The following is a 56248-nucleotide window of genomic DNA, read 5'->3' as shown; positions in this document are numbered from 1 at the left end:
GCGCGGCGCTTCGCGGGGCAAGCCCGCTCCCACATCTGTTTCGGGCCAATTATTCCTGTGTCAGGTGGGTTGCAGCTTTGGTGCATGGCTGCAGATCGAGGAACCGCAGTTGCGCAACCCTCGATATCAAATGGAACAAACAAAGCGGGCAGCGGTGACTTCCCAGGAGGGATTGGCCCGAAACAAATGTGGGAGCGGGCTTGCCCCGCGAAGCGCCGCGCGGGCGGCGCTCGATGTCACAGGCGCTGAAACCCTCAAGGCAGGCACCTGTCAGCCCTCACACCTTCTTTTGCGGCTGCGGCGTCGACTCGATGCCATCGAGTATCGCCTCAATCACACCCTCCGCCATTTCAATCGCATGCAGGTTCGACCAGAACATGCCACGGCCCTCTTCGCGCATGTAGTCCAGGGCTTTGTAGCCGGTTTCGTAGGCGCTGCGCAGGTACAGGGCTACGTGGACCAGAGCGTCCTCGGCGGAAATGTTCGGGTTGACGGTAAAGAGAGGATCATGGCCGGCGTCGCAGCGGCCGAAGGAGCGGGTGGAGGTGCAGGGTAGGGGTGGATCGGGCACTATCTTTTTCATAGCTTGCTCCAGGCATTGAAGCTAACGCCGGGCCGTTACCACACGGATTAGGCGGCAGCTGTACGCGAGGTGGTAAACCGGGCTGGAGGCGCTCCCGGCAGGCATGACGCCTCCCGCGCACAGCTGCCATAGCTGTGACGCCTCAAGCACATCCGGGTTACCACACCCGATCGCCAAGTTATTCGGCGACGGTTTAAGCCTAAGGGCAGAGGTTCCCACTGAGAAGGTGATGGCAGAGGACGCGGCTCGTAGGATATTTCCGAAGTGGCCAACTGGACAGCCATTTTGGCAAAAATCAGAAAACCCTGATCCAGTAAAAGCCAACATGAAGCGCATGCACAGCGCGCTAGAAAAAGGTCCCGGCTTGACCGTAAAGATTCGGAAGGGTAGCCTTTGTGCTTGTGGATGTACTGGTGCGCCGGTTGAGTTTCAAGTTATCCGGGCGAGTGCATCCCCACCCTTTAGGCCGCTTAAGCGGCCTTTATTTTTTGGGCTTGTTTCTATCCCCTTTAGGGATGATGGAATAGAGCTCTGCCTTGGGCTTGCGGGCCGTCAGTTCAAAAATCGCCTCATCAAGGACCTCATTGCCATAGCCATCATTGCGGCCAATCGTGCTGCGAAGGGCCGTCATGTGCGTGGCGCCTTTCCAGATCGATGTCACCGCCAATGCTGCCTCAATCTGCAGAACCATGTCATCGATGGCGTAACCATCCCGTAATACCCGGCTCCTGTAGGCATGGCTACCAATAAAGACGATGCCTGGGTCCTCCAGCAGCGGCAAATCCTGCCCTTCTTTCTGCCTATTGATCGCTTCGAACTGATCGGCGGTGAATCTACCGATTTCCACCGCTCTGACCCGATGGTTGGACGCAAGCTGCTCGAGATTCGCCCTTATCAGGTATTCGGCATTTTCGAATAGCGGCATTTGTCCCAGTGCTCCCGCCGAATGACGACGGCCTTTGCTAGCGCCAAGATCGAGCGCCGCCCATGCGACGCATGGCCATCAAGCTAGAGGGAGGGGGTTCTGCAGGGAAGGTGACGACTGACGACGCGGGCAGTAGGAATTTTCCCGAACTACGTGCCGGCCAACCATTCGAGACAAAATCAGAAAAATCTGCAGGGGTTTGCCGCCCAATCGCCGGCAAGCCAGCTCCCACACCGAGCGCACCGGCTTCAAGCCATGTGCAGTACCTGTGGGAGCTGGCTTGCCGGCGATCGAGGGCGAAGCCCTCGCCAGCGGTATCAGCCCGGGCGCACAACCTCGCCGGTTGCCAGGTTGCGAATCACACTCGGGTTCTTCCGCCCCCCCAGCGCCCCGCCAAGCACCAGGTCCAACTGCCCATGGAAATACTGCTCCACCCGCAACCGGGTCTTCGCCGCCGGGCGACCGCCGGGGTTGCACGAGGTGGAAATCAGTGGCCCCACCAGTGCGCACAGTTCACGCACCACCGGGTGGTCACTGACGCGCAGCGCCACCGTGTCATGCTGCCCGGTCACCCACTCGGGCAGCAGGTCCTGGTGCGGCACCAGCCAGGTATTCGGCCCCGGCCAGGTGCTGCCCATGCGGTCGATCCAGTCTTCGGGAAAGTCCTCGAACAAAAAGTCGAACTGGCGGATGTTGTCAGCGATCAGAATCAACCCTTTATCCACAGGCCGCGATTTCAGCGCCAGCAGGCGATACACCGCGTCCTCGTTCCACGGGTCGCAGCCCAGGCCCCAGACCGCTTCCGTCGGGTAGGCGATAACTGCGCCCGCCCGGATCTCACGTGCGGCTTGTTGCACACGAAAACTGCTCACCATTGCTGCTTCTCCGCCTGAATACCTTGCTTATGCGCAGTGTACTTAGCCCGCGCGGGCAAACCAACGCCCTGCTTCATTGCTGACCCGGCCTTCCAGCTCCAGCTCGGTCAGCTGCGCCAACACTTCGGCCAGCGGCAGCTCGCTGCAGTGTGCGAGGCTTTCGCTGGTTTGAGGCGCTGCATGCAGCAGGGCAAGCAGGGGATGGTCGAACCTGTCCACAACTGCAGGCGGCAGGTTCTGCCAACCCTTCAGGCTTTCCAGGATCTGCTCCACACTTTCCACCAGCAGCGCCCCGTCACGGATCAGCTGGTGACAGCCCTTGGCCCCCGGGTGGTGAATGGAACCCGGAATGGCATACACCTCACGGCCTTGCTCGGCCGCCAGGCGCGCCGTGATGAGCGAGCCACTGGCCAAGCTGGCCTCGACCACCAGCACGCCCAGCGACAAGCCGCTGATGATGCGGTTGCGCCGTGGGAAGTTGCCGGGCAGTGGCCCGGCGTCCAGCGGATACTCGGAAACCAGCGCACTGCCGTTGTCGATCATCGCCTGCGCAAGCTCTTGATGGCGCTGTGGATAAAGTTTTTGCAGCCCCGTGCCGAGCACGGCAATCGTGCACCCACCAGCCTGCAACGCAGCCCGATGAGCGGCACCGTCGACGCCTACCGCCAGCCCGCTGGTAATGGTGAAACCTGCCTGCGCAAGGTAGCGGGAAAATGCCCGGGCTGTGTCGAGCGCCGGGGGTGTGGCACGTCTGCTGCCCACGATGGCCAACTGAGGGCGGTCGAGCAAGGCCGGGTCGCCAGCAACAAAAAGCAGCGGCGGGGCATCGTCGATTTCTGCCAGCAAGGCTGGGTAGCCAGCGCCGTCCCACATCAGCAAATGCTGGCCGGGGCGCTCTAACCAGGCCATTGCGGCCAGCGCGCCATCGCGGACCTCGGCACTGCGCCGGGCATCGATGGTGGCTTGGGGGATGCCCAACGCTCGCCAGGCCGAACCGGGAGCGCTAAGCGCGCTAGAGGCGCTGCCGAACGCATCCAGCAAGGTGCGAAAACGTCGCAATCCTGTCTCGGGCAGGCGATGCAGGCGTAATCGCGCCTCCAGTTCGGCAGGCGGGCAGAGCGACGAATGGTAACTGGGCATGGGGATCGTCCTTGATCGAAACAGGGCCATCTACGTGGCACAACCTGTGGATAACTCTGTGAGTAACACTTTGAAAACCTGTCCATTGGCTGGGGGCTATCAAGCCCATAGACACCCTAGACGAGCTTGCCAGGTGCCGAAATCCCCGTTTCCCTTTATTATGTGTGCTCAGTTTTCAACCGAACGCACAGTGACTGCCTGACCTTATGGCCATCTTGAACATTCTCGAATTCCCGGACCCGCGCCTGCGCACTATCGCCAAACCGGTGACGGAGTTCGACGACGCCCTGCGTCAGCTGATCGACGACATGTTTGAAACCATGTACGAAGCCCCTGGTATCGGCCTGGCCGCCACCCAGGTCAACGTGCACCTGCAGGTCGTGGTCATGGACCTCAGCGAAGACCGCAGCGAGCCGCGCGTCTTTATCAACCCCACGGTCGAAGAGCTGACCCACGACATGGGCCAGTACCAGGAAGGCTGCCTGTCGGTGCCTGGCTTCTATGAGAACGTCGACCGCCCGCTGCGTGTACGGGTCAAGGCCCAGGACCGCGACGGAAAGCCGTTCGAGCTGGAATGCGAAGGCCTGCTGGCGGTGTGCGTGCAGCACGAATTCGATCACCTCAACGGCAAGCTGTTCGTTGACTACCTGTCGCAGCTCAAACGCGACCGGATCAAGAAGAAGCTGGAAAAGCAGCACCGCCAGCAAGCCTGATCCCCCCCTTCCTGAAGGCTTGCTCCGGCAAGCCTTTTTCTATTTTGAAGCGAGAACTCCATGCGCATCGTCTTTGCAGGCACTCCAGAGTTTGCCGCCGAACACCTCAAGGCCCTGCTCGACAGCCCGTACGAGATCGTGGCCGTCTACACCCAGCCCGACCGCCCGGCCGGTCGTGGCCAGAAGCTGATGCCAAGTGCGGTCAAGGCACTGGCCGTCGCCCATGACATCCCGGTGTTCCAGCCGCAGACCCTGCGCAACGCCGATGCCCAGGCCGAACTGGCCGCGCTGCAGCCGGACCTGATGGTGGTGGTCGCCTACGGCCTGATCCTGCCGCAGGCAGTGCTGGATATCCCGCGCCTGGGCTGCATCAACAGCCACGCCTCCCTGCTGCCACGCTGGCGCGGTGCGGCGCCGATCCAGCGCGCCGTGGAAGCCGGCGACGCCGAGAGCGGGGTAACCGTGATGCGCATGGAAGCTGGCCTGGACACCGGCCCAATGCTGCTCAAGGTGGTCACCCCGATCAGCGCCGACGACACCGGCGGCACCTTGCATGATCGCCTGGCCGAAATGGGCCCGCCCGCAGTCGTTCAGGCCATCGCTGGCCTCGCCGACGGTTCGCTGCAAGGTGAAACGCAAGACGATGCCCTGGCCACCTACGCCCACAAGCTGAACAAGGACGAGGCGCGCATTGACTGGACCCGCCCGGCCGTCGAGCTGGAGCGCCTGATCCGCGCCTTCAACCCGTGGCCGGTGTGCCACAGCACCCTCGATGGCGAAAGCGTGAAGGTGCTGGCCGCCAACTTGTCCACAGGCAAGGGCGCCCCGGGCGAAATCCTGTCCGCCAGCAAGGACGGCCTGGTCGTTGCGTGCGGCGACCAGGCGCTGAGCCTGACCCGCCTGCAATTGCCCGGCGGCAAGGCGCTGAACTTCAGCGACCTGTTCAACAGCCGCCGCGAGAAGTTCGCCGCTGGCAAGGTGCTGGGCCAATGAACCCACGTCTCGCCGCTGCCCGTGCCCTTGCCGCTGTACTCAGTGGCAAGGCCTCGCTGAACAGCTCGCTGCCAGCACAACTGGACAAGGTCGATGAACGCGACCGTGGCCTGACCCAGGACTTGGCGTTCGGCACCGCACGCTGGCAGCCACGCCTCGACCTGCTGGCCGCGCAACTGCTGCAAAAGCCTTTCAAGGCCGCCGACGCCGATGTGCAGGCGCTGCTGCTGGTCGGCCTTTACCAGTTGTTCTACACCCGCATTCCGGCCCACGCCGCCATCGGCGAAACCGTGGGCTGTGCCGACAAGCTGAAAAAGCCGTGGGCCAAGGGCCTGCTCAATGCCGTGCTGCGCCGCGCCCAGCGCGAAGGCGAAGCACTGCTCGCCGGCATGGAGCGCGACCCAGTGGTACGCACCGCCCACCCGCGCTGGCTGCAGAAGGCACTGAAAGCCTTCTGGCCGGAGCAGTGGGAAGCCATTTGCGCCGCCAACAACGCCCACCCGCCGATGATTCTGCGGGTCAACCGCCGTCACCACAGCCGCGATGCGTACCTTGCACTGCTGGCCGACGCGGGCATTGACGCCAGCGCCTGCCAGTACAGCCGTGACGGCATCGTGCTGGCCGAGGCCTGCGACGTGCGCGGCCTGCCCGGCTTCGCCGAAGGCTGGGTGAGCGTGCAGGACGAAGCCGCGCAGCTGTCTGCCGACTTGCTCGAACTGGCCCCCGGCCAGCGCGTACTGGACGCCTGCTGCGCCCCAGGGGGCAAAACCTGCCACTTGCTGGAGGCCGAAGCCGGCCTGGCGCAGATGGTGGCCATCGATCTTGAAGCCAAGCGCCTGACCCGCGTGCGCGAGAACCTCGAGCGCCTGCAACTGGACGCCGAGCTGATCGCCTGCGACGCCCGCGACACCGCCAGCTGGTGGGACGGCAAGCCGTTCCAGCGCATCCTGCTCGACGCGCCGTGTTCGGCCACCGGCGTAATCCGCCGTCACCCGGACATCAAGCTGACCCGCCAGGCCGACGACATCCCGGCCCTGGCAACACTGCAAGGCGAGCTTCTCGACGCCCTGTGGCCGACCCTGGAAGTAGGCGGCATGCTGCTGTACGCCACCTGCTCCAGCCTGCCGACCGAGAATACCGAAGTGATCGGCGCCTTCCTGGCCCGCACCCCGGGCGCCCGTGAACTGGACCTGGCCACCGAGGCCGGCCTGCGCCAGCCCCACGGCCGCCAGTTGCTGGCCCAGGAGGGCGGCCACGACGGCTTCTACTATGCCAAGCTGATCAAGATCGCCGCCTCACGCGGATAAGACCAAACGGTAGGGAGTAGCGGATGAAGATCATCATCCTCGGCGCAGGGCAGGTAGGCGGTACGCTGGCAGAGCACCTGGCCAGCGAAGCCAACGACATCACCGTGGTCGACACCGATGGCGAGCGCTTGCGCGACCTCGGTGACCGCCTGGACATCCGTACCGTGCAGGGCCGCGGTTCGCTGCCGACGGTGCTGCGCCAGGCGGGTGCCGACGACGCCGACATGCTGGTGGCAGTGACCAACAGCGACGAAACCAACATGGTCGCCTGTCAGGTGGCCTATTCGCTGTTCCACACCCCGACCAAGATCGCCCGGGTGCGTGAATCGTCCTACCTGACACGCGAAGAGCTGTTCGACAACGACCATATCCCGGTCGACGTGCTGATCAGCCCCGAGCAGGTGGTGACCAACTACATCAAGCGCCTGATCGAACACCCAGGCTCACTGCAGGTGATCGACTTCGCCGAAGGCAAGGCCCAGCTTGTGGCGGTCAAGGCTTACTACGGCGGCCCACTGGTCGGCCAGCAGTTGCGCCAGATCCGCGCGCACATGCCCAACGTCGACACCCGCGTGGCGGCGATCTTCCGCCGCGACCGGCCAATCACCCCACGTGGCGACACGGTGATCGAAGCTGACGACGAAGTGTTCTTCATCGCCGCCAAGAAGGACATCCGCGCCGTGATGGGCGAGCTGCGCCGCATCGACGAAACCAATAAACGCATTGTGATCGCCGGCGGTGGGCAGATCGGCGAGCGCCTGGCCGAAGCCATCGAGAGCCGCTACCAGGTGAAGATCATCGAGATGAACCCGGCCCGCTGCCGGCACCTCTCCGATACCCTGGAAAGCACTGTGGTGCTGCAGGGCAGCGCCTCGGACAAGGACTTGATGCTCGAAGAGAACATCGCCGACGCCGACATCTTCCTGGCCCTGACCAACGATGACGAAGCCAACATCATGTCGTCGCTGCTGGCCAAGCGCCTGGGCGCGGGCAAGGTAATGACCATCATCAACAACCCGGCCTATGTCGACCTGGTGCAGGGCGGTGATATCGACATTGCCATCAGCCCGCAGCTGGCCACCATCGGCACCCTGCTTGCGCACGTGCGCCGAGGCGACATTGTCAGCGTGCACTCGCTGCGCCGTGGTGCGGCCGAGGCCATCGAGGCGGTGGCGCACGGGGATTCGAAGTCGAGCAAGGTTGTGGGCAAGGCCATCGAAGACATCGCCCTGCCACCGGGTACCACCATCGGCGCCATCATCCGCGACGAAGAGGTGATGATCGCCCACGACGACACCGTGATCGCGTCGGGTGACCATGTGATCCTGTTCGTTGTGGATAAAAAACACATTCGGGATGTGGAGAAGCTGTTCCACGTTGGCTTGAGTTTCTTCTAGGAGAAGAGGGCATGCGCGAATCGCTGGAGAAGATGCTGGCCAAGGGTGTGGATAACCCATTGCTGCGGTTCGGGCTGGGGAAGGCCTGGCTGGATGAAGGCAATGGCGCTGAAGCGGCGGTGCACCTGGCACGGTGTGTGGAGCAGGATCCCAAGTACTCCGCAGCGTGGAAGTTACTGGGCAAAGCGCATCAGTTGCAGGGTGACCTGGCGGCAGCGCGCAGGGCCTGGGAAGACGGGATCGTGGCGGCGCAGGCCCATGGGGACAAGCAGGCCGAGAAGGAGATGGCCGTGTTCCTGAAGAAACTCAACAAGGCCTGAGATTGCCGGGGCTGCTTTGCAGCCCATTCGCGGGGCAAGCCCGCTCCCACAGAGATAGCGTGGGCTGCGCTGAACATCGCGACACAGGGCCGCTCCTTCGGGTGACCGTGACCCCGTGTGAGAGCAGGCCGAGAAGGAGATGGCCGTGTTCCTGAAGAAACTCTACAAGGCCTGAGATTGCCGGGGCTGCTTTGCAGCCCATTCGCGGGGCAAGCCCGCTCCCACAGAGATAGCGTGGGCTGCGCTGAACATCGCGACACAAGGCCGCTCGTTCAGGTGACCGCGATCCCATGTGGGAGCGGGCTTGTCCCGCGAAAGGGGCGCAAAGCGCCCCCAGAAATCTCAGTACCAGCGCGGCTCGCCAGCCGGGCGCTTCTTGAAGCGTTTCATGCTCCACATGTACTGGCTGGGGTACTCGCGCACATAGCGCTCGACCACCTTGCTCATCGCCGCCGCCGATTCGGTCACATCGGTGCTGTACATCGCTTCCGGCGCTGCCTCCAGAATCACCCGAAAGCCCGAACCATCCGGCAGCCGCAGCGCATGCAGGAACACACCCACCGCCTTGCCACCCGCCAACATGTTCGGCACGAACTTGCTGGTCAGCGCCTGGGTGCCCAGGAACGGCACAAACACCCCTGCCGATTCGGCCGGCTCCGGGTCGGCAGGAATACCCACCTGGCCACCGCGGCGCACTTCCTTGATCACGCTGAGAATGCCTTCCTTGGTCGACGGCGCCACGCGGTTGCCCATCTGCACACGCTGCTCGCGCAACAGGTCATCCACCGCTTTGAGCTTCGGCGGGCGATAGAAGATGATCGGTTTGCACTGGTTACAGTAAAAGTGGTTCAGCACTTCCCAGTTGCCCAGGTGGCTGGTGATCCCCACCACGCCCTTGCCCGAGGCCAGAGCCTGCTCAAGCACTTCCAGGCCGTGCACTTCCTTGACCAGCTCCAGCGAACGCTGCGGCGGCCAGATCCAGGCACAGGCACTTTCGACAAAGGATTTGCCAATATCCCGCAGCGCCTGGCCAACCAGCTGCTCACGGGCAACCGGGTCCATCTCCGGGAAACACTTGGCCAGGTTGATCCGCACCACGTTGCGCGAACCATTGGGCACTTTCCACATCAGCCAACCGATACCCGCGCCGACGCGCTGTACAGCGCCCCAGGGCAGCTTGGCAAACAGGCGCAGCACCCCGACCATCAGGGCGCCCTTGAACTTTTCCACAGGCGAATTCCTTATTTCAGCAAGGCGCGCATTGTAACCCCTCAGCGCAACAAGGCGGCGTAGCGATCGCAATCGGTGGTGTGGTCCATGACCATGCCGGTGGCCTGCATGAAGGCGTAGCAGATGGTCGGGCCGACAAAGGTGAAGCCGGCTTTCTGCAGGGCCTTGCTCATGGCCTTGGCTTCGTCGGTAACAGCCGGCACGTCGCCGCGCCCGTTGAAGTGGTTGATCTTCGGCTCGCCGCCAACGAACGACCACAGCCATTCGGCCGGGTTATCCACAGCCCGCCAGGCCTGGGCATTGCGCCGCGCAGCCTTGAGCTTGAGGCGGTTGCGGATGATACCCGCATCCTGCATCAGTTCTTCGATACGCTCGTCGCTCATGGCGGCCAGCTTTTCCGGGTCGAAGCCGTACATCACCTCGCGATAACGCTCGCGTTTGCGCAAAACGGTTATCCACGAAAGCCCGGCCTGGAACCCTTCGAGCAAAAGCATCTCGAAGAGCAACGCCGGGTCACGCTGTGGCGTTCCCCATTCCTGGTCATGGTAGGCCTGGTACAACGGATCGTCGGTACACCAAAAGCAGCGTGGCATAAGGCTCCAATGAGTAGAGGGCGAGGCGAATCAGGTTATACTCCCGCTCTTTACATCCGCATCCCCAGATACAGGTGAATTTCGTGAGCCAGCCTACGCCAGCCGTGCGTACCTTCCAAGACCTGATCCTCGCCCTGCAGAACTACTGGGCAGCTCAAGGTTGTGTGGTGCTTCAGCCCTACGATATGGAAGTAGGCGCCGGCACTTTCCATACCGCCACGTTCCTGCGCGCCGTCGGCCCAGAAACCTGGAACGCCGCCTACGTGCAGCCTAGCCGTCGCCCTGCCGACGGGCGGTATGGCGAAAACCCAAACCGCCTGCAGCACTACTACCAGTTCCAGGTCGTGCTCAAGCCCAACCCGGCCAACTTCCAGGAGCTGTACCTCGGCTCGCTGAAAGCCATCGGCCTGGATCCGCTGGTGCACGACATCCGCTTCGTCGAAGACAACTGGGAATCGCCGACCCTCGGCGCCTGGGGTCTGGGCTGGGAAATCTGGCTCAACGGGATGGAAGTCACCCAGTTCACCTACTTCCAGCAGGTAGGCGGTATCGAGTGCTACCCGGTCACCGGTGAAATCACCTACGGCCTGGAGCGCCTGGCCATGTACATCCAGGGCGTCGACTCGGTGTACGACCTGGTGTGGGCCGACGGCCCGTTTGGCAAAGTCACCTATGGCGACGTGTTCCACCAGAATGAGGTGGAGCAGTCGACCTACAACTTCGAGCACGCCAATGTCGACAAGCTGTTCGAACTGTTCGACTTCTACGAAAGCGAAGCCAACCGCCTGATCAAGCTGGATCTGCCGTTGCCGACCTATGAAATGGTCCTGAAGGCCTCGCACACCTTCAACCTGCTGGACGCCCGCCGCGCCATCTCGGTAACCGAGCGCCAGCGTTACATCTTGCGTGTACGTACCCTGGCCCGGGACGTGGCGCAAAGCTATCTGCAAGCCCGCGCACGCCTGGGCTTCCCGATGGCCACCCCTGAATTGCGTGACGAAGTGTTGGCTAAGCTGGAGGCTGCACAATGAGTGCTCAAGATTTCCTGGTAGAACTGGGCACCGAAGAGCTGCCACCCAAGGCCCTCGCCACCCTCGGCGACGCCTTCCTGGCCGGCATCGAGAAAGGCCTGCAGGCCGCTGGCCTGAACTACACCGGCAAGCAGGTGTACGCCGCGCCGCGCCGCCTGGCCGTGCTGATCCGCCAGCTGGACGTGCAGCAGCCTGACCGCAGCATCAATATCGACGGCCCGCCCCTGCAGGCTGCTTTCAAAGACGGCGAGCCGACCCAGGCTGCTCTTGGCTTTGCCAAGAAATGCGGTGTAGATCTGTCGGAAATCGACCAGAGCGGCGCCAAGCTGCGCTTCTCCCAGCATATCCCAGGCAAGGCCACCGCCGGCTTGCTGCCAACCATCGTCGAAGATTCGCTCAACGACCTGCCGATTCCCAAGCGCATGCGCTGGGCGGCCAGCCGTGAAGAGTTCGTACGCCCGACGCAATGGCTGGTGATGCTGCTGGGCGACCAGGTGGTCGACTGCACCATCCTGTCGCAGAAAGCCGGCCGTGAATCCCGTGGCCACCGCTTCCACCACCCGGAAAACGTCGTCATCACCACCCCGGCCAACTACGTCGAAGACCTGCGCAAAGCCTACGTGCTGGCCGACTTCGCCGAGCGCCGCGAGCTGATCAGCAAGCGTACCGCCGAGCTGGCCATGCAGCAGGAAGGCACCGCCATCGTGCCGCCTGCGCTGCTGGACGAAGTGACTGCCCTGGTCGAGTGGCCAGTGCCGCTGGTGTGCTCGTTCGAGGAGCGTTTCCTTGAAGTGCCACAGGAAGCCCTGATCACCACCATGCAGGACAACCAGAAGTACTTCTGCCTGCTGGACAGCGAAGGCAAGCTGCTGCCGCGCTTCATCACCGTGGCCAACGTCGAGAGCCGCGACCCGAAGCAGATCGTGCAAGGCAACGAGAAGGTCGTGCGCCCACGCCTGACCGACGCCGAGTTCTTCTTCAAGCAGGACAAGAAGCAGCCGCTGGAAACCTTCAACGAGCGCCTGAAAAACGTGGTGTTCCAGGCTCAGCTGGGCACTGTGTACGACAAGGCCGAGCGTGTTTCCAAACTGGCTGCGTTCATCGCCCCGCTGATCGGCGGCGACGCCCAGCGCGCCGGCCGTGCCGGCCTGCTCTCCAAGTGCGACCTGGCCACCGAGATGGTCGGCGAGTTCCCCGAAATGCAGGGTGTTGCCGGTTACTACTACGCGCTCAACGACGGTGAGCCGCAGGACGTCGCCCTGGCTTTGAACGAGCAGTACATGCCGCGCGGTGCTGGCGCCGAGCTGCCGCAGACCCTCACCGGTGCTGCCGTGGCCATCGCCGACAAACTCGACACCCTGGTTGGCATCTTCGGCATCGGCATGCTGCCTACCGGGAGCAAGGACCCGTACGCCCTGCGCCGTGCTGCCTTGGGCGTGCTGCGCATTCTGATCGAGAAGCAGCTCGACCTGAACCTGACCGGTGCGGTCGAGTTCGCAGTCAAGCAGTTCGGCGCCAAGGTCAAGGCCGCTGGCCTAGCCGAACAGGTACTGGAATTCATCTTCGACCGCCTGCGTGCGCGTTACGAAGACGAAGGCATCGACGTGGCCACCTACCTGTCGGTGCGTGCCCTGCAGCCAGGCTCGGCCCTGGACTTCGACCAGCGTGTGCAAGCTGTGCAGGCCTTCCGCAAGCTGCCGGAAGCCGAAGCCCTGGCCGCGGTGAACAAGCGTGTATCGAACTTGCTGAGCAAGGCCGAAGGTGCCATCGCCGAACAGGTCGAGCCAAAGTACTTCGACAACGCCAACGAGTTCTCCCTGTACTCGGCCATCCAGCAGGCCGACCAGGCCGTGCAGCCGATGGCTGCTGCACGCCAGTACAGTGAATCGCTGGCTCGCCTGGCGGCCCTGCGTGACCCGGTCGACGCCTTCTTCGAAGCGGTGATGGTCAACGCTGAAGATGCCAAGGTACGCGCCAACCGTTATGCCCTGCTCAGCCGCCTGCGCGGCCTGTTCCTGGGCGTGGCCGACATTTCGCTGCTGGGGTAAGCCTTGAAACTGCTGATTCTCGACCGTGACGGGGTCATCAACCATGACTCCGACGCCTACATCAAGACGCTGGAAGAATGGGTGCCGATCCCTGGCTCGGTCGAGGCCATCGCGCAGTTGAGCAAAGCCGGCTGGACGGTGGCCGTGGCCACCAACCAGTCCGGCATTGCCCGTGGCTACTACACACTGGCAACCCTGGAAGCCATGCACGCACGCCTGCGCGAGCTGGTGGCGGAGCAGGGGGGCGAGGTGGGCCATATCGTGTATTGCCCGCACGGGCCGGACGATGGCTGCGATTGCCGCAAGCCAAAGCCTGGCATGCTGGTGGCGATTGCCGAGCATTACCGGGTCGCCCTGCAAGGCGTCTGGTTCGTCGGCGACAGCAAAGGTGACCTGGAGGCCGCCCTGGCCGTCGGTGCACAACCCGTGTTGGTAAAAACTGGCAAGGGCGAGCGGACCCTGGAAAAAAGTGTCCCTGAAACTACACTGATTTTCGACGATCTGGCAGCTATCGCCAGAGAACTAATTTAAACAGTGCGCCTCGGGCGCATTTTTCTCAGGCGGGCATGCCCCGCAATGGTACAAGCCACTATGTCGATCCTGCAGGCGATCAGAATCTTTCTTTTTTACCTGCTGCTGGGCACCAGTTCACTGCTGTGGTGCTCGCTGAGCTTCTTCATCGCGCCGTTCCTGTCGTTCCCCAAGCGCTACAGGTTCATCAACGTGTATTGGTGTCGCTGCGCGCTGTTCCTGGTGCGCACCATTCTCGGCATCGACTACAAGGTCACCGGCGCCGAAAACGTGCCGAAAGAGCCCTGTGTGATCCTGTCCAACCACCAAAGCACTTGGGAAACCTTCTTCCTTTCCCAGTACTTTTCGCCGCTGAGCCAAGTGCTCAAGCGCGAGCTGCTGTACGTGCCGTTTTTCGGCTGGGCCATGGCCATGCTGCGGCCGATCGCGATCAACCGCGACAACCCAAAGGAAGCGTTGCGCCAGGTGGCGAGCAAAGGCGACGAGCTGCTCAAGCAGAAGACTTGGGTGCTGATCTTCCCGGAAGGCACCCGCGTGCCCTTCGGCACCGTGGGCAAGTTCTCCCGCGGCGGTACTGCGCTGGCCGTGAATGCCGGGCTGCCGGTGCTGCCGATTGCCCACAATGCCGGCAAGTTCTGGCCGAAGACAGGTTGGGGCAAGCGTGCCGGTACCATCGAAGTGGTGATTGGCGAGCCGATGTACGCCAATGGCACCGGGCCACGTGCCATCGCCGAACTCAATGACCGCGCAGCGGCGTGGAACGAAGCGACTCAACGGGCCTTGGGTTCGCTGCCGCCAGCTGATGAAAAACCCCAACAGCAGATGGCCTGATCATCTGTGGATAACTTGTGAGCAGTTTTTCGATCAAATGCTTGAAATGATCGCTAAGTACTTGAATTAGAAGTTTATTTCCACTTATGAAATTTTTCTGAAAAGCGTGCATAAGTTTTTCCGCGGCATAAAAAAACCGGCTTTTACAGCCGGTTTTTTTATGCCGGATGAACAGGGTCAGACCTTGTCGAGATCCACATCCTTGGTTTCTTTAAGGCAGAAAATCCCCACCACCAGGCTGATCCCGGTCACCAGCACCGGGTACCACAATCCGTAGAAGATATCCCCGGTATACACCACCAGCGCGAACGATACCGTTGGCAGGAAACCGCCGAACCAGCCATTACCAATATGGTAGGGCAGGGACATGGAGGTGTAGCGGATACGGGTCGGGAACAGCTCGACCATTACCGCTGCCAGCGGGCCATAGGTCATGGTCGCGATCAGGATCATCGCCACGATCAGCACCACCACCATTACCTGGTTGACCTGCCCTGGGTCGGCCTTGGCCGGGTAGCCCGCCTGCTCCACTGCGCTGCGCATGGCCGCTTCGTCGTAGCCATTGATGGTCTTTTCACCAATATTCACTACCACATCGCTGCCGGCCACGTTCACTGAGCTATACGGCAGGCCCTGCTTCACCAGGAATGTCTTGACCTTGTCGCACGGGCTGTCAAAACGAGCCTTGCCCACCGGGTCGAACTGGAAGGTGCAATTTTGTGGGTCGGCCGTGACCACGATAGGCGCCTGCCGGCTGGCTGCGTCGATCTGAGGGTTGGCGTAATGGCTTAGCGCCTTGAACAGCGGGAAGTACAGCACCGTGGCCAACAGCAGGCCGAGCATCAGGATCGGCTTGCGGCCAATACGGTCCGACAGCCAACCGAAAAACACGAAGAACGGCGCACCGATCACCACACTGATGATCAGCAGCGTGTTGGCCTGGGCAGGGTCCATCTTCAGCATTTGGGTCATGAAGAACAACACATAGAACTGCGCCGTATAGAAGGTCACGGCTTGCCCGGCGTTGATGCTGAACAAGGCGGTCAGCACCACTTTCAGGTTCGGCCACGAGGTGAACGACTCACGAATAGGCGACTTGCTGACCTTGCCCTGGGCCTTCATTTTCACGAAGGCCGGCGACTCGTGCATGCTCATGCGGATCCAGGTGGAGATGGCCAGCAGCACGATCGACAACAGGAACGGCAGGCGCCAGCCCCAGGTTTCGAACTGGTCGCCACTGATGTAGCGGCTGCCCAGCACCACCAGCAGCGACAACAACAGGCCAAGGGTGGCCGTAGACTGGATGAAACCGGTGTAAAAGCCCCGTTTGCCATGGGGCGCATGCTCGGCCACATAGGTGGCAGCACCGCCGTACTCCCCCCCCAGCGCCAGCCCTTGGAGCATGCGCAGGATCACCAGGATGATCGGTGCGGCAATGCCGATACTGGCATAAGTGGGCAGCAACCCCACGGCGAAGGTGGACAACCCCATCAGCACGATGGTGACCAGGAAGGTGTACTTGCGCCCGATCATGTCGCCCAGGCGGCCGAACACCAATGCACCGAACGGCCGCACCAGAAAGCCGGCGGCGAAGGCCATGAGGGCGAAGATGAATGCGGTGGTGTCGTTCACCCCAGCAAAGAACTGCTTGCTGATGACCGCTGCCAGCGCACCATAGAGAAAAAAGTCATACCACTCGAAAACCGTCCCGAGGGATGACGCGAAAATGATCTTGCGTTCTTCACGGCGGCTGGAGCTGCTGGCCGCCGCACCCTGTTCCTGGATGTAATCCGACATCGTTGCTGTCCTCGGCCCGCAGGCCACAGTGATTATTCTTTTTGTTCCACTGTCGGCGGCCTCTGACCGCGAGCCACCGGTGTTGCACGCACCCGGGTCAGGGGGTCGGTATCGCGTCTTCGTTCATGTAGGTCTGGGTAGCAGCTCCTTTGAGGATCAGTTGCGCCGCCTTCTCGGCGATCATCAGGGTCGGTGAACAGGTATTACCGGAGGTGATCTGCGGCATGATCGAGGCATCGGCCACACGCAAACCGGGGATGCCGTGCACGCGCAACTGGTTATCCACAACGTCCAGGGCACCGCTGCCCATACGGCAGGTACCGACCGGGTGGAAGATGGTGGTGCCAATTTTGCCGGCTGCCTCAAACAGCTCTTGCTCGGTTTGCAGGGCTGGGCCTGGCAGGTATTCCTTGGGGTCGAACGCTGCAAGGGCAGGGGCCTGCACGATGCGCCGGGTGAGGCGGATGGCATCGGCGGCCACGCGCAGGTCCTGTGGCTCGCTGAGGTAGTTGGGGTCGATCAGCGGCGTGCTGTTCATGTCGGTGCTGCTGATATCGATACGCCCGCGGCTTACCGGGCGCAGGTTGCACACCGATGCGGTAAAGGCCGGGAACGAATGCAGCGGCTCACCGAAGCGCTCCAGTGAAAGCGGCTGAACGTGATACTGCAGGTTGGCGGTGGCCTGGTCCGGGCTCGAGCGCACGAACGCGCCCAGCTGGCTCGGCGCCATCGCCAGTGGGCCGCTGCGGTCATAAAGGTAGCGCAGGCCCATGCCCATCTTGCCCCAGAGGCTATTGGCCATCTGGTTCAAGGTGCGGGTATTGCGGATCTGGTAGATCAGGCGCAGTTGCAGGTGGTCCTGAAGGTTGCCCCCCACGCCCGGCATATCGTGGCGTACACCAATGCCCAGGCTTTCCAGCAGCTGGCGCGGGCCGATGCCGGAGCGTTGCAGAATACCGGGTGAACCAACAGCGCCGGCGCAGAGGATGATTTCGCGACGCGACGCAAACTCGTGCCAGGCGCCTTGCCAAAATGCTTTCACGGCCCTCGCCCGGGTGTTGTTGAGCAGTACCTGGTCAACCTGAACGCCGGTCAGCACAGTGAGGTTGGCGCGGTCCTTTATCGGCCTCAGGAAAGCTTTGGAGGCGTTCCAGCGTACGCCGCTGCGCTGGTTGACCTGAAAGTATCCACAGCCCTGGTTGTCACCGGTGTTGAAGTCGTCGACCTTGCCGATGCCGCTTTGCTCGGCGGCATCACGGAAAGCATCGAGGATCGGCCAGCTGTAGCGCTGGCGCTCGACCCGCCATTCGCCGTCACCGCCGTGGTGCTCACTGGCGCCGGCGAAGTGGTTTTCGCTGGCCTTGAACAGCGGCAGCACGTCCTTCCAGGCCCAGCCGTCATTGCCTTGCTCGGCCCAGCGGTCATAGTCCGCCGCCTGGCCACGCATGTAGATCATGCCGTTGATTGAAGAACAGCCACCGAGCACCTTGCCGCGTGGGTAGCCCAGTGCGCGCCCCCCCAGGCCTGGCTGCGCCTCGGTCTTGAAGCACCAGTCAGTGCGCGGGTTGCCGATGCAATAGAGATAGCCGACGGGGATGTGAATCCAGGGATAGTTGTCGCGGCCACCTGCTTCCAGCAGCAAAACGCGGCAGGATGGGTCGGCGGACAAACGGTTGGCCAGAAGGCAACCGGCGGGACCGGCCCCTACGACCACGTAGTCGAAGACAGAATCGGCTGATGGCATGTGCAACCTCGCGCCCGTTTTTATTCTTGTCCCGATCCATCTTAGTGCGTAATTTCGTGAGTGAAACACGAGATTTCGCGCAGCCGTTGTGCGTTTTAGCACAGGGGTAAGCCTATACCGGCCTCTTCGCGGGTAAACCCGCTCCCACAGGTTCGACGCTGCTTCTGAAGGCGGCGCGGTCCCTGTGAGAGCGGGTTTACCCGCGAAAGGGCCGGACGAACAGCCACAAGGATCAGCATGTTCGACTGGAACGATCTGCGGTTTTTCCTCGAGTTGCAGCGCAGCGGCCGCCTGCTTACCGCCGCCAAGCGCCTCAACACAACCCACAGCACCGTGGCCCGGCATATCGAGACCATCGAGCAAAGCCTGGGCACTGCGCTGTTTGTACAACATGCCCAGGGCTACGAGCTGACCCCCTCGGGCCAAGCCCTGCTCAAGCATGCCGAGGCCATGGAGAACGTCGCGCTGTTGGCGCAGGAAGAAATCACCCAGGCCATCACCCCGTTGGGCAAAATTCGCCTGGGGGTGACCGAAGGCATCGGCATCATGTTCTTCACCCCACGCATGAACGCGTTGTTCGAGCGCTACCCGGGCCTGGAGGTGGAACTGGTGGCGGTGCCGCGCTTTGTCAGCATCCTCAACCGCGAAGCGGAGATCAGCATTCACCTGGAACGCCCCAACGCCGACCTGCTGATAACCCGCAAGCTCACCGACTACCGCCTGGCGCTGTACGCCAGCCAGGACTACCTGGACCGGGCACCGCCGTTGCGCAACCGTGAGGACCTGGCCCGGCACAACTGGATCGGCTACGTCGACGACCTGCTGTTCAGCCAGGAACTGCTGTTTCTCAACAGTTTCTGCCGGGCACCGACCGTGGTGTTTCGCAGCACCAGCGTCATTGCCCAACAGGCTGCCGCCCGCGCCGGGCTGGGCATCGCCGTACTGCCCAACTACATGGCTCACGACGACCCGACGCTGGTGCGCGTACTGCCTGGCGAAACCATCCAGCGCAGCTACTGGATCTGCACCCGCCGCGAGCTGCACAAGTCAGTGCGCCTGCGGGTGGTGTGGGACTACCTGCTGGCGCTGTGCGCCGCAGAACAGGAAGCGCTGCTAGCCCAATAGTGCCTTGCCCGCCAGCAGCAATGCCGCCGTCCAACCGGCCACCGCAAACATCTGCTGCAAACGCGGCCCGGCCAGCCTGGCCGCCAATGGCCGCGCCAGCAGCAGGCCGAGCACCGCGCCTGATGCAAACGGGGCTCCAACCTGCCAATGCATCACACCCGCCAGGCTGGCGCTGACCACACTGCCGGTGGACACCAGTGCGATCACCGCCAGCGAGGTGGACACGATGCTGGCCATGCGCAGGTTGGTATAGCGGTTCAGGGCCGGGATGATGACGAAACCACCGCCAACCCCCAGCAGACCAGACAGCAACCCAGACAAGGCACCGGTAAATGCCAGGGCACGCGCGCATGGCAGGGTCCAGCGCAAGCGACCTTGCAACGGGTTCAGCACACAGGGTTCGATATAGCGATGGGCGTCATTGGCTTCACCGCGCAGGTCTTTGGCCGCCTTGCGCCAGATACGCAGGCAGGCGTACACCAGCACCCCGGCAAACACCAACTGCAAAGGTGTATTCGGCAAGCGGTGCGCCAGCATCAGCCCGAACGGCGCCGCTGCTACGCCGATCAGTGCGATAAACAGCGCCGCCCGATAACGCACCAACCCCTGACGCAAACCCAGCACTGCGCCAACCGCCGCCGCCATGCCTACGGCCAACAGGCCGACCGGTGCAGCCTCGACCATCGACAGCCCCAGGCCGAACACCAGCAAGGGCACAGCAAGAATGCCACCGCCGGCGCCGGTCAACGCCAGCACCGCACCGATGATCGCGCCCAGGCCCGCCCCCAACAATTGATGTTCGATCACTGCCCACCCTCGGCTACCAACTGCGGGCGCGCCAGCCACTCGCGGCCCTTGAGCATGCCTTGCCAGTACAGCGGCGGCAGCGCCTGCGCCTTGAGCAACCAGGCCAGACGCGTCGGCTTGCGGCCATCCAGCAACCAACTGGGAAAGCTCGGTGCCAGTTTGCCGCCATAGGTGAACTCGGCCAGGACGATCTTCCCGCGCTCTACCGTCAGCGGGCACGAGCCATAGCCATCGTACTGGGCGAGGGTGGGCAGCCGGCCCAGTGCCACCAGCACGTTGTTGGCCACTACCGGCGCCTGCTTGCGGGCCGCTGCGGCGGTCTTGGCATTGCTGGTATTGGCCACGTCACCCAGGGCATGGATGTTGGTGTACTTGCGATGGCGCAGGGTATGCGGATCGACATCGACCCAGCCGGCGTTATCGGCCAATGGGCTTTCGCGAATAAAAGCCGGCGCCACCTGTGGCGGTACCACGTGGAGCATGTCGAACGCCTCGATGCGCGTTTCACTGCTGCCATCGGGCAGCGTGCGTACGAAGGTGGCGCGCTTGTTCGGACCGTCCACAGCGACCAACCTGTGGGAAAAATTGAGGTCCACAGCGTATTTTTCGATGTACTTCATCAACGCAGGCACGTAGTCCGCCACACCGAACAACACTGCCCCGGCATTGAAGAAGCTGGCTTTAACCGCCCCCAGATGGCCGTTGCGCAGCCAATGATCGCAAGACAGGTACAGCGCCTTCTGCGGTGCGCCCGCACATTTGATCGGCATGGGCGGCTGGCTGAATACGGCACGGCCTTGCTTGAGTTTCTGCACCAGCTCCCAAGTGTAGGGCGCCAGGTCGTAACGGTAATTGGAGGTGACCCCGTTGCGGCCCAAGGTTTCACAGAGCCCCTCAATTGCCGCCCAGTCCAGCGTGAGGCCAGGGCACACTATCAGCTGTTCATAGCTGATGGCACGACCGCCCTCGAGCATGACCAACTGGCCCAGAGGGTCGAAACCCTGCACCCGCGCCTTGACCCAGCGCACACCACGCGGGATGGTCGAAGCCATGGTGCGGGCGGTGCTCGGTGCCTTGAACACACCGGCCCCGACCATGGTCCAGCCGGGTTGGTAGTAATGCACATCGGCGGGGTCGATCAAGGCAACGTCCAGCGACGGGTCACGGCTGATCAGGCTGGAAGCGGTGGCGATACCAGCGGCACCGGCACCGACGATGACCACCTTGTGGTGGTCGGTATTGGCAGGGGACAACAAGGCAGGCATGGCGGTAAATCCTGGAAATCTGATTATGGGGCAGGGCGGTTACAGCTTGTTCAGCGGGATTTTCAGATAGCTCACGCCGTTCTCTTCCGGCGCGGGGAAGTGCCCGCTGCGCATGTTCACCTGCACCGAAGGCAGGATCAGCACGGGCATGTCGAGGGTCTTGTCACGGGCTTCGCGCATGGCGACGAAACTGTCCTCGTCGACACCCTGATGAATATGAATGTTGCTGGCGCGCTGCTCGGCCACGGTGGTGACGTACTGCATGTCGCGGCCACCTGGCAGGTAGTCGTGGCACATGAACAGCTGGGTATGGTCAGGGAAAGCCAGAAGACGACGGATCGAACGGTACAGGGTACGGGCATCGGCCCCAGGGAAATCGCAGCGGGCAGTACCGTAGTCGGGCATGAACAGGGTGTCACCGACGAACACTGCAATCTCGCCCGCATCTTCAATCATGAAACTCATGCACGCGGGGGTGTGCCCAGGTGTGTGAAGTGCCCGGGCGTGCAGGTTGCCGATGCGCAAGCCTTCCTCGTCTTCGAGCAGCACGTCGAACTGGCTGCCATCACGGGCGAAGCCAGGCTCTGCATTGAACAAGGCGCCGAATACTTTCTGTACCTGGGTGATGTGAGCGCCGATCGCGGTATGGCCACCCAGCTTTTCCTTCAGGTAGGCGGCCGCTGAAAGATGGTCGGCGTGTACATGAGTTTCCAGCACCCAGCGCACGCTGGCGTTCAGCTCGGTCACGCGCTCGATCAGGCGATCCGCCGAAGCGCTGCAGGTGCGCCCGGACTTGGGGTCGTAATCCAGCACACTGTCGATCAATGCACATTGCCGGGTTTCACGGTCCATGACCAGGTAGCTGATGGTCGAGGTCGCCTCGTCGTAAAAGGCGTCCACGTGAAGGTTGTTGCCGATGATCATCACGTTCTCCAATTTATCTGCCCCGCCTTGCAAGGCGTAGGCAGTGCCAGGAGGTGTATCAAGATGCATGCCAGGCCTTTTACCGCGCTTGCGCCAATGAAACCGGCCCGGTCAAGACGACTGGCAGCGATACTGGCAAGGCAGGTGGCAGTCGACTGTCAGCCAATGGCAGTGTTTGGCAGTCCTTGTTACGCTGCGCCGTTCATCCAAACGGTGCCGTCATGCCTGAAGCCCATCCCCTCATCCTAGCTCTGGTTTCCTACCTTGAGCACGATGCCCTGCCGGCCATCGTGCTGGATACCGACTACAACATCCTGGCCGCCAATGCCGCCTATCGCCGCCAGTTCGGTCAGCATGATCAGGCGCCGCTGGGTGAAAAATGCCACAAGGTCTCGCACCACTATGCCGTACCGTGCGACCAGGCCGGCGAGCATTGCCCAATGCGCAAGGCGTGGGACAGCAAGGTGCCCGAGCGAGTGCTGCATGTGCATCACACACCACGCGGCCCCGAGCATGTGGATGTCGAGCTGCGCCCGATTCTGGATGAGCAGGGCAGGGTGGTGGCGTTTGTCGAACGCCTGACCACCATCACTCTCGCGTCAGCGCAACCTCAGGAGCAGGGCCTGGTGGGCCGCGCACCAGCCTTCAAGGCTGCCTTGGCCAGCCTGCAACGTGCAGCGCCAGCGCAGATCCCGGTGCTGCTGCAGGGTGAGTCCGGTAGCGGTAAAGAGCTGTTCGCGCGTGCAGTGCACATGGGCAGCCCCCGAGCAAACGGCCCGTTGGTGGTAGTCGACTGCACCGGGTTGACCGAGTCGTTGTTCGAAAGCGAGTTGTTCGGTTATGAGAAAGGTGCGTTCACCGGTGCCCACCAGCGCAAGATCGGCCTGGCTGAGGCGGCACATGGCGGTACCCTGTTTCTCGACGAAATCGGCGAAGTACCGCTGGCGATGCAGGTAAAACTGCTACGCCTGATCGAGTCCGGCAGCTTCCGCCCGGTGGGTAGCCTGCGCACAGTGCATTCAGATTTTCGCCTGGTATCCGCTACCCATAAGCCGCTCAAGCAGATGGTTGCGCAGGGCTCCTTCCGTGAAGACTTGTACTACCGCATCAGCGGCTTTCCGATTCGCCTGCCGGCATTGCGCGAGCGGGTAGAAGACCTGCCGCTGCTCGCGCAAAGCCTGCTGCAGCGCATGGCCACGGCCGGTAAACCCACGCCCACGCTGAGTGACGATGCCTTGCAGCAACTTGGGTTGCATCCGTTTCCGGGCAATATCCGCGAGCTGCGCAACATCCTGGAGAGGGCGCGGCTGTTCGCCGATGACGGGCTGATCCGCCCTGAACACTTGCCGGAAGATATCGGGCCGCTGGCAGCGAACACGGCAGGTGGCCGTCGCACCCACCTGGGTGAGCTGGCGCAGGCGCTGGAAGAGTTCAAGGGCTCGCGTAGCGAACTGGCCAGCCATCTTGGCATGAGTGAACGTACACTGTATCGCCGCTTGAAGGCACTCGGACTGAACTGAATAGGCGGCAGACTTTACCGGACCTTTACCTGCGCCCTGACATTAAACGTAAAAAATCGTGGTCTGATCAGTTAACCGCATCTGGCAGTCAGCACTGGCCAGACGATAACAGGCAGAGGACCGCAGCAAATGAAGAAAACCCTAACCGTGATCTGCGCCGCGCTCATGCTCAGCGCACCGTTGGCCGGCTTCGCGCAGCCGGGCCCACCCGATCGACATGATGGCGGTCCATCGCACCAAGGCAACCCGCCACATGGCCAGCCCAAGCAACAGGGCCGACATGACAATGGCCGCGGCCCTGCTTACCGTGACTCGAACTTCCGCCCACAGCCAGGTATGCCTGTACCGCACCAGCAATGGCAGCGTGGTCATGCAGTTGATCCACATTACCGTGGTGACCGTTACTGGGTGACCGACTGGAAAGCCCGCCACCTGTATGCGCCACCGCGTGACCACCGTTGGCTGTATGTAAACGGCGACTATGTGTTGATGTCGATCGCCAATGGCAGGATCGTGAACATTCTTACCGGCTACTGATTTTTTGCAGGCACTAAAAAGCCCGCATCAGCGGGCTTTTTAGTGCCTGGCGAATTACACCTGATGTAGGTTCACAAAATAGGTGATAGGCCAGACCCCGTGAAATTGGAATCTTCGCCATTTTTTTTGTGAAATGAAGGGGTGCTTTTCACAGAAAAGCCGAGAAATCCCTACTCACCAATCACAAAAGTTGATTGGCCTGGAAAGGGCCGTTTACGACCGACGCGTGACTTTTCGGTAAGGGATGAGGAGTAGTCGCAGCGATCCTTTAGCTCCTAGTCTGGCGACCTTGGGTTCAGAATCCGACTGGCAATGCCCGCCGTCACTACTTCAGAGGAACCAGCTTCCTCTGCTGCCAAAATTGCGGGGGCTCATGCTGGTACCCAGGCCCGACAAATGCGCAGTTGCAGCCCTCAATTGCAAGGCTATCCAAAGCGGCACGCGTGTCAATCAAGATCTGATGCATGACGATGGCCGGCCTCACGGAGGTGAAACCGGAGATTCAGAATGACTAAACCGACCCCGTAGACACCAACCTCCACGAAGGCCGCTATCGACCCAAAGCTGTCCTTCAAGAAAGGCAGCTAACGGCGAGAAGCGGTCATTTTGTATCTACAGGTTTCGGGGCGATTCACTCGTCTGATGCTCAGGAGCACCAGGATGGGCGTCAAGGAGGTGGTCATCTTGAGGTGGACTATGCTGACCAGTTGCTCTCAAATCTAATCGTGAGGTCCTCCATGGCAAACCCCAATCTGCTGGCTCTATTCAGAGATGAAGTCCTTCTGACCGGGCCTGAAAGCTCCCTACCTAGCAACCTATCTCAGTTCTGGCTTGAGGAGCTCCAGAATCATCTGGAGAGGTATTTCGACGGTTTGAACTCGGAGTCAGATGCAGAAGAGAAGGATCTCGACATCTCCCTCCCACTCGCAGCGATCATCCACATCTTGTTCGCAAAAAATGGTGGGGAGGAGATATCCGAGAGCTCTGAAAAGCTGTACGAGTATTTCCAAGACTACCGGCTCGAACTGGCCCTTGAAGAGATCACGCGAAAGACTCATGTGGCTGCCGAGGCTGCAACCATTGAGACCATCTTCACCAACCGAGACGTCCTGGTGGAGCAAAGCCCCCTTCTTCAATAGGTACCTCCACCGATGCCATCGCCGGCGGGCACGCTCCGAGGCATTGATGGAATGCATTTTGACGACTGCCGAGATCAGCGAATGAAAGAAATTGCTGCGCCGATGTTCGATCTAATCGCTTTGTCGCTTCCACGAGGGTTGGGGTTTGGGGACAGCCCGCCAGTAGGGGCATGGCTTAGTGAGGACGGAATTTCTTGTGCCGCTCTAACCCGAAATATCAATTCCGGCAGCTTCGGAATTGTCACCTTGCGGCGTCGTGTCGATAGCGTGTGGGTGCTCCTCAGCCATGGTGAGTGCACCACTGGCGAGTCCGAAGCCCGCGCCTCAATCAGCCATTTTCTCTATACCCAAGCCCATCCGCTTCCACTCCCTTCAGGTGAACGACGACGTGCTCCTCTAAGCAGAATGGGTAAGCGCACACCAAGCGTGGTGTTCAAATCACTATTTGATCCAAGCCGCCGTATTGGGGCGTGGGCGCTGAATCAACTGTATCTCGCACTGCCATCCCCAGACAGAAATTGGGTTCCCGATTGCCAGACTGAGAATTTTCACACCCGCCTCTGGGAAGCCCACCTATTAGCGATTTTTCGTGAACAGGGACTCTTGGTCACCCAGCCTAAAGAATCACCCGATTTTCACATCGAGAATAGGCTGGGAGATGAGGCCTGGGTTGAAGCAGTGACAGCCAACCCGGAAGAGCGGTATGAGCATTTTGGCGCCTCGCCGGTCCCCCCACCCGCTGACCGACATGAGCGTTTCTTAGGAGCGGCTGCAGAAAGGTTTGCGAGGACCATCCAAAACAAATTGGACAAGCGTTACGAATCCCTACCGCACGTGGAGGGTAAGCCGCTCATTCTGGCCTTAGCCGATTTCCATGCGCCCAGTTCAATGCTGTGGAGCAGGGAGTCGCTCATCAGCTATCTCTATGGCTTTGCAGTTCACTCATCTGCGCATCGTGGTACGCACCTGATAACTGTGGAGGAAGAGACATCTCTGCTATCAGGGCGCCCCAACGGCCTATTTACGCTAATGGAAAATGCCCATCTTTCAGCGGTCATTTTCACCAATGCCTGCACAGTGCCAAAGCTCAGCCGAGTGCCGATCTCAGGTGGAGCTCATCTAGACGGGTACCGATACTTGCGGTTTGGTGAGTTTTTCGACCGTTCTCCGGGAGCATCACGAGGTATCCCATTTCTGTTGGATGTAGCGTCCAGCGACTACGGTCAGCTCTGGCCGCAATATGGCTACGAGCCGTGGTCTGCTGAAGTGGAGGTATTCCATAACCCTATGGCACTATACCCGGTGCCTAATGAGTTGATACCAGAAGTCACCCACTGGAGAGAAGTAAACGGAAGAGTCGAGTGCGAATCTTTCTTTGATGTATCCATACTCCGATCCAGAACACTCGTCCTCAGTGCAAACGCTAAGGTTCCGTCACTCGATGAGTTGCTGACAGCAGCCAGTCCTCCAGAGCTCTGACGGCGGCGGGGTGGCCGCATCGTTGCCACGCAGGTAGATGAGAATTTCTCAGCAAGCTACCCAGCCAGGGGAAGGACATGAGATCCCCTGCGCAATTCAGGACCGTTGAAGCGTCACCTCTCTTCGGGTAAAAGCATGACCGTCATACAACGCTACAACAGCGTCATACCCGAGAGCATAGGAAGAAAAATGTCGATCCAAGGACTAAAACGATACTTTGGAAACAAGATTCACGCAGTGATAATGATGGCCCCGCTTAAGCGGGAAATGATACGCCTCGGCATATGCACCCTTATGGCGATTATTCTGAATATCATCTTGTATACCGGCGTTGAAGTAGACGGCACCATCAAGCCGTGGGCAGAAACCCCGATAAAACTGTTTGCATCGTCGATGTTATTCGCCTTCATGATCAAGGCTTTTCTGCCAGTTCTCGGCTGGACGATACTGAAAGCAATGCTGTTGAGTGCGAACAATGCCTTCAGCGGCATACTGAGTTTTTTGGGCAATCAGTTCACAGGCGTCATGTACTGTACCGGAATTATTATGGGTTCTATCACGATTAAATTGTATATGGTTTCCGGGGTTTTAGACTCTGAGTTTGCTTATCTGTCCGCAATCGTATTTGCTTCCGGGGTTTTATATTTCTATGTGCTGCAATGCGCCATTCAAAAAACAATGAGTCCGGCCCTGCGTACACCAGCAGTACCGCGTTAAACCACTAGGCTGTGACTATTCATCTCTGGTGCTCAGTAGGCGCTCGCTCTGCTGAACCCTCACCCATACACAACCATTAATGGACTGGCCCGCCTTCGACTTTATGAAGAAGGCGAGCGAGCACGTGACTGATTGCGCATGTATTCCGAGATGAGACTTTCGAAATTGATGTCCGCCTCCTCAACGAGAATATTGACGTGACAGTACAGCTCTTCAGGACCTCTGAGATAATTGAAAATCCTTGATCTAACGATGCCGCAAACCCCTTCTTTGACCGCCGTAGAGGGGAGGTTGATAACATCGCCAACGCACGGGATAAGAGCTAGGCCATGGTCGCTGTTGAAGACAATGTCAGCTGGACAGGCATCAATGCTGGCATCGGATTGTCCTTGCGAAACCTGCTGATAATCAATGCTATACCTCATGTACAGCCTACCTCATTTGTTGAGTGAGGAATCAGCGCCGCGGATCGTAAACAGAAACCTCAAGTTCGCAAGCGACGGGAGCATGTAGCGGATTTTCGGTACTAGAGAGCTTGGCAACTATCGTTTTTCAAGCACATACCCTACGCCCCGAAGCGTATGTATCAGTTTGGTCTCGAAAGGGTCATCTATCTTGGCTCTGAGTCTTCGAATCGACACCTCTACAACGTTTGTGTCGCAGTCAAAATTCATATCCCAAACCTGCGAAATAATTTGGGTGCGGCTCAGCACCACACCGGTATTACGCATCAGGTAATGCAGTAACGCGAATTCTTTCGTGGTCAGGTCAATGCGCTGACCGTCCCTGAATGCCCTGTGCCGGCTCTGATCAAGCTCCAGGTCAGCGACGCGAATGACCTCTACGGATGCAGGGTGATCTGACCTGCGCATCAAGGCGCGAACCCGGGCCAGCAGCTCAGGGAACTCAAATGGCTTGATCAGGTAGTCATCTGCTCCGTTCTCCAGCCCCCGGACCTTATCCGCCAGCCGGCTTCTCGCCGTCAGCATCATGATACGGGAAGGGCAGTTTTTACGACGCAACAACTCAAGGACCTGCCAACCGTCCATCTCTGGCAGATTTATATCCAGGATAATCAGCTCATATTCGTGCTGCTTAGCCAAGAATAATCCATCTGACCCGGTGTGGACGCAATCTACGACATAGCCACATTCCGTCAGACCTTGACGCACATACTCCGCAGTTTTTACTTCATCCTCAATTACCAGAATTCGCATGGGATTTTGTCTCGATATCACTGAGCAATTAACCGCGCACGCGCGCCGGCATTATTGAAAGGGATGGTAAATCAAAATGAGCGTGCCGGGGCTCAAATGACGGATTTGTAATTTCTAGGTAATACAGTTGATAGTCTGGCGGTATATCTTGTCGCGGTTTGGGTTTGACAGTTGCGGGCCCTCTCTCCAGCAGGTGATTTGACCTTATGAAGTATTGGGTTATTTTCTTCTTTGTGCTGGCTTCGTTCCGCTCAGATGACGGCGAGGTCGCTCACATTGAAGAGACTGGTCATTGGTGTAGTCATGAACTTCACCGGCATGCGATGCGTACAATCGAACGCCTACTTGAATTTTAGGCAAAAAAAAGGCGCCCAATGGGCGCCAAATATCCACCTTTTACCAAAGGAGCACTTAAGCCACTCAAGGTGAATGCGTAATGCTCGTTTTACTAACAGGACCCGCCAATGGATAACTGGCCCAGTTAGCGAATTACAGAATCGAAAGCGGGTACTCGATGATTACACGAGTTTCATCCAGATCCGATTCGAAAGCAGTGGCACGCGTGGTTGCCTGGCGCAACCGGAAGGACAGATCTTTTGCCGGACCGGTTTGGACAACGTATTTGACTTCGACGTCACGCTCCCAACGCTTCTGATTGTCGAGCGGGTTGCCGTTGTCGTCGGTGCGCATGTAGAACTGGTTAGCGTTCGAGTAATCCGCACCCGAGCCTCTGGCGTAGCGCGTCATGAACGTCAGGCCTGGAATGCCGTAGCTGGTGAAGTTCAGGTCATAGCGCAGCATCCAGGAACGCTCTTTCGGCGAGTTGAAGTCGCTGTACTGGATGGAGTTGTCGACGAAAATCGAGTCCGACTGACGCAGGTAGTCGAAATCGTCGTCGCCGTTGTTGCGCTGATGCGACAGGGCCAGGGTGTGGGCACCGTAACGCACACCGACCTTGGCACTCCAGATGTTGTTGTCGAATTCACCCAGGCGCTTCTTACCTTCATCTACGGCTTTGTAGTAGTTGAAGCCACCGATCAGCGCCAGATCGTCGCTCAGCGGGTAAACCACGCTTGTGCCGGCGTAGTACTGATTCCAGACGTCTTTCAGCTGGCTGGCGTAGACGCTCACAGTCCAGTTGTCGTTGATCGAGTAGTCACCGCCACCGTAACCGATCCATGGCGAGTTGACCGGGCCGCCGTAGAACGTCACGAAGTTGTCGTTCAGGTTGCTTGAGACCGGCTGGCTCATCGCATGCAGACGACCACCCTGGAGGGTAAGGCCCTGGATGCTGGTGTTCTCAACGGTCACACCGCGGAAACTCTCTGGCAGCAGGCGAGAGTCACCCGATGCGACGACCGGGGTCGATGGGAAGACATCACCCACTTTCACGATGGTATCGAACAAGCGGACTTTGGCTGCGCCGCCGACCTTGGTGTATTCGTCGCGAGCTTCACCCTTGTTATCAACGGGCAGCACGTCGAAGGAGCTACGGCCGCCGTTGCGCCCATCACCGGTGTCGAGCTTGAGGCCGATCATGGCAAAGGCATCAACGCCAAAGCCAACGGTACCTTGGGTAAACCCGGAGTTGAATTTGCTGATGATCGCGTGCGCCCAGGCTTCGGAGTAGCCGTTCGTATTGCCCTTGCCACTGTTGTAAGTGGGGGCGGTGCTGTCGCGGTTATCACGGTTGAAGTAGAAGTTACGGTTCAACACTGTAAGGCTGCTGCCTTCAATGAAGCCTTCTGGCTTGTCTTCAGCTTGTGCCGAAATAGCATAGCTTCCAGACAGCGCAGAAACTGCCGCCAAATACAGTGGTACTTTGATTTTCATCCGATGCTCCTTTGATTCACGGCAGTTTTTATTATGTTTACCGGCGCGGGTGTCGTTAGTTGTTCTGACCCGGCGGCGCGCCTAGCGTAGCGCGAGCTCATATTTGCAGGCCGAAGATAACGGGAGGGTGATAGGACAATTACAATTTCGTCATCTACCTGTTATTCGGCACCTTCGCACCGCGTGTTTGCCATCTCTGTTGCTTGTATCGAAATCATCGTGTCGGGTTGGGTTTCCCAGTATTTACGGGCATTACAAAGCTTTCTTACGAAATTGTAATTTTCTAGCCACCCCTCTGATAGCTACCGCTCATTAGAGTGCCATCACCTAATCAAGTGGGGCTTGGCAGCTGTTTCGGCGTTCTCGCCAAGCTTTATCGAAGTTTGTGCACGAGGACCATCAAAGTGCCCCGGTATAACCGCAATGTCTTACCCAAGACCCCCGTCTCGCCCTGGAAGATCGCTGCACTCTGTGCAGTCATCTCTGGGTTGATGGCGCCTGCAGCCCTTGCCCAAAGCATCAGCTTGCCCCAGGCGCTTTCGACGGCCATGGATGCCAACCCAGACCTGGCCGCGGCCAGGCAAGAAATTGGGATCGCTGATGGTGCTCGCAAGCAGGCCGGGCTTATCCCCAACCCCACAATCTCGTATGACGTGGAAGACACCCGTCGTAACACCAGCCAGACGACTGTCTCTCTCAGCCAGACCCTTGAGCTGGGCGGTAAGCGGGGGGCTCGTGTTGACGTCGCCACATACGGGCAGACCGCCGCACAGCTTGAGTTAGACCGTCGCGTTAACGGCCTGCGTGCAGATGTCGTCCAAGCCTTTTACGCCGCGTTGCGGGCCCAGACAGGTCTCGACCTGGCCAAGCAATCTCTCGAACTGACTGAGCGCGGTCTTCGCATCGTCGATGGCCGTGTTCGCGCAGGTAAGTCGTCCCCAGTGGAGGCGACCCGCGCTCAAGTGCAACTGGCCGAAGCCCAGCTGCAAGTTCGACGTGCAGAAACGGAAAAAGCGACCGCTTACCAACAGCTCGCTCAAATTACCGGGAGCTCAGTCACCGTGTTTGATCGACTCGAATCGCCAACCCTCTCCCCGGGCTTGCCACCTCGCACTGAAGATCTGCTGGCTAAGCTCGACCAAACAGCAGAAATGCGTCAGGCCGTGGTGCAGATAGACAAGAGCGATGCCTCGCTCGGCTCAGAGAAAGCTCAGCGTATCCCGAACCTTACTGTCAGTGTAGGTAGCCAGTACGACCGCTCTGTGCGCGAGCGGGTCAACACTGTGGGCCTGTCTATCCCTTTGCCGCTGTTCGATCGTAACCAGGGCAACATTCTTTCCGCTTCTCGTCGTGCAGATCAGGCCCGGGACCAGCGCAATGCTGTTGAGCTGCGCCTGCGCACCGAAACCCAAACCGCGTTGAACCAATGGTCCACCGCCATGCAGGAGGTCGAGTCCTACGACAAGACCATTCTGCCTTCAGCCCAACAAGCCGTAGAGACCGCAACCCGCGGCTTCGAGATGGGCAAATTCGGTTTCATCGAAGTGCTGGATGCCCAGCGCACCTTGATCGTCGCTCGTGGCCAATACCTCGAATCGTTGGCAGCGGCGACCAATGCGCGTGCGCAGGTGGAAAGGGTTTATGGCGAAGTCGGCTCAACCGCCGGCACTCGCTGAACGGGCCAAACATTTTCTTCGGCACACAGCCTTGAACAAGCCGGTGCCTACGATCAGCAGGAGTAGCAATGGATAACAAACGCAAGATCGCCCTCGCGGTAGCCGCTGTGGCAGCCCTCGGATTTGGCAGCCTTGCCTGGAACAACAGTTCCGGACAGCAGGCCGCCAGTACTGCCGAGCATGGCGCTAACGATGGCCATGGCGACGAAAAGAAAGCCGCATCTGCCGCCAAAGAGGAAGGTGATGAGGGCCATGGTGAAGAAGGCCACAGCGAAGAGGGCGGTGAAGAAGAGGGCAAGCTGACGCTCAGCGCTGAACAGATCAAGGCCGCTGGTGTTGCCCTGGAAGCTGCAGCGCCTCGTGACCTCGGTACCGTCGTGAGCTTCCCTGGCGAAATTCGCTTCGACGAAGATCGTACTGCCCACGTGGTTCCTCGTGTTCCTGGCGTTGTTGAGGCTGTCCAGGCCAACCTGGGCGAGACGGTCAAGAAAGGGCAAGTCCTCGCGGTAATCGCCAGCCAGCAGATCTCTGACCTGCGCAGCGAACAACAGGCCGCACAGCGTCGCGTCGAACTGGCGCGTGTGACCTTCGAACGTGAGAAGCAACTGTGGCAGGACAAGATCTCTGCAGAGCAAGACTACCTCCAAGCACGCCAAGCGCTGCAAGAAGCGGAGATCTCCTTGGCCAACGCCAAGCAGAAGGTCGGCGCAATCGGTGCCTCGGTTAACTCCGTTGGCGGTAATCGTTACGAGCTCCGCGCTCCCTTCGACGCCGTGGTAGTGGAGAAACACCTGACCGTCGGCGAAGTCGTCAGCGAGGCGACCAACGCCTTCATCCTTTCCGACCTGAATCAGGTCTGGGCGACCTTCGCAGTTCCGCCGACAGATCTGGGCAAGGTCACGACTGGCCGTGCAGTGAAAGTCTCTTCGCCTGACATGAACGTCGAGGTCGAAGGGAAGGTGGGTTATGTCGGCAGCCTGCTGGGCGAGCAAAACCGTGCAGCTACTGTCCGCGTCACCTTGACCAACCCCAACGGCGCCTGGCGTCCAGGCCTGTTCGTAAACATTGCGGTCACCTCCCAGACCGATCGAGTTGCCGTAGCGGTCCCTGAGCACGCTGTGCAGACCGTTGAAGACAAACCTTCGGTATTCGTACGCACCCCAGATGGCTTTGACACCCGCCCGGTAAAACTGGGTCGCCGCGACAATGGGTACGTGGAAATCATCGACGGTATTGAAGCCGGCGCCCAGGTAGCAACCAGTGGCAGCTTCACACTCAAGTCCGAGCTCGGCAAAGCTTCTGCCGAACACGGTCACTGATGCGAACTGACAGGATGATTTCTCATGTTTGAACGTATCATCAGATTCGCCATCGAGCAGCGCATCGTAGTAATGATCGCCGTTCTGATCATGGCGGGTATCGGTATCTACAGCTATCAAAAGCTGCCCATCGATGCGGTACCCGATATCACCAACGTCCAGGTGCAGATCAACACTGCAGCGCCTGGTTACTCGCCCTTGGAAACCGAACAACGGATCACGTTTCCAGTTGAAACGGCCATGGCCGGTCTCCCGGGCCTTCAGCAGACCCGTTCCCTGTCTCGCTCTGGCCTGTCTCAGGTCACCGTGATCTTCAAGGATGGCACTGACATCTTCTTTGCCCGCCAGTTGATCAACGAGCGGCTGCAGGTTGCGAAGGAACAGCTGCCAGAAGGTGTAGAGGCCGTCATGGGTCCGGTATCTACCGGCCTCGGCGAGATCTTCCTGTGGACTGTTGAAGCCGAAGATGGCGCGGTCAAAGAGGACGGTACGCCGTACACCCCGACCGACCTGCGCGTGATCCAGGACTGGATCATCAAGCCTCAGCTGCGTAACGTCCCGGGTGTGGCCGAGATCAATACCATCGGCGGTTATGCCAAGCAGTTCCTGGTTGCGCCGGATCCAAAGCGCCTGGCTACCTACAAGCTGACACTCAATGACCTGGTCGCAGCGTTGGAAAGTAACAACGCCAACGTCGGTGCCGGCTACATCGAGCGTAATGGTGAACAGTTGCTCATCCGTGCACCGGGTCAGGTAGGCAATATCGAAGACATCGCCAACATCGTGATCACCAGTGTGGATGGTGCACCGATTCGCATCAGCAGCGTTGCTGACGTCAGCATCGGTAAAGAGCTCCGTACAGGTGCTGCTACTGAGAACGGCCGCGAAGTCGTGCTCGGTACCGTGTTCATGCTGATTGGTGAAAACAGCCGCACCGTATCTCAAGCTGTCGCCGCCAAATTGGCGGACATCAACCGCACCCTGCCAAAGGGCGTGGTGGCTGTGACTGTTTACGACCGTACCAACCTGGTTGAAAAAGCCATCGCGACGGTGAAGAAGAACCTGGTGGAAGGCGCGATCCTGGTTATCGCCATTCTGTTCCTGTTCCTCGGCAACATCCGTGCGGCTCTGATCACCGCGATGGTGATTCCGCTGTCCATGCTGTTCACCTTCACAGGCATGTTCAACAACAAGGTCAGTGCCAACTTAATGAGTTTGGGGGCACTCGACTTCGGCATCATCGTCGACGGTGCCGTGGTTATTGTAGAAAACGCGATCCGTCGACTGGCTCATGCGCAACATAAGCATGGCCGCATGCTCACCAAAACCGAACGCTTCCACGAGGTCTTTGCCGCGGCGCGAGAAGCTCGCCGGCCGCTGATCTTCGGTCAGCTGATCATCATGGTGGTGTACCTGCCGATCTTCGCCCTCACCGGCGTCGAAGGCAAAATGTTCCACCCGATGGCCTTCACCGTTGTGATGGCGCTGCTGGGTGCAATGGTCCTGTCCGTTACCTTTGTTCCTGCAGCTATTGCCATGTTCGTCACTGGCAAGGTGAAGGAAGAGGAAGGCGTGGTCATGCGCACAGCTCGACTGCGCTATGAACCGGTTCTGCAATGGGTGCTGGGACATCGGAACATCGCTTTCTCGGCCGCAGTAGCCTTGGTCGTGCTCAGTGGTTTGCTGGCAAGTCGTATGGGTAGCGAGTTCATCCCAAGCCTCAGTGAGGGTGACTTTGCGATGCAGGCCATGCGTGTGCCTGGAACGAGCCTCACTCAATCTGTCGAGATGCAGCAGCGTCTGGAGAAAGCGGTGATTGCGCAGGTGCCTGAAGTTGAGCGGATGTTCGCACGCTCGGGTACCGCAGAAATTGCATCTGACCCGATGCCGCCGAACGCCTCTGACGCCTACATCATGCTCAAGCCTCAGGATCAGTGGCCTAACCCGAAGAAGCCTCGTGATGAGCTGATTGCTGAAGTGCAGAAGGCCGCAGCGGGTGTTCCAGGAAGCAACTACGAGTTGTCGCAGCCAATCCAACTGCGTTTCAACGAGCTGATTTCGGGCGTGCGTAGTGACGTCGCTGTGAAAGTCTTCGGCGATGACATGGACGTGCTCAACAACACCGCCAACAAGATCGCGGCAGCGCTCAAAGCGGTCCCGGGCTCATCGGAAGTGAAAGTTGAGCAGACATCCGGCCTGCCGGTGCTGACCATCAACATTGACCGCGAAAAAGCAGCACGCTACGGCCTGAACATCGCGGATGTTCAGAACTCGATCGCTATCGCCGTGGGTGGCCGTCAGGCCGGCACGCTGTATGAGGGCGACCGTCGGTTCGACATGGTAGTACGCCTACCAGAGACCGTTCGCACCGACGTAGCGGGTATGTCCAGCTTGCTGATCCCGGTACCTGCCAATGCGGCACAGGGTGCCAATCAGATCGGCTTCATCCCGCTGTCCCAGGTCGCCAATCTGGACCTGCAACTGGGCCCGAACCAAATCAGCCGCGAGAACGGCAAACGTCTGGTTATCGTCAGCGCCAACGTTCGAGGCCGCGATCTGGGGTCCTTCGTTGAGGAGGCGACCGCATCGCTGGACAAGAAGGTGCAAATCCCTGCGGGCTACTGGACGACTTGGGGGGGCCAGTTCGAGCAGCTGCAGTCGGCTGCCAAACGCCTGCAGATCGTTGTTCCAGTCGCCTTGCTGCTGGTCATGACCTTGTTGTTCCTGATGTTCAACAACCTGAAGGACGGCATGCTGGTCTTCACCGGTATTCCATTCGCACTCACCGGTGGTGTTGTGGCGTTGTGGCTGCGGGACATCCCACTGTCGATCTCGGCAGGTGTCGGCTTCATTGCACTGTCCGGCGTTGCAGTACTGAACGGCCTGGTGATGATTGCCTTCATCCGCGGGCTAAGGGAGGAGGGACGAACGCTCAGACAGGCAGTCGATGAAGGTGCATTGACCCGTCTGCGACCTGTTCTGATGACAGCCTTGGTAGCGTCCCTGGGCTTCATCCCGATGGCTTTGGCCACCGGCACCGGTGCCGAAGTTCAGCGGCCATTGGCGACGGTGGTGATTGGCGGGATCCTGTCCTCCACCGCACTGACCTTGCTGGTACTGCCTGCCCTGTATCACTGGGCACACCGCAAGGATGAAGACGGCGACGAGGCCGAAGTGGTTAGCTAACAGCCTCCGCTAAAGAGAAGCCCACAACACGTGTTGTGGGCTTTTTTGTTTAAAGTGAAGTAGATGCACTTACCTTTCAAAATTGTAAGTTTCTCGTCATGCCGGTGATGCCTATGCATTGCTAAGGTTACGCCCGAGAAGTTTTGAAATTGAGAGGGTTTTATGAAAAAGCTAATTATCGCTGCTGCACTTGTTGTTTTCTCGGTGGCTTCGCAGGCCAACACTTTCTCCGAGAGCAAGCAGCTTCAATACACCAAGGAACACCAGACCGCAGTGGCCAAGTACGCGGAGAAAAATGGCAAGCCAATGCCAGAGATTCAGGATTACAAATATGGCATGAAGATAGACGTTGCGAAATTCGTACGTCAGTCGCAGGACCCCCGTACCTGCCAGGTCTATCCACGGTTGATGACCTTCGAGGACTCCCAGGGCACGCTCAAGACTGTTCGTTACTCGATGTATTCGCAATGCATCAACAACAAGTAGTAAACGATTTGAACAGAACAATTAGAGAATTCATAAATGCCAGGCAGTGCCTGGCATTTTTTATTACGCCCGATACCCCATAGCTTCGAAATGTTAACGCCTGGGCTCGGGCAAACCGTGCAATAGATCTTAGCCAACCAACAGAGACGGCTCCCCAACTGCAGAGGGCAATTGGAAGCCTTGACCCCAGAAGGGACGAGTTATGAAGAGTTTGCTTGAACGCCCTGATGACCAAGCCGGGCATGAAGGTCATAGCCATGAGCATGGCGGCATTTTTGGAATGAACACAGAGCTGATTTTCGCGCTGATCTGTGGTGCTCTCCTGGGTGCCGGAGCTCTCGCAGGAAAACTTGGCCTGATTGATCGTCTGCCTCTGATTCTGTACGTGTCGGCCTACGTGTTCGGTGGATGGTTCACCACTAAGGAAGCGGTTACCAACATCCGTCAGAAACGCTTCGAGATCGACTCGCTGATGCTTCTCGCCGCAGTCGGTGCCGCGAGCATCGGCGCCTGGGCGGAGGGGGCTCTGCTGCTGTTCCTGTTCAGTCTGGGGCATTCCCTTGAAAGCTACGCGATGGGGCGGGCCAAGAAAGCGATTGAGGCACTGTCCAAGCTCGCACCAGCCACCGCGATCGTACGCAGAGCAAATGGCACGGTGGAGATGCCCGTGGAGCTGCTGGTTCCCGGTGACGTTGTCATCGTGCGCCCCAATGACCGCCTGCCGGCCGATGGTTTTGTAGTCGTAGGCTCCTCAAGTATCAACCAGGCGCCAGTAACCGGTGAGAGCGTCCCCGTGGACAAGCAACCTGTTCCTGATGCCGAACTCGCACGCAGCAAGCCAGATGCAGTGGATGCAGCCTCGAAAGTCTTCGCCGGTACCATCAATGGCGAAACGCTCATCGAGGTTGAGGTAACCCGGCGCTCTACGGAGAGTACCTTGGCGCGGGTCATCAAGATGGTCAGTGAAGCCGAAGTCAGGAAGTCACCGACCCAGCGATTCACGGACCGCTTCCAACGCATATTCGTCCCGTTGGTTTTACTGCTGGTAGTCGGGCTGCTATTTGCCGGCATTTTCCTTGACGAGCCGTTCCGTGACTCGTTCTACCGGGCGATGGCCGTACTGGTTGCAGCCAGCCCCTGCGCGCTCGCGATCGCTACACCAAGCGCCATTCTCTCTGGCATCGCCAGGGCAGCCCGAGGTGGCGTGCTGATCAAGGGCGGTGCGCCACTTGAAGAGCTTGGATCATTGAATGCCATGGCATTCGACAAGACCGGTACCCTGACCGAAGGGCGCCCACGTATCACCGATGTAATACCCATAGGCGGCACGCAGATCGAGGATCTGCTAAACGTCGCCATCGCTGTGGAGTCGATGAGCGACCATCCGCTGGCTGCGGCAATTGTGCGTGACGGTGAAGAGATGATTGGCACACGGTGCCGATTCCAAGCCAAGAACATGAGCAACATGATTGGCCGCGGCGTGCGTGCTGAGCTTGATGGGCAGTTCGTCTGGATTGGCAAGGTCGAGATGTTCGGTACCAATGGTATTCCCGCACTCAGCAAGGCAGCCCTGGAGGCTGCGGAGCGTCTACGTCAGTCAGGCCGTACCACCATGGTGGTACGGCGTGCTGACAAGGATCTGGGCGCTATCGGGCTATTGGACACACCCCGGGAGGGGGCCAAAGAGGCACTCCAGAAGCTTAGAGAGATGGGCATCGAACGCATGGTCATGATTTCTGGAGACCACAACCGCGTTGCAGAGGCTGTAGCCAAACAAGTTGGCTTAGATGAAGCGTGGGGAGACCTGATGCCGGAAGACAAGGTCAAGGCCATCAAAAACCTGCGCCTTAGCGCCAAGGTGGCCATGGTGGGTGACGGCGTCAATGATGCCCCTGCCATGGCCAGTTCGAGCGTTGGTATCGCAATGGGGGCTGCTGGATCTGATGTTGCCCTGGAAACGGCTGATATCGCGCTTATGGCTGACGACATCAGGCAACTCCCATTTGCGGTGGGGCTGAGCCGTCACACGCGATCGATCATCCACCAGAATCTGTTCGTCAGCTTGGGGATTGTGGCCATCCTGGTTCCGTCCACCATCATGGGCTTGAGCATTGGTGCCGCTGTTGCGATCCATGAGGGCTCCACACTGTTGGTCGTCTTCAACGCCTTGCGCCTGTTGGCCTACCGCAGAAGCACCTGATCCCTGAGCTTCAATCATGAAGCTAAGCAGGGAAATGACCTGAAGTAGAAGTACGGGTCGTGCGCGATCAGCGCACGACCCGTACTTTTCTCTCACTCGTCGATCCCGATGCGCTTGAGGCTTTCAAGGGCCTTTCCGCACTCAGGTGAGCCATGCCGTAAGCCGCAGGCCAATGCAGCTTTGAGGCTCATGACACCGGCTACGAAACCGACTTGATTGCCGACTCCGTGTCCGTCCGCAAATCCCTGATCATACGCAATCTCGACAAGCGCATTGATCGCCGCCAGGGTGTCCTGTTTGTTTTTACTCTTTTGCATATCTACTCCGCGAGCATTCAGCTCATATCGCTCGGTTAGGTGGCGGCGCCTTCAGGTTTGGGGTGAGCGAATCCCGCTCCCATAGCCAATCCCTAACGGGGGGCTCAGCCCGCCACCGTAAGGAAAATCAGCTATTGAGAGCAGATGACTCGTTTTGGTCACCCGTGCTGCTCGCCTCACCGCATTGGCACTGAGTGGGTACATCCGGGTAGTCGCTGTGATTCTCAATGAACAGCGTTCGGCAGGTTTCGCACCCATAGATCCGGGGCAGGGATTTAAGGCCGCTCGGAAGCACGTCACTCAGAGGCTCGTTATGCCAAGGAGCCCCGTCAAGGATTCTTGAACGCAGGATGTTTCCCAGGCGCCAGGTGTCACTTTGTGCGCGCCAGGACCACATCGGCGCAGAAAGCGAATACTGGATGAAGGTCTCTTGTGACTGCCTGGATAGCGGGTACTTGGGGCGGGTCCAGCCGGAATCGATGATGCTGAACCCCATGCCCATTTCTGCGCTCGGGTGGGTCTTTTCACCAAAGAAACGGTCATGCGTCGCTGGAGCCGTCGCATGATGGTCAGTCGGTGGGAATACCCACAGATAACACTCATCCCGGTTGACCATGCTGATGAGCTCGCTTGGCCCCCGCATGGGGGAATTTGCAGCCAGGGCGAAGCGATCCTTCCACGACATTTTGGGAGGCGGCGCAATACCAGCAGCGATGGCCAACGTGGCAGTCTTGGGGACGAAGCGATCGCCTAGCTCGTTCAGATCCAGGTTCTTGCAGAGAGCCTTGAAGGCCTTTTTGCGAGTCTTCGAGCTGAAGGAGGGGTCAAGGAGCAGGCGAACCTGGTTCACGCCGATTCCCGCAGTTCGTAGCACCTCAATGACTTCTTCAGCCACACCGACTGCTTGAAGATCGGTCAATCCTAAGCACGTTTTCGCCCGCTCGACCGCCGCGTAGAGGTTGTACTGCCGTGTCTCGTTGTCACGACAGACCTGAATTGGCAGCTTGTCTTGGATGGCAACTTGCGGTGCAACGGAGCCGATGGCCGCGTGGAACAGCTGGTGGAGGTGCAGATGAGAGTACGGGCGGCCAGAAGCCGAGAACGAGGCGTGCAGCTGAGCAGCGAGAGGTTGAAGCAGCTTTTTTGCAGGCATGACTATCCCCTAATGAGCGACGTTGGGGTAGCTGCGCTTGTAGGGCCGTTAGACGCGAAGCTGGACGTCGAATCAGGTTCAATCATGAATAGGAGTCAGGTTTGATTTGCTTGCACGGCCACCATGCAAAGCCCGACGCGGCAATCACATCAGATTCGCCGAGCTTTGGCAAGAGCGGTCATCGGTAAGCGAAAGCAGGTAGGAGGAGGGCGCTCCATGCTTGATCACCTCCAGAAACAGGAAAGCCGGAAGCACGTTGAGCGCTTCCGGCTTTCTCACGTCAGACTGATGAGAGGGATCAGAAGACGTATTGCAGGCGGGTCACGATGGCATTGCCGCTGTCGTCGCCCACGGTGTTCTCGTTGTTGTCGGTGCGCACGTTGATGTAGTTGGCACTGACTTTCACCGCCTCGTTGACGTACCAGTTCACACCCACCGTGTGGCTCTTGGCCTTGCGCTCGTTCGATTGGTCCGCCGCGGTGACCAGGTTGCCGTCTTCGACCTTGATATCGTCAAAGCGGTAGAAGACTTCCCAGGCCCCCAGTTCCTTGTTCTCTGGTTTGATAGTGTCGAACTTGGCACCATCGAGCTTGTAGATACGCGGCTCGCCGGTCAGGGTGTAAGCCATCTGGGCGTAGTAACCGGAGGCCTTCATGTCGTTGTTGGCCTGGTCAGCTTTCAGCTTGCGGCGAAGGTATTCCGCTTGAACCGAGAACGGGCCGGTGGCCCAGGCACCTTCGAGACCCCAGACCGAGTCGTCCTTCCACAGGCCATCTTGTGCAGCAGCACCGCCAAACAGCATGCGGTTGCCGTTGGTGCCGGCATCGCCGCCGCCATTGGTATCTACACCGCGGACGCCCAGACGCGAACGAATCCGGGTATCGACCGCACTGTTTTTGAGGTCGCGGTAAGCGTACTGAGCACCGACGTGCAGGACGTTGCCATCACTGTGCAGCGGTGCGAACACGCCACGTACGTTGTAGCGCTTGGTGCTGTCGCCATCCGAGTTGTTATTGGTTTCGCTGAAAACGCTACCGGAAACATAAGCCATGTCAGCGATGGTGCTGGTGGCTTGAACACCCATGCCGGCGTTGTCGTTGATCCAGTCCGCCAGGTCGTACGAGAGGTTCCGCTCCATGGCGGTGGTCCACTTCGAACTGGTGGCTTTCTCAAGACCGAAGTCGGTGTAGAAACGGCCAAAGCGCAGTTGCACCGGCTTGAAACCCGTGTAGGTCAGGCTGGCTTCGTCGAAGTAGCCGTCGGAGTCGTTGCCCGTGTTGCGGGAAAGGTCGTAGTTGAGCTGATACTTCCAGTCGCGGTACAGCACGCCACCGAGCTCAAGGTAGGCGCGACGGAAGTAGCCTGCGTCAGCGGTATCGCCATTCTTGGTGAAGACACCATCGAAACGGCCGTAGTCGGCCTGAACTCGGCCGCCCAGTTTGAAACTGAATTCCTTGTCAGAAGTCGATACTTCAAGACCGCCCTTGGTCTTCAGAACGATGTCAGCTCCGTCAGTGGTTACTGTTCCGGAGAATGCTTGCGAGGAAAATGTGCCTATTATTGCGGCAGCCAACAGCTTTTCCCGCATGTTCGAAGAACGGATCATTGCTTGCCTCTCGTATGTTAAGTGCTTAGCTACCGACGTTATATTTCGCCCTGCGCCGGCCTAAATTTATCTTGCAGATGGGAGCAGGCCACGGTTGTCACCTGCTGTAACAAGATGCCTTTGTTCTAAGCACTCTGACTAGGTTGCAAGCGAATATGACAGTTGTGTTTCTGTAGTGTTAACGGAGGAGTTTCAAACCTAACAAAACTGTTACCGAACAAGCCAGTCCTTCTTATCAAAGAAGCTCTTCTTGATCAATCTTCGAATTTCCAAAACCTGCGGATTGCGGACAAGCTTCGTTTTGATAACAAGATAGACATCTTTCTCCTCCAGGTCGTCCAGGAAACCCGGCACGGGTAGGATATTTCTCTCCAGTTTTCGGCTGTAGTCGGGCAGCACTCCAATACACGCACCGCCAACGACAAGGCCTCGTGATAGGTTGTAGCTCTTGACCCGAGTGGTACCGCCCTGATGCTCAGCCATTATCGATGCCCACTTTCGTGAGCCCGCCAAGATCTCTTCATCCCAAGGGACAACGAGCATGAAGTTGTGCAAATCCAAGCTCTCCACTGGAAGGGTGACGCTTCTTGAATAGCGGCTGGAAATGAACAGGGCGTGCCCAATCCGGCCAAGCCGTTCAAACCTATACGTAGGATGGCGATCAAGCGCGCCTTTATCATCTGGGCTCACCAAAGCGATACCCACATCGACTTCACACTCAGAAAGCATCTGCGTTGTGCATTCTGAATGGATTTCCAGCTGCATTTCGGCATGATCACGCACGTAGGCGACTAGATCGCGGTTTACGATGTCGTTCAGCACTGGCTCTGTGATCGCGATGGTAAGCCTGGGGACTTCCTTTTCACCGGACTTGCCAAGGCCGTCTGGGCCGAAGAGCTGGCACAGGTAATGGCTGACCCTCTCGCCTGTGCGGGTCAGGGCAAGCTTGTTGTGTTTGTAGACAAACACGGGAGCACCAATGTGCTCTTCCAGTTTCTCCAAGCGTTTCCGCAGGCCTACCACTGGCACATTGAGCCCTCGGGCAGCCTGTTTGAAACTGGCACAACGTGCTGTTGCGAAAAACTCTACGGCCAGCTGATCATCAATTGGCAAATCATCCAATATGTCAGGGCTGTAAGGAACAACGGTGCTTGTATATGTTTCATTTTGTGTAACCATTAGGTCCCCCTTAATTCGGGGAATCTATCTCAATGCCACCCGGTGTTTCCTTATCTTGTCAACATTGTAATCCACGGGTCATGCATGCGTTATCGGAAGGCTTTTATTTCGAAAGCGTAATTTTCAGGCAATCCCTCTGATATTGTAGCGTGCTAGCCTAGTGCGCCGACTTGTTACTTACCATATATAGATTCGGCTAATTACGCATTTACATTTAGTTCACTATTTTTTCACCTTTGCCTCCATAGGCTTTGGGCATGGAAAATCAAACCCCACCTCTTACTACCTTACTGATTCGTTATCTGGGGATCGGCTTCATAGCAACGGGAGTCCATTATGCGGTGTTCCTATTGCTGGTTACGACAGAATTCGTTACTCCGTTACTGGCCAGTATCTGTGGCGGCATGGTTGGCGCAATCGCGAGCTTCATTGGAAATAGGGCGCTCTGTTTTGTGGCAGATGGCTCTCGTAAGTTTCAGCCTGTCAGGTTTGCACTGGTCGCGTTAACCACAAACTTCGGCAATGGCGTGGGTATGTGGTTCCTCATCAAGTCGAATCTGTCACCGCTCATCTCCCAAGTCGTAGTGACCTTAAGCCTCACTGCACTTGGATTCATTGCACATCGTTTTTGGACATTCAATCATGCAGACATTACATCGCTTTCCCGAGCGCCCTGATCCCTTGTTAACCATCGTGGTCCCTTGCTTCCAGGAAGAGGAAACCATCCCCGAGTTCCACCAGCGAATCACCCGCGTGGTGAAGCGCTTACCCGTCTCCTGCGAAATCCTCTATGTCGACGACGGCAGTAATGACCGGACGGCCGACATTCTTCGCCACTATCAGGATGGGTCATCTGTACGTTGCCTGTCCCTGAGTCGCAACTTCGGCAAAGAGGCTGCACTGAGCGCCGGGATAGACCATGCCCGTGGCAGTGCGCTGATCTTCATTGATGTCGACCTGCAGGATCCACCAGAGCTCATCGCGGCCATGGTGGACTACTGGCAACGCGGCTACGACGTGGTGAACATGCAGCGCAACCTGAGAATCGGTGATTCGTGGTTCAAGCGCATGAGTGCCCGGGCTTACTACTGGGTCATGCAGCGCCTGGTGGAGAAGGTGGACATGCCGGCCGATGTCAGCGATTTCCGATTGATTGGGCCTGCGCCGCTGGCAGCCCTGCGGGCCCTGGATGAACGCTCCAGGATTCTCAAAGGCATGATCGGCTGGGTAGGCTTTCGTACCATCGAACTGCCCTACAATCGCACTGTTCGCCATGCCGGGAGCACCAAATGGAATGCAGCTGGCCTGTTCAATCTGGCCATCGAGAGCATCGTCAGCTTCTCTCGCAAACCACTGCGCATTTTCAGCCTCATCAGTTTCGGTCTTTTCGTCTCCAGCATCTGCTACATGCTTGCGTCGCTTGTGGCAGGCAGTTTCGACATCCATCACCTGATCGTCGGAATGGCTTCATTCATGTGCGTCGGTGTCGCCATGGTGGGGGAGTACCTGGGCGTGACACTCGCGGAAGTGAAGCGCCGGCCTCTCTATTTCCTGAAGCACAGCAACAAGGCAGATCCCGTGTCACTCCACCCTTCGATGGCTTCGATCGAGGGTAAGAAATGCTGAACCTGAAGAACGAGAGGACGCTGTGGTGGGTCCTGGGTTCGATTTTGCTATTGCGTTTGGTGGGGCTGGGCATCTACCCGCTGATGGACACATCTGAGGCCCGTTACGCTGAAATGGCTCGCAAGATGGTCGAGTTGAATGACTGGATCACGCCCATGTTCGACTACGGGGTACCGTTCTGGGGCAAGCCTCCGTTGTCCTTCTGGACCCAGGCCGCGAGCATGACGGTCTTCGGCGTTAACGAGTTCGCTGCGCGCTTCCCAGCGTGGCTACTCCACCTGGCAAGCTGTTTCATCATCATCAAACTCGGCACGCAGCAGATTTCTCGTAACGCCGGCATCTGGGCTGCCATTATTTTTTCCAGCACCACACTTGGCCTGGTCTCCAGCGGTGTTGTGCTGACTGACCCTGTTTTGTCGTTCTCGATTCTGCTGGCCAGCTACGGTTTCTGGCGTTGGATGAAGTGCGCCAGCAAGGCGGATGCCTACCTGATGTTCGCAGGTCTCGGGCTGGGCTTGCTTGCCAAAGGGCCGCTGACCCTGGTGCTTATGGGGGCGCCGGCATTCGCCTGGTTCGTTATCTACAAGGAATGGGGACGGGTACTGAGGCTTCCCTGGATTAGCGGCCTTGTACTCATGTTCGGTATATCCGTGCCATGGTATGTCGCGGCCGAGATGAAAACGCCCGGCTTCATGGAGTACTTCTTCGTTGGTGAGCACTGGAGCCGCTACGTCGTCAGTAACTGGGCAGGGGACCTCTATGGTAGTGCTCATGCCAAGCCGTACGGCAGCATCTGGATCCAGCTCGGATTGTCGCTACTGCCATGGGCCTTGTTTCTACCACTGTTGATCCGCAAGCGTGGATCGATGCAGCGCTTCAAAGCCTACCTCTGGCTGTGGGCCTTGGCGACACCGGTCTTCTTCACATTTGCAGGCAACATTCTGTGGACCTACCTGCTACCCGCGCTGCCAGCGTGGGCATTGCTGCTGTCTGCACGGGTCAGCGAAGTTGGCCCGAAGACCACCTGGGCTGCCGCTGCGAGCGCATTGGTGTTGCCAATCATCGGTGCGGGCATCATCTACGCCGGGGTACTAGAGGAGCGCCCTCAGAATCAGCGGGATGTGGTTCAAGCCTGGCTCAATGTGCAGTCTGCTCATTCCGCTCCCCTGATCTATCCTGGCCGCCGCTCATACTCGTCGGAGTTTTACAGCAGCGGGAAGTCCGAGAACATCAAGGATCCTGCCAAGTGGCCGCGGGATGGCTCGTTCTATCTGTCCAGGCGCTTGCGAGACAGCAAGGATGGTCTGCCCGCTGATCTAGCTTGCACATCGATCACCGAAGCGAACGCCAGCCAGCTCCTGCTGTGCCATTGGAAACGCCCCGCACAAGGTGCCGAGGGTCTGGCCGGAGAAAGCAATGCGGAAACGCCTCGCAAGAACGAAGGCTAAATTCCAAGCACAAAAAAGCCAGGTTTTACCCTGGCTTTTTTGTCGATTTCTTTCGTCATTTGAAGTCCTATTTAACCGCCGATTAATTGTCGGCTTGTTCCTTACCATCCTTGCTTTCTTTCTTTTGCTCTTGAGCGACTTGTTGTTTGTTCTGGTCCGAAGAGTCATCGCTCCATAGGCGAGCCTGTTCGGTTCGGAAGTTCTCGTTGAACTGTTTCGTTCGCTCGAAGCCGCCTTCAGCGTAAGCGGTACCCATGAGACCCAGCAGCAGGCTGCCAATAGCGATAGATTTGACAAATTTCATTGTGAACCTCGGTTCATACTAGGCCAACCTGATTAGCGGCCTTTGTTGGTTTGTAGTTTAGGAACGCGAAGCTAACGACAAGGTGAGTCAATAATTACAATTCCGTAATTTTGGCTGCAGATAGGATGCGTTAAATCTTCAAATCTGGAAGGATCATGTCTATCTCGGCACTGTCGAGGGCGACTTCGAATTTTCTCTTAAATTACAATTTTGATATCTAGCGCGTTAATTCAGCGCGGCGTTGTTGGCCGCCCTAGGAGATAGCCATGAATGACATAGAGCCCTGGGCAGTTGCTATCGGTGACTTTCGCCGCTGCACTGAAAAACTCACTGTCCAGCTCGATGAGCTGACCTCGCAGACGCGCACCTCCAGCGCTGTTCTGGAGAGGTCGAACGAACTGGTGGAGCAGGTGGACGCTGTCGGCCGGCAGATTCAGGAGGAGGTGCGAAAGGCGGAGAAGGCTTGGTCGAACGCGGAGGAGGTTGCCTTGCGCGCCGCTGCATCAGCGTATTCAGCTGCATGCCGCGGAGTCGACACCGCCATCCAGCCACTGATCTCGGAGCTTACAGCAGCGACAAAGGCGGCGGACGCCTCTATCCAGGAGCTCAAGCGGGCACCGGTGCTGGCCAAGCGTTATGTGATGGTGGTCGCCACGGCGTTCTTCATTCTGGCGCTGATCTGTGTCTACTCGACCATGCGCCTGATCGATGCCGCCGGCAGCGTAAGTGCTCAAGAGAAAGTGAATGCTCAGTACTTCTCACACCTGTGGAAAAACGCCAATCCTGACGAACAGAAGATTATTAAGTCGGTGATTCTGCGGTCGCCCATGGACCCTGTGGTCCTTCGGCACTGATGCATTGAGGCAAACAAAAGGCCCGTCGATTGACGGGCCTAATCGTGTCTGCGCAATTTAAGCGGCGGTCATTGCCGGCTGCATTTGCTGGGCTTCCGGAAAGTGAAGGTGGAACCAGGTGAAGTTTTCTTCGGTCACCTCCACGCTCGCCGATCCCTGGTGCAGACTCATGATCGACTGCACAATGGCCAAGCCAAGACCGGTACCGCCTTCGCTCCGTGCTCGGCTCTTGTCCACACGGTAGAACCGCTCAAACAAGTGCGCGTGGTGTTCCTTGGCAATACCACGGCCGGGGTTGCCGACACTCAACGTCGTACCGCTCGCACTATGCTGCACCTTAACGTAGACCGTGCGGCCGCGAGGGCAGTAACGGATCGCGTTCGAGACCAGATTCGAGACGGCACGTTGAACCATCAGGCGATTCCCGCGCACCACGTCATCACTGCCGGAGATCTGCAGCTGAATCTCGCCTTCTTCTGCTGAAATGCTGAAGAGATCGCACACTCGCTGAACCTCGTCGACCAAGGAGACGGATTCGAACTCCACCATTGATGCTGGATGACTGACCTGGGCCAAGAACAGCATGTCGGAAACCATGCGGCTCATGCGGTCCAGCTCTTCTGTGCACGACTCCAGAACCTCCCGGTACTCGGAAAGCGATCGTTCTCTGGTCAAGGCAACCTGGGCCTTGCCCATCAGGTTGGAAAGCGGTGCTCGAAGTTCGTGAGCAAGGTCGTCAGAAAACTGCGAGAGCTGCTGAACCCCATCATCCAGGCGAGCCAGCATGATGTTGATGCCGTCGGCGAGCATTTTGAGTTCTGCCGGCATCCCATCAGTTGGAAGGCGATGGTCGAGGCTCTCGGTTGAGATTTTCGAGGCGATCTTGAGGAACTTGGTCAGTGGTAGCAGGCCTCTGCGCACAGTCCACCAGCCAATGGCCAAGATCAGTGCGAGGATGACGGGGGACATCATCAAGGCCCAGGTCAGCAACGCATCGAGCAGCGCCTCACTGGATGACTGGTCCATGGTCATATAGACGCTGACCTCTGTTCCATCGCCCAAACGCATGATTCGAGAAGCACTCAGCAGAGGACGGTCCTGCGTATCACGCCATTCGTGCTCTTTGGGCTGGGCCGCCGGCTGAAACTTGTGCACCTCCAGATTGACCTGTTTCGAGCCAATCGAGAGCAGGGGAGTCTGATTCTGTGAGGTATCGAATATGCTCACATACAGGTTGTTGTGGCCCATGACCAAATCGACAAGCTGATGCGCATCCGCGTTGACGCCGGAGATGTCCGGGATGGTGGACAGGTTGTGAGCCATCCCCGCCATCTTTACTTCCAGGTCTGCTCTGGCATTTCTTTCCAGAGCCTTGCCTACCATCAGATAGCCAAAGGTGGCGAACAGAAGCAGCAACGCTGCGCTCATCAACCCAACTTTTAACCCCAGCTTTGCAGCCAGGCTGAATGGCCTCATGCGCGTTCCTCAAAAACGTACCCAACGCCACGAAGCGTGTGAATGAGCTTGGTTTCAAACGGGTCATCGATCTTCGAGCGCAAGCGCCGGATGGCTACATCGATGACATTGGTGTCGCAATCGAAATTCATATCCCAGACCAACGAGATGATCTGAGAGCGAGTCAGCGCTTCGCCCGTTCGGCTCATGAGCAGGTGCAGAAGCGCAAATTCCTTGGTGGTGAGATCGATGCGTGTGCCACCGCGGAAGACGCGATGGCGGACGGAGTCGAGTTCCAGATCGGCAATTTTCAGCGAGCTCTTCTCGACTAACTCATCACCACGGCGTTGCAGCGAACGGATGCGAGCAAGCAGCTCAGGGAATTCGAATGGCTTCACAAGGTAGTCATCCGCGCCGCCGTCCAAGCCCTTGAGCTTGTCATTGATGCGTCCGCGGGCGGTCAGCATGATGATGCGGACCCGGCTGGTCTTACGGATGGTTTCCAGCAGGTCCCAGCCGTCGATACCCGGGAGGTTCACGTCCAGGAGGACCAACGAATAGACATTAGTGTTGAACAAGTGCAGAGCATCTACACCGTTGTGCACGATATCTACGACATACCCGCTTTCGGATAGGCCCTGCTGAAGATATTCGGCAGTTTTAATTTCGTCTTCCACAACTAGAACGCGCATAACTTATCTCAAGGTGTGAGGAAGGAGTTGGCCTAATCCGCCAAGATTATGGTTGCAGGCTGTTCGAAAGTTTGGCTGAGGGTATGGCATGTGGTAGTCGCTACCTCTGTCCATACGCCGGGTCACCTGAGGACGCTTGAATCTTAACGCGAAGAAGCTGGCCGCGGCGAAATCCTACAAATTTGTAATGTAGCCGCAAGATTTCTGACAGTCATGCAGGCTCCACCCCTAAGCATAGCGGATTCTGGGGCCTGCGGCGGTGTATGACAGATTCGCCTGGCAGGTGGAATCGGCCAGGACAGGCAGCATTTCGGTCGTTAGCTTGCAAGGACTGGTACTGGCCTTGGATCGAGGGCGCCACGCAGGCAGACCCCATGCACGGCCGCAAACCGCAGCGCCTTTCTGCAAATTAGTTCACGTGGCGGCTCGATATTCTCTCGAATAATTATCTTACAATCTATTACATGTCCAAATTGTAATTGCACGATCATCTTGGTGTTAGCCTCCTTTGCTAGTTTAAGGGCAGCGGAAGAGGCATCGCTGCTTTGGAAATTGTCTCATTTCAAAGCAGCTTGGCAAGAGCACCGAGCAGTTGTTCGCGCCAGTGCATTCACCTGTAAACCATACGCTCCTTTGGTAGGTGAATTTTAGCGCCCCCCTACGGGCGCTTTTTTATTAAGGGACTTCTTATGAACACTACTGTATCAGCGATCGCCGTGTTTATGCTCTTTACATCACTAACAGCCAATGCCCAAAGCGGTATGGAGATCAATAAACACATCGAGCGTACTGCTAGAGAGGCTACAGCGGATTATGCTCAACGCGTAAAAAAGCCCATGCCTCAACTAGAAGACTACGCCTATGGCATGGACCTGGACGTTGGTAAGTTGGTGTATGTATCACCCAATGTGCGGTACTGCGGTAATGTAAGAAGCATGATGACCTACGAAGACTCGAAAGGCGAACTGCACATGGTTCGCTACCTGGTGAAGGGCGAGTGTGTTAATAGCCGTTAAGACTCATCAAGATGATCCCTGCGGCCACCGGATCATAGAAGCTCAATGCCGAACCGGCGCAGCAGTATGGCGAAGCCTCCGAAGCTGGCCATTGTGATGAGGATGCTGCTGATCAGTGTCGGCCAAAAGCCGAGCTTAGGTAGCAGCAATGGAAAAGCAATAAACATCGGCAGGGTCGGAAGCACGTACCAGAACGTGTACCAAGCATGGTTGGAGATCTTCTCCATGCTCTGGTTCTCTAAATAGAGCCAGACCAACGTCACGACCGTGACCAAGGGTAGGGCGGCGACCAAGCCGCCCAGCTTGTCGCTGCGTTTCGCCAGCTCTGACACGAGAATCACTATACCGGCAGTGAGTAGGTACTTCGTGATGATCCAGGCCATCGCTGAGCCTTCTGGAGGTTGTTGACGAGGGCAGGCGAAGCCATTCACCAACCCCCTTGAAGCGCTCCTGCCGTTTACGGCATCCCTCACCGCATTTTTTTTGCAACATCACCCTCAGCCAGGAGGGTGATGTGTTTGCATGGTGTTTACCGATCGGTCAGTGCGAGGGTGAGGGAACGCTCTCGTGGAAAGCTGCCCGCTCGATCTGGATGGTGCAGTGATGGATTTCGAATGCATCGCTGACAGCATCCACGACGGCCGCCAACACAGCATCCCCATCTGCAGAATCCCGAACCACTACGTGCGACGTCATCACGTTACTGCCACTGCTGACAGCCCACACGTGCAAGTCATGAACGTCCGTCACGCCATCTACTCCGAGGATGGTGGCCTCGATTGCCGTAACGTCGAGCCCCCTCGGGACACCCTCCATGAGGATCCCCAGGCTTTCGCGAAGCAACTGCCACGTCCGCGGCAGAACCCAAAGGCCGATCGCCACAGCGACAATCGTGTCGACCCAGGTCCAGCCGGTGAAGCGGATGATAAGTGCCGCGATGATTACGCCAAGCGAGCCGAGCATGTCGCTCCAAACTTCGAGGTAGGCTCCTTTGACGTTGAGGCTTTCGTTGCTCGCAGATGCCAGAAGGCGCATCGAAATTAGGTTGATGATCAGGCCGGCGATTGCGATCCACATCATCGCTCCGGTAGCGATCTCCGCCGGCATGAAGAAGCGCTGGTAGGCCTCATACAAGATGTACATCGCCACCAGGAAGAGCAGCACGGCGTTGAACGTCGAAGCCAGAATTTCCAGGCGCGCATAGCCGAAGGTTCTTTTCTGATCCGCCGGCCGCTTGGCTATCTGAAGTGCAATCAGTGAGATCGCCAAGGCGGCAGTATCTGTGAACATGTGAGATGCGTCCGACAGCAGCGCCAGGCTGCCGGTAATCCACGCACCGATCACTTCTGCAATCATGAAGCTGCCAGTCAAGCCGAGCGCCATGATTAGCTTCTTCTGATGCCCCTCGCGTACTGCAGCGCTGCCATGGTCATGATTTGAACCCACGTATTTCTCCTTGCGCAGGGTTGTGGTCTCGTTGGCCTTCCTGTCTACCTAGCCTTAGAGCGTCGCTTGGCCACACTGACTGCAAAATCTTGCTCCTGCACTCAGCAGCGAGCCGCAGGCGGTGCAACCACTCGATAGCGGTGTTCCGCAGTTTAGACAAAAGCGTGCTGACGGATCGTTGGCCGTCCGGCACTGCCTGCAGCCCTGCAGATCTTTGATGGGGGCAGGAGTGGGAGGGCGCCCGCCGTCATACACCTGATTACCGCCGTCGCAGCCCTGCTGCCGGCCATGGCGATCATATTGCTCGGCCCCATGTCCCCCGCTGTGGTGCTTGCCTCCACCGTGGTTTCCACGGCCATGGTGCCCGCCCAGGATGTTTTTGAAAAAGCTCATGGTATTCGCCCCTCATTGATGGGTGACATATTAACGAGCAAAAGTTGAAAATTATGTTCTGCTCGCGAGAAAGACTTGTAAGTTGAATTGAAAGTTCAAAATTAGCCTACGACAAAACGAAACCGTTTTGTTTGTGAAATTAAATTTATCTAGCTGAGCGGAGCATTGCTTTTGGTGGGTAGTATTCCCCTAATTTTGATCATAGCGTGATCAATGACAATCAAAACAGCAGTAATTGGATTTCTGTCAGCATTGTAATCCCGAGGTCATCGTGTCGTTATCAGGTCCCGGAAATAATGCGCTCAGCGAGATTCATTTCTCTTTTTATCCCTATGCCTCACACATACTAAGCGTCCCCAACGCCTAGGGGCCTAAGGCCTCTGACGCTCCGCACATTGCGCAATCGCTCAGCATCTGTCGACGGTTTGCCTTGTAGCTCCCGCTAACTCCATAGCTACCGCCATGGATAAGCAGCTTCCAGAGTTTGATAATGACACCTTCCAAATCCATTGTTCACACCCTGTTAAGCAAATGGATCTTTGCTATTCGCAATGCGCGGCAGAAAGGCATCAGTACTAATTTGCTAATCGGCCTGGTGACTTTTTGGTTACTGCTATTCGCGAACGCTGAGCTCTGGAACGTGCTCTGGAAGCTGGTATTCAAAACCGATGAAGTGAACTGGCAGCTAGCGGCTAGCCTCCCAGTCATAGTATTCGCATGGGTGTTTACCGTTCTGAGCTTGCTGTCATGGGGGCGGCTGGCCAAACCCATACTGTGCCTGGTACTGATCAGCGCGTCTTTTGCGAGTTACTTCATGAATGCCTACGGCATCGTGATCGATTACACAATGTTCACCAACGTTGTGGAGACCGACGTCGCTGAGGCAACCGAGCTGCTGAATTGGAAGCTCGGTCTTTGGGTCGCAATGGTTGGGGTGTTGCCCGTCTACCTGATTGCCCGGGTTCCCCTCCGGCGCAAGCCTTGGGCCAAAGCTTTGGTCAGCAGGTTCATTGCTCTGTCGCTCGCTCTGTTGACCTTATCTGGCATCGCGTTGAGTCAGTACCAGTCGTATGCCTCCTTGCTGCGCAACAATCGGGAGATCCGGCTGATTCTGGTACCTACCAACTTGTTTGCGGCTGGCCATGGGTACCTGAAGCGTCAGCTGGCCTCACCTAAAACGCTGACGGCCATTGGTACTGATGCGGTAGTTAATCGACAGGGTGCGGCTCGTAAACCCAGGCTGCTGGTACTGGCAGTAGGAGAGACCGCTCGCTCCGCCAACTTCTCCCTCAACGGCTACTCCCGTGAAACGAATCCGGAACTAGAAAAGCGAAATGTCATTAGCTTCACGAACGTGAGCTCCTGCGGTACCGCTACCGCGGTCTCGCTGCCATGCATGTTCCTGGACGTGGGTAAGGCCCAGTACAAAGATGGCTTGGCCAAGAGCCGAGAAGGGCTGCTCGACGTGCTTCAACGCGCTGGCATCAGTGTCATGTGGACTGACAACAACTCGGGGTGCAAAGGGGTCTGCGACAGGGTTCCCAACCACAAGGCTGCCTCTCACGCGGATTCCCAACTGTGCACCAGCGAGGAGTGTAAGGACGGGGTGCTGCTCACGGAGATGCAAGACTTCATCAAGCGCCAGGAAGGCGATGCTGTCCTGGTGCTCCACTACAAAGGCAGTCACGGCCCGGCCTACTACAAGCGCTACCCCTCGCAATTCAAGAAATTCGCACCGGTGTGCGAGACCAACGAGCTCGACAAATGTAAGCAGGAGGAGGTGGTCAATGCCTACGACAACTCAATCCTCTACACCGATTATGTGACTGCAAATCTCATCGATATCCTGGCGGCCAACACCAAGTTCGACACTGCGCTGATGTACGTTTCGGACCACGGCGAATCGCTGGGGGAGGGTGGGCTCTATCTACACGGGCTGCCTTACGCGATGGCTCCTGACGAGCAAACAAAGGTGCCGTTGGTACTTTGGATGTCTGACTCGCTCGCGAAGAGCGAAAAGGTCAACGTGGGTTGTTTGAAAGCTCAAACCACGTCACCGCTGAGCCACGACAACCTGTTCCACACCGTGCTCGGCATGATGAACGTCCAGACGTCTTCGTATCGCTCAGCGCTGGATTTCACTGCCCCTTGTAAGCCCTTTGTCGGAGGCTCTTATTCTGGCCTCTGAATGTTCGATGTGGACCGGATCATCGGCCAGGCGGTTCTGCACCAGCCTGCTTTGACAGCTGAGAGAAGCTGGACTAATTACATAGCTGCATTCAACAACCCAAGCGGAAAAGGAAGTTTTGCATGAGCATCAAGCCAGGCCCAAAGCGCACCAATGAAGATGGCACTCCGGACAAAAGGCAGCGAGTCACCCCTGAAAAGCAGAAGGACCATCCGGACCTGAAACCCCACAAGCACAAAAAGGGGGAGTAAGAAAAAAGCAGCTCTCGGGAGCTGCTTTTTTTTTGGGGCTGTGTGCAAACCCTCCCGACCGTCTCGCTGATCAATCGGACCGCGTCGTGAGTCTTCCGCTTGGCTTGATGGATTCTGAAGCTACCTCCGGATCGGTTATCCCTTCAGTGCGGACGACGAGACTGATATCCCAGAGCGTTGAGCTGATACTCGCTGACAGCCCGAAATTGTGATTCTGCGATTTGACGCAGGCGCTCAACCTCTTCGGCAGATGAGCCAGAAGCCTGCGCCTCGTGGTATTGCTTCATCGCATCCACTGCGTCGGTATACATGGGGTGGTCGGGGAGAAGAGCTGGCATCTTTTTCGTCATGTAGCGGCAGGTCCTCACTGGATAGTCGACGGTGGTTTACCTGCTTTGAGGAGCTGAAAATCAATGACCGCCTGATAGAGCGAATCTGCCAATGGGTGAAGACGCTGTACCTCAAGGTCTGGCAATCCAGCAGCCTCCGCTTCGTGGGCCTGTCGGATAGCTTCAAGCGCTTGCCTCATCAGTGGCTCACCAGCCTCGACCATTCCAATGAATGTGCGCTTCACAACATTTTGCTCCATTCAGCTGAAGATGAATTATAGGACACCGCGGCGTGGCAAGGCCCCGAGCAGCATAGGTGTTCGACGCCCGACTGAACGAATCAATGAGGAGCGCGCTGGCCTGGGGAGTGGCCAGGGCGCGTGTCGTAGCTACGTTGTAAACCACTTTTTTTCACTGTAAACCACTGTGTGTTGGCGCTGATGGAAAATTGACCCACCCTGCCGATTGAAATTTGACCCAGGGCGGATTGCTGATTTTGTTAC

Annotated in this window: 53 protein-coding genes; 27 read left to right on the top strand and 26 right to left on the bottom strand. The window is 58.3% G+C overall.

What is annotated here, in order from left to right; all coding sequences use genetic code 11:
- Nucleotides 1–277 precede the first annotated feature (277 nt).
- From LU684_RS20905 to dprA, 4 genes are all read right to left on the bottom strand, one after another.
- Nucleotides 278–583 carry a hypothetical protein gene (locus tag LU684_RS20905; RefSeq protein ID WP_016489944.1) on the bottom strand — a complete coding sequence of 102 codons (306 nt, stop codon included), beginning with the start codon at nt 581–583 and terminating at the stop codon, nt 278–280.
- 481 nt (nt 584–1064) lie between these two features.
- Complete coding sequence (locus LU684_RS20900) at nt 1065–1508, bottom strand: hypothetical protein (protein WP_096425424.1); 444 nt, start codon at nt 1506–1508, stop codon at nt 1065–1067.
- A gap of 317 nt (nt 1509–1825) precedes the next feature.
- Nucleotides 1826–2383 (bottom strand): L-threonylcarbamoyladenylate synthase, encoded by a 558-nt coding sequence (locus LU684_RS20895; RefSeq protein ID WP_011953122.1) that lies wholly within the window; start codon nt 2381–2383, stop codon nt 1826–1828.
- Between the two features lie 42 nt (nt 2384–2425).
- Nucleotides 2426–3523: a DNA-processing protein DprA gene (gene dprA, locus LU684_RS20890; protein WP_016489942.1), complete on the bottom strand. Its 1098-nt coding sequence runs from the start codon at nt 3521–3523 to the stop codon at nt 2426–2428.
- Nucleotides 3524–3729: 206 nt separating this feature from the next.
- Here dprA and def point away from each other — a divergent pair, with 206 nt between their 5' ends.
- The 5 genes from def to LU684_RS20865 are packed head-to-tail and all read left to right on the top strand — an operon-like array spanning nt 3730 to nt 8253.
- Entirely contained in the window at nt 3730–4236 is a 507-nt protein-coding gene (gene def / locus LU684_RS20885) for a peptide deformylase (protein WP_012269876.1), read from the top strand.
- 60 nt (nt 4237–4296) lie between these two features.
- The gene (fmt, locus tag LU684_RS20880) at nt 4297–5229 is read left to right on the top strand and encodes a methionyl-tRNA formyltransferase (RefSeq protein ID WP_060519815.1); all 933 of its coding nucleotides are present in this window, start codon (nt 4297–4299) and stop codon (nt 5227–5229) included.
- On the top strand, nt 5226–6536 hold the full coding sequence (gene rsmB / locus LU684_RS20875) for a 16S rRNA (cytosine(967)-C(5))-methyltransferase RsmB (protein ID WP_210667628.1): 1311 nt from the start codon (nt 5226–5228) through the stop codon (nt 6534–6536). The genes fmt and rsmB overlap by 4 nt, the downstream gene beginning before the upstream one ends.
- 23 nt (nt 6537–6559) lie before the next feature.
- Nucleotides 6560–7933: a Trk system potassium transporter TrkA gene (gene trkA / locus LU684_RS20870; RefSeq protein WP_016489939.1), complete on the top strand. Its 1374-nt coding sequence runs from the start codon at nt 6560–6562 to the stop codon at nt 7931–7933.
- 11 nt (nt 7934–7944) lie between these two features.
- Nucleotides 7945–8253, top strand: a complete 309-nt coding sequence (locus tag LU684_RS20865) for a tetratricopeptide repeat protein (RefSeq protein WP_023048056.1) — start codon at nt 7945–7947, stop codon at nt 8251–8253.
- A 342-nt stretch (nt 8254–8595) separates the two neighbouring features.
- Here LU684_RS20865 and LU684_RS20860 read toward each other — a convergent pair whose 3' ends face one another.
- Both LU684_RS20860 and LU684_RS20855 read right to left on the bottom strand, forming a co-directional pair.
- Entirely contained in the window at nt 8596–9483 is an 888-nt protein-coding gene (locus LU684_RS20860) for a lysophospholipid acyltransferase (RefSeq protein ID WP_016489937.1), read from the bottom strand.
- A 41-nt stretch (nt 9484–9524) separates the two neighbouring features.
- On the bottom strand, nt 9525–10076 hold the full coding sequence (locus tag LU684_RS20855; RefSeq protein WP_095116340.1) for a DNA-3-methyladenine glycosylase I: 552 nt from the start codon (nt 10074–10076) through the stop codon (nt 9525–9527).
- A gap of 83 nt (nt 10077–10159) precedes the next feature.
- Here LU684_RS20855 and glyQ point away from each other — a divergent pair, with 83 nt between their 5' ends.
- From glyQ to LU684_RS20835, 4 genes are read left to right on the top strand one after another with little or no spacing between them, the layout of a single operon-like run.
- Nucleotides 10160–11107 carry a glycine--tRNA ligase subunit alpha gene (gene glyQ / locus LU684_RS20850; protein ID WP_012269869.1) on the top strand — a complete coding sequence of 316 codons (948 nt, stop codon included), beginning with the start codon at nt 10160–10162 and terminating at the stop codon, nt 11105–11107.
- Nucleotides 11104–13155 carry a glycine--tRNA ligase subunit beta gene (gene glyS, locus LU684_RS20845; protein WP_023048058.1) on the top strand — a complete coding sequence of 684 codons (2052 nt, stop codon included), beginning with the start codon at nt 11104–11106 and terminating at the stop codon, nt 13153–13155. The genes glyQ and glyS overlap by 4 nt, the downstream gene beginning before the upstream one ends.
- 3 nt (nt 13156–13158) lie before the next feature.
- Entirely contained in the window at nt 13159–13686 is a 528-nt protein-coding gene (gmhB, locus tag LU684_RS20840; RefSeq protein WP_016489933.1) for a D-glycero-beta-D-manno-heptose 1,7-bisphosphate 7-phosphatase, read from the top strand.
- 45 nt (nt 13687–13731) lie between these two features.
- Complete coding sequence (locus LU684_RS20835) at nt 13732–14517, top strand: lysophospholipid acyltransferase family protein (protein ID WP_016489932.1); 786 nt, start codon at nt 13732–13734, stop codon at nt 14515–14517.
- Between the two features lie 177 nt (nt 14518–14694).
- Here LU684_RS20835 and LU684_RS20830 read toward each other — a convergent pair whose 3' ends face one another.
- A complete protein-coding gene (locus LU684_RS20830) occupies nt 14695–16314 on the bottom strand; it encodes an MFS transporter (protein ID WP_016489931.1) in 1620 nt (539 codons plus the stop codon).
- 97 nt (nt 16315–16411) lie between these two features.
- Complete coding sequence (locus tag LU684_RS20825) at nt 16412–18058, bottom strand: GMC family oxidoreductase (RefSeq protein WP_016489930.1); 1647 nt, start codon at nt 18056–18058, stop codon at nt 16412–16414.
- A 237-nt stretch (nt 18059–18295) separates the two neighbouring features.
- Between LU684_RS20825 and LU684_RS20820 the strand changes: the two genes are divergently transcribed.
- Nucleotides 18296–19183: a LysR family transcriptional regulator gene (locus LU684_RS20820; RefSeq protein ID WP_232894986.1), complete on the top strand. Its 888-nt coding sequence runs from the start codon at nt 18296–18298 to the stop codon at nt 19181–19183.
- On the opposite strand, the gene LU684_RS20815 is transcribed toward LU684_RS20820, so the two are convergent.
- The 3 genes from LU684_RS20815 to LU684_RS20805 are packed head-to-tail and all read right to left on the bottom strand — an operon-like array spanning nt 19172 to nt 22179.
- A complete protein-coding gene (locus LU684_RS20815; RefSeq protein ID WP_016489928.1) occupies nt 19172–19990 on the bottom strand; it encodes a sulfite exporter TauE/SafE family protein in 819 nt (272 codons plus the stop codon). The two genes, LU684_RS20820 and LU684_RS20815, sit on opposite strands and share 12 nt — an antisense overlap.
- Nucleotides 19987–21255, bottom strand: coding sequence for an NAD(P)/FAD-dependent oxidoreductase (locus LU684_RS20810; RefSeq protein ID WP_016489927.1), 1269 nt, complete (start codon nt 21253–21255; stop codon nt 19987–19989). Before LU684_RS20810 ends, LU684_RS20815 begins: the two co-directional genes overlap by 4 nt.
- 39 nt (nt 21256–21294) lie before the next feature.
- A complete protein-coding gene (locus LU684_RS20805) occupies nt 21295–22179 on the bottom strand; it encodes an MBL fold metallo-hydrolase (RefSeq protein WP_016489926.1) in 885 nt (294 codons plus the stop codon).
- A 221-nt stretch (nt 22180–22400) separates the two neighbouring features.
- Here LU684_RS20805 and LU684_RS20800 point away from each other — a divergent pair, with 221 nt between their 5' ends.
- The 5 genes from LU684_RS20800 to LU684_RS20780 all read left to right on the top strand — a co-directional run bounded on the left by LU684_RS20800 (nt 22401) and on the right by LU684_RS20780 (nt 27571).
- A complete protein-coding gene (locus LU684_RS20800) occupies nt 22401–23699 on the top strand; it encodes a sigma-54 interaction domain-containing protein (protein WP_024717852.1) in 1299 nt (432 codons plus the stop codon).
- Between the two features lie 129 nt (nt 23700–23828).
- Nucleotides 23829–24236: an RcnB family protein gene (locus LU684_RS20795; RefSeq protein ID WP_232894985.1), complete on the top strand. Its 408-nt coding sequence runs from the start codon at nt 23829–23831 to the stop codon at nt 24234–24236.
- Between the two features lie 737 nt (nt 24237–24973).
- Nucleotides 24974–25375 carry a hypothetical protein gene (locus tag LU684_RS20790; protein ID WP_153428583.1) on the top strand — a complete coding sequence of 134 codons (402 nt, stop codon included), beginning with the start codon at nt 24974–24976 and terminating at the stop codon, nt 25373–25375.
- A gap of 81 nt (nt 25376–25456) precedes the next feature.
- A complete protein-coding gene (locus tag LU684_RS20785) occupies nt 25457–26854 on the top strand; it encodes a hypothetical protein (protein WP_223296393.1) in 1398 nt (465 codons plus the stop codon).
- A gap of 189 nt (nt 26855–27043) precedes the next feature.
- Nucleotides 27044–27571, top strand: a complete 528-nt coding sequence (locus tag LU684_RS20780) for a hypothetical protein (RefSeq protein ID WP_012269855.1) — start codon at nt 27044–27046, stop codon at nt 27569–27571.
- A gap of 101 nt (nt 27572–27672) precedes the next feature.
- On the opposite strand, the gene LU684_RS20775 is transcribed toward LU684_RS20780, so the two are convergent.
- The 3 genes from LU684_RS20775 to LU684_RS20765 form a co-directional block, all read right to left on the bottom strand.
- Nucleotides 27673–27996: a hypothetical protein gene (locus tag LU684_RS20775; protein WP_010951457.1), complete on the bottom strand. Its 324-nt coding sequence runs from the start codon at nt 27994–27996 to the stop codon at nt 27673–27675.
- 117 nt (nt 27997–28113) lie between these two features.
- Nucleotides 28114–28788, bottom strand: a complete 675-nt coding sequence (locus LU684_RS20770; RefSeq protein ID WP_003253420.1) for a heavy metal response regulator transcription factor — start codon at nt 28786–28788, stop codon at nt 28114–28116.
- Nucleotides 28789–29277: 489 nt separating this feature from the next.
- Nucleotides 29278–30621, bottom strand: coding sequence for an OprD family porin (locus LU684_RS20765; protein ID WP_003253422.1), 1344 nt, complete (start codon nt 30619–30621; stop codon nt 29278–29280).
- A gap of 404 nt (nt 30622–31025) precedes the next feature.
- Between LU684_RS20765 and LU684_RS20760 the strand changes: the two genes are divergently transcribed.
- From LU684_RS20760 to LU684_RS20740, 5 genes are all read left to right on the top strand, one after another.
- Complete coding sequence (locus tag LU684_RS20760; protein WP_135002145.1) at nt 31026–32297, top strand: TolC family protein; 1272 nt, start codon at nt 31026–31028, stop codon at nt 32295–32297.
- 68 nt (nt 32298–32365) lie between these two features.
- Entirely contained in the window at nt 32366–33616 is a 1251-nt protein-coding gene (locus LU684_RS20755) for an efflux RND transporter periplasmic adaptor subunit (protein WP_010951455.1), read from the top strand.
- Between the two features lie 24 nt (nt 33617–33640).
- Nucleotides 33641–36802 carry a CusA/CzcA family heavy metal efflux RND transporter gene (locus LU684_RS20750; protein ID WP_010951454.1) on the top strand — a complete coding sequence of 1054 codons (3162 nt, stop codon included), beginning with the start codon at nt 33641–33643 and terminating at the stop codon, nt 36800–36802.
- 162 nt (nt 36803–36964) lie between these two features.
- Nucleotides 36965–37288: a DUF2790 domain-containing protein gene (locus LU684_RS20745; RefSeq protein WP_003253432.1), complete on the top strand. Its 324-nt coding sequence runs from the start codon at nt 36965–36967 to the stop codon at nt 37286–37288.
- A gap of 202 nt (nt 37289–37490) precedes the next feature.
- Entirely contained in the window at nt 37491–39488 is a 1998-nt protein-coding gene (locus tag LU684_RS20740) for a heavy metal translocating P-type ATPase (protein ID WP_041476521.1), read from the top strand.
- Between the two features lie 92 nt (nt 39489–39580).
- On the opposite strand, the gene LU684_RS20735 is transcribed toward LU684_RS20740, so the two are convergent.
- The 4 genes from LU684_RS20735 to LU684_RS20720 all read right to left on the bottom strand — a co-directional run bounded on the left by LU684_RS20735 (nt 39581) and on the right by LU684_RS20720 (nt 43743).
- Complete coding sequence (locus LU684_RS20735; protein WP_010951451.1) at nt 39581–39805, bottom strand: hypothetical protein; 225 nt, start codon at nt 39803–39805, stop codon at nt 39581–39583.
- A gap of 127 nt (nt 39806–39932) precedes the next feature.
- A complete protein-coding gene (locus LU684_RS20730) occupies nt 39933–40958 on the bottom strand; it encodes a hypothetical protein (protein ID WP_010951450.1) in 1026 nt (341 codons plus the stop codon).
- A gap of 298 nt (nt 40959–41256) precedes the next feature.
- A complete protein-coding gene (locus tag LU684_RS20725; protein ID WP_009395904.1) occupies nt 41257–42564 on the bottom strand; it encodes an OprO/OprP family phosphate-selective porin in 1308 nt (435 codons plus the stop codon).
- 210 nt (nt 42565–42774) lie between these two features.
- Nucleotides 42775–43743: a LysR family transcriptional regulator gene (locus LU684_RS20720; protein ID WP_010951447.1), complete on the bottom strand. Its 969-nt coding sequence runs from the start codon at nt 43741–43743 to the stop codon at nt 42775–42777.
- Nucleotides 43744–44000: 257 nt separating this feature from the next.
- Here LU684_RS20720 and LU684_RS20715 point away from each other — a divergent pair, with 257 nt between their 5' ends.
- Genes LU684_RS20715 through LU684_RS20705 form a run of 3 tightly spaced genes read left to right on the top strand, consistent with a single transcriptional unit; the run spans nt 44001 to nt 46817 of the window.
- On the top strand, nt 44001–44420 hold the full coding sequence (locus tag LU684_RS20715) for a GtrA family protein (RefSeq protein WP_010951446.1): 420 nt from the start codon (nt 44001–44003) through the stop codon (nt 44418–44420).
- Complete coding sequence (locus LU684_RS20710) at nt 44386–45369, top strand: glycosyltransferase family 2 protein (protein ID WP_010951445.1); 984 nt, start codon at nt 44386–44388, stop codon at nt 45367–45369. The genes LU684_RS20715 and LU684_RS20710 overlap by 35 nt, the downstream gene beginning before the upstream one ends.
- Nucleotides 45363–46817: a phospholipid carrier-dependent glycosyltransferase gene (locus tag LU684_RS20705; RefSeq protein WP_010951444.1), complete on the top strand. Its 1455-nt coding sequence runs from the start codon at nt 45363–45365 to the stop codon at nt 46815–46817. The genes LU684_RS20710 and LU684_RS20705 overlap by 7 nt, the downstream gene beginning before the upstream one ends.
- Before the next feature lie 82 nt (nt 46818–46899).
- On the opposite strand, the gene LU684_RS20700 is transcribed toward LU684_RS20705, so the two are convergent.
- Nucleotides 46900–47121 carry a hypothetical protein gene (locus tag LU684_RS20700; protein ID WP_010951443.1) on the bottom strand — a complete coding sequence of 74 codons (222 nt, stop codon included), beginning with the start codon at nt 47119–47121 and terminating at the stop codon, nt 46900–46902.
- Between the two features lie 266 nt (nt 47122–47387).
- On the opposite strand from LU684_RS20700, the gene LU684_RS20695 reads away from it, so the two are divergent.
- On the top strand, nt 47388–47975 hold the full coding sequence (locus LU684_RS20695; RefSeq protein WP_010951442.1) for a hypothetical protein: 588 nt from the start codon (nt 47388–47390) through the stop codon (nt 47973–47975).
- A 57-nt stretch (nt 47976–48032) separates the two neighbouring features.
- Here LU684_RS20695 and LU684_RS20690 read toward each other — a convergent pair whose 3' ends face one another.
- Both LU684_RS20690 and LU684_RS20685 read right to left on the bottom strand, forming a co-directional pair.
- Complete coding sequence (locus LU684_RS20690; protein WP_010951441.1) at nt 48033–49451, bottom strand: heavy metal sensor histidine kinase; 1419 nt, start codon at nt 49449–49451, stop codon at nt 48033–48035.
- Entirely contained in the window at nt 49448–50122 is a 675-nt protein-coding gene (locus LU684_RS20685; protein WP_003253457.1) for a heavy metal response regulator transcription factor, read from the bottom strand. Before LU684_RS20685 ends, LU684_RS20690 begins: the two co-directional genes overlap by 4 nt.
- Nucleotides 50123–50811: 689 nt before the next feature.
- Here LU684_RS20685 and LU684_RS20680 point away from each other — a divergent pair.
- On the top strand, nt 50812–51138 hold the full coding sequence (locus LU684_RS20680) for a DUF2790 domain-containing protein (RefSeq protein ID WP_010951440.1): 327 nt from the start codon (nt 50812–50814) through the stop codon (nt 51136–51138).
- Nucleotides 51139–51170: 32 nt separating this feature from the next.
- On the opposite strand, the gene LU684_RS20675 is transcribed toward LU684_RS20680, so the two are convergent.
- The 3 genes from LU684_RS20675 to LU684_RS20665 all read right to left on the bottom strand — a co-directional run bounded on the left by LU684_RS20675 (nt 51171) and on the right by LU684_RS20665 (nt 52977).
- Complete coding sequence (locus tag LU684_RS20675; RefSeq protein WP_011953105.1) at nt 51171–51521, bottom strand: DUF3147 family protein; 351 nt, start codon at nt 51519–51521, stop codon at nt 51171–51173.
- A 157-nt stretch (nt 51522–51678) separates the two neighbouring features.
- Nucleotides 51679–52584 carry a cation diffusion facilitator family transporter gene (locus LU684_RS20670; protein ID WP_010951438.1) on the bottom strand — a complete coding sequence of 302 codons (906 nt, stop codon included), beginning with the start codon at nt 52582–52584 and terminating at the stop codon, nt 51679–51681.
- Between the two features lie 54 nt (nt 52585–52638).
- The gene (locus LU684_RS20665; RefSeq protein WP_079732563.1) at nt 52639–52977 is read right to left on the bottom strand and encodes a zinc ribbon domain-containing protein; all 339 of its coding nucleotides are present in this window, start codon (nt 52975–52977) and stop codon (nt 52639–52641) included.
- A 490-nt stretch (nt 52978–53467) separates the two neighbouring features.
- Here LU684_RS20665 and LU684_RS20660 point away from each other — a divergent pair, with 490 nt between their 5' ends.
- Together LU684_RS20660 and LU684_RS30540 are read left to right on the top strand one after the other, a co-directional pair.
- Entirely contained in the window at nt 53468–55165 is a 1698-nt protein-coding gene (locus LU684_RS20660; protein ID WP_003298414.1) for a phosphoethanolamine transferase, read from the top strand.
- A gap of 122 nt (nt 55166–55287) precedes the next feature.
- Nucleotides 55288–55416, top strand: a complete 129-nt coding sequence (locus LU684_RS30540; RefSeq protein WP_003253468.1) for a hypothetical protein — start codon at nt 55288–55290, stop codon at nt 55414–55416.
- A 143-nt stretch (nt 55417–55559) separates the two neighbouring features.
- Here the strand turns inward: LU684_RS30540 and LU684_RS20655 are convergent, their stop codons facing one another.
- Together LU684_RS20655 and LU684_RS20650 are read right to left on the bottom strand one after the other, a co-directional pair.
- Nucleotides 55560–55766 carry a hypothetical protein gene (locus LU684_RS20655; RefSeq protein ID WP_003298411.1) on the bottom strand — a complete coding sequence of 69 codons (207 nt, stop codon included), beginning with the start codon at nt 55764–55766 and terminating at the stop codon, nt 55560–55562.
- Nucleotides 55767–55780: 14 nt separating this feature from the next.
- Nucleotides 55781–55990, bottom strand: coding sequence for a hypothetical protein (locus LU684_RS20650; protein ID WP_003298409.1), 210 nt, complete (start codon nt 55988–55990; stop codon nt 55781–55783).
- Nucleotides 55991–56248 lie beyond the last annotated feature (258 nt).

Source organism: Pseudomonas sp. NMI542_15 (genome assembly GCF_021283425.1).
GTDB classification, from domain to species: domain Bacteria; phylum Pseudomonadota; class Gammaproteobacteria; order Pseudomonadales; family Pseudomonadaceae; genus Aquipseudomonas; species Aquipseudomonas fortuita.
The sequence above is the reverse complement of the archived record's forward strand: the minus strand, read 5'-3'. Positions and strand labels throughout refer to the sequence as shown.

What these genes read in the sequence shown, in the direction of transcription:
- LU684_RS20905 (WP_016489944.1), bottom strand. Translation starts at nt 583, where the DNA reads ATGAAAAAGATAGTGCCCGATCCACCCCTACCCTGCACCTCCACCCGC.
- LU684_RS20900 (WP_096425424.1), bottom strand. Translation starts at nt 1,508, where the DNA reads ATGCCGCTATTCGAAAATGCCGAATACCTGATAAGGGCGAATCTCGAG.
- LU684_RS20895 (WP_011953122.1), bottom strand. Translation starts at nt 2,383, where the DNA reads ATGGTGAGCAGTTTTCGTGTGCAACAAGCCGCACGTGAGATCCGGGCG.
- dprA (WP_016489942.1), bottom strand. Translation starts at nt 3,523, where the DNA reads ATGCCCAGTTACCATTCGTCGCTCTGCCCGCCTGCCGAACTGGAGGCG.
- def (WP_012269876.1), top strand. Translation starts at nt 3,730, where the DNA reads ATGGCCATCTTGAACATTCTCGAATTCCCGGACCCGCGCCTGCGCACT.
- fmt (WP_060519815.1), top strand. Translation starts at nt 4,297, where the DNA reads ATGCGCATCGTCTTTGCAGGCACTCCAGAGTTTGCCGCCGAACACCTC.
- rsmB (WP_210667628.1), top strand. Translation starts at nt 5,226, where the DNA reads ATGAACCCACGTCTCGCCGCTGCCCGTGCCCTTGCCGCTGTACTCAGT.
- trkA (WP_016489939.1), top strand. Translation starts at nt 6,560, where the DNA reads ATGAAGATCATCATCCTCGGCGCAGGGCAGGTAGGCGGTACGCTGGCA.
- LU684_RS20865 (WP_023048056.1), top strand. Translation starts at nt 7,945, where the DNA reads ATGCGCGAATCGCTGGAGAAGATGCTGGCCAAGGGTGTGGATAACCCA.
- LU684_RS20855 (WP_095116340.1), bottom strand. Translation starts at nt 10,076, where the DNA reads ATGCCACGCTGCTTTTGGTGTACCGACGATCCGTTGTACCAGGCCTAC.
- glyS (WP_023048058.1), top strand. Translation starts at nt 11,104, where the DNA reads ATGAGTGCTCAAGATTTCCTGGTAGAACTGGGCACCGAAGAGCTGCCA.
- LU684_RS20835 (WP_016489932.1), top strand. Translation starts at nt 13,732, where the DNA reads ATGGTACAAGCCACTATGTCGATCCTGCAGGCGATCAGAATCTTTCTT.
- LU684_RS20830 (WP_016489931.1), bottom strand. Translation starts at nt 16,314, where the DNA reads ATGTCGGATTACATCCAGGAACAGGGTGCGGCGGCCAGCAGCTCCAGC.
- LU684_RS20825 (WP_016489930.1), bottom strand. Translation starts at nt 18,058, where the DNA reads ATGCCATCAGCCGATTCTGTCTTCGACTACGTGGTCGTAGGGGCCGGT.
- LU684_RS20820 (WP_232894986.1), top strand. Translation starts at nt 18,296, where the DNA reads ATGTTCGACTGGAACGATCTGCGGTTTTTCCTCGAGTTGCAGCGCAGC.
- LU684_RS20810 (WP_016489927.1), bottom strand. Translation starts at nt 21,255, where the DNA reads ATGCCTGCCTTGTTGTCCCCTGCCAATACCGACCACCACAAGGTGGTC.
- LU684_RS20805 (WP_016489926.1), bottom strand. Translation starts at nt 22,179, where the DNA reads ATGATCATCGGCAACAACCTTCACGTGGACGCCTTTTACGACGAGGCG.
- LU684_RS20800 (WP_024717852.1), top strand. Translation starts at nt 22,401, where the DNA reads ATGCCTGAAGCCCATCCCCTCATCCTAGCTCTGGTTTCCTACCTTGAG.
- LU684_RS20795 (WP_232894985.1), top strand. Translation starts at nt 23,829, where the DNA reads ATGAAGAAAACCCTAACCGTGATCTGCGCCGCGCTCATGCTCAGCGCA.
- LU684_RS20790 (WP_153428583.1), top strand. Translation starts at nt 24,974, where the DNA reads ATGGCAAACCCCAATCTGCTGGCTCTATTCAGAGATGAAGTCCTTCTG.
- LU684_RS20785 (WP_223296393.1), top strand. Translation starts at nt 25,457, where the DNA reads ATGAAAGAAATTGCTGCGCCGATGTTCGATCTAATCGCTTTGTCGCTT.
- LU684_RS20780 (WP_012269855.1), top strand. Translation starts at nt 27,044, where the DNA reads ATGTCGATCCAAGGACTAAAACGATACTTTGGAAACAAGATTCACGCA.
- LU684_RS20775 (WP_010951457.1), bottom strand. Translation starts at nt 27,996, where the DNA reads ATGAGGTATAGCATTGATTATCAGCAGGTTTCGCAAGGACAATCCGAT.
- LU684_RS20770 (WP_003253420.1), bottom strand. Translation starts at nt 28,788, where the DNA reads ATGCGAATTCTGGTAATTGAGGATGAAGTAAAAACTGCGGAGTATGTG.
- LU684_RS20765 (WP_003253422.1), bottom strand. Translation starts at nt 30,621, where the DNA reads ATGAAAATCAAAGTACCACTGTATTTGGCGGCAGTTTCTGCGCTGTCT.
- LU684_RS20755 (WP_010951455.1), top strand. Translation starts at nt 32,366, where the DNA reads ATGGATAACAAACGCAAGATCGCCCTCGCGGTAGCCGCTGTGGCAGCC.
- LU684_RS20750 (WP_010951454.1), top strand. Translation starts at nt 33,641, where the DNA reads ATGTTTGAACGTATCATCAGATTCGCCATCGAGCAGCGCATCGTAGTA.
- LU684_RS20745 (WP_003253432.1), top strand. Translation starts at nt 36,965, where the DNA reads ATGAAAAAGCTAATTATCGCTGCTGCACTTGTTGTTTTCTCGGTGGCT.
- LU684_RS20740 (WP_041476521.1), top strand. Translation starts at nt 37,491, where the DNA reads ATGAAGAGTTTGCTTGAACGCCCTGATGACCAAGCCGGGCATGAAGGT.
- LU684_RS20735 (WP_010951451.1), bottom strand. Translation starts at nt 39,805, where the DNA reads ATGCAAAAGAGTAAAAACAAACAGGACACCCTGGCGGCGATCAATGCG.
- LU684_RS20730 (WP_010951450.1), bottom strand. Translation starts at nt 40,958, where the DNA reads ATGCCTGCAAAAAAGCTGCTTCAACCTCTCGCTGCTCAGCTGCACGCC.
- LU684_RS20725 (WP_009395904.1), bottom strand. Translation starts at nt 42,564, where the DNA reads ATGATCCGTTCTTCGAACATGCGGGAAAAGCTGTTGGCTGCCGCAATA.
- LU684_RS20720 (WP_010951447.1), bottom strand. Translation starts at nt 43,743, where the DNA reads ATGGTTACACAAAATGAAACATATACAAGCACCGTTGTTCCTTACAGC.
- LU684_RS20715 (WP_010951446.1), top strand. Translation starts at nt 44,001, where the DNA reads ATGGAAAATCAAACCCCACCTCTTACTACCTTACTGATTCGTTATCTG.
- LU684_RS20710 (WP_010951445.1), top strand. Translation starts at nt 44,386, where the DNA reads ATGCAGACATTACATCGCTTTCCCGAGCGCCCTGATCCCTTGTTAACC.
- LU684_RS20705 (WP_010951444.1), top strand. Translation starts at nt 45,363, where the DNA reads ATGCTGAACCTGAAGAACGAGAGGACGCTGTGGTGGGTCCTGGGTTCG.
- LU684_RS20700 (WP_010951443.1), bottom strand. Translation starts at nt 47,121, where the DNA reads ATGAAATTTGTCAAATCTATCGCTATTGGCAGCCTGCTGCTGGGTCTC.
- LU684_RS20695 (WP_010951442.1), top strand. Translation starts at nt 47,388, where the DNA reads ATGAATGACATAGAGCCCTGGGCAGTTGCTATCGGTGACTTTCGCCGC.
- LU684_RS20690 (WP_010951441.1), bottom strand. Translation starts at nt 49,451, where the DNA reads ATGAGGCCATTCAGCCTGGCTGCAAAGCTGGGGTTAAAAGTTGGGTTG.
- LU684_RS20685 (WP_003253457.1), bottom strand. Translation starts at nt 50,122, where the DNA reads ATGCGCGTTCTAGTTGTGGAAGACGAAATTAAAACTGCCGAATATCTT.
- LU684_RS20680 (WP_010951440.1), top strand. Translation starts at nt 50,812, where the DNA reads ATGAACACTACTGTATCAGCGATCGCCGTGTTTATGCTCTTTACATCA.
- LU684_RS20675 (WP_011953105.1), bottom strand. Translation starts at nt 51,521, where the DNA reads ATGGCCTGGATCATCACGAAGTACCTACTCACTGCCGGTATAGTGATT.
- LU684_RS20665 (WP_079732563.1), bottom strand. Translation starts at nt 52,977, where the DNA reads ATGAGCTTTTTCAAAAACATCCTGGGCGGGCACCATGGCCGTGGAAAC.
- LU684_RS20660 (WP_003298414.1), top strand. Translation starts at nt 53,468, where the DNA reads ATGACACCTTCCAAATCCATTGTTCACACCCTGTTAAGCAAATGGATC.
- LU684_RS30540 (WP_003253468.1), top strand. Translation starts at nt 55,288, where the DNA reads ATGAGCATCAAGCCAGGCCCAAAGCGCACCAATGAAGATGGCACTCCG.
- LU684_RS20655 (WP_003298411.1), bottom strand. Translation starts at nt 55,766, where the DNA reads ATGACGAAAAAGATGCCAGCTCTTCTCCCCGACCACCCCATGTATACC.